This window comes from Marcopretia estuarina LEGE 06307, assembly GCF_056633115.1.
Genome location: NZ_JBSJOY010000002.1, coordinates 360,164 through 415,488 on the forward strand (window position 1 = coordinate 360,164; position 55,325 = coordinate 415,488).

A 55,325-nucleotide genomic window follows, 5' to 3' on the forward strand; every position below is an offset into this window, starting at 1 on the left:
ATCGCTACTTCTTGGAAAACTCTTCCAAGCTCATGCATAAATGGATTCATTACTTTGATATCTATGAGCGACATTTCTCAAGATTCCGCAACGCCGCTCCGGTGATCCTTGAGATCGGGGTTTTTGGTGGCGGTTCTTTGGCTATGTGGAAGGAGTATTTCGGTCCCGGCGCACAGGTTCTTGGTCTTGACATCAATCCAGAATGCAAGCAGCATGAGGGCGAAGGTGTTGAGATCTTCATTGGTAGCCAGGATGATCCTGCGGTGATCGAGCGGATCCTCAGTCGCTATCCACGAATCGATATTGTCTTGGATGATGGCAGCCATCGGATGAGCCACATGGTCTCTTCGTTTGAATTGCTTTATGAACGCATTCATCCCAGAGGCGTGTACATGGTGGAAGATACGCATACTTGCTATTGGGATGAGTATGAAGGTGGAATTGGAAGATCGGGGAGCTTTATAGAGCTCGCGAAGGGAAAGATTGATGAGATCAATGCCGTGCATACGCGGGGTGCCTTGCCGATTTCCTCATTCACCCGCACCACAGACTGCATCTCGATCTACGACAGTGTGGTCGTCTTTGAAAAGCAACCTCAAGGTACGAGGCAGGCGCCGATTACAGAGCCATTATGATGTTTCGTCTTCAAGCGATGGGATCAATTTCTGGCTTTTGGTCTTGTGGGATCGTTGGTCTTTTCCTTGGATCATTGAATTGATCATCGATCTTCAAATTGCTTCGCGGAGTTGCGGCGCGTTGTGGTCAGGTGTTTTTTCACAGAGCTGAGCCCAGGTCTTGTGAAGGCTCCACGACGGTCGGTCCGATCGGGAGGATACCTGCACACTTGTCAGCGAGAACCACGGGATCGAACACATCGGCTCTGCTGCCAATTGATCGTCAGCGACCATCTGGCTGATTATCTTTGGCCCATCTCCCCCACACCATGACCATGGTGATCTCAGCGCTCCAGCATCACCTCCTGCTCAGGATTCAGTCTTCCAACAAAAGCCTGCTGGCTTTTCACTTTCCTCCCATACAATCCAGCTCCCGGCTGGATCGGTGCGAGCGTGGGCCTGCTTCTTGTTTTGGTGGCGATCGGCCTGGTTGACAGTCTGTCGATGGTTCCCCTGGCTCTGGTGCCGATGACGGTGGCGCTTGGTAGCCGTCGTCCCGTGGCCCTTGCGGGTTCGTTTGTGGCGGGGGTTTATGTGGTGTATGTGTGCTTTGGCCTTTTGTTGTTGTTAGGAGCAGAAGCCTTCACAGCGCACTTCGGTGCAGGTCTTGCACGTCTCTGGAATCAACCCCAGGCACTGGAGTTGGTGATTCAGATCCTGGTGGGACTGTTGCTGCTGGCCTCCCCCTGGCTCATGCAGCGATCAACCACCGCCAAACCACAGGAGGCCCCAGCAACCGGCAATTCACCGGCCGCCATGGCGGTGCTCGGGGGCAGCTTGGTGTTGGTGGGCCTTCCGGGCGCCGTGCCCTACCTCGCGGCTGTGGAGCGGATCGTGCAATATGACCCACAGGGGCTGGCGGGAGTCGCCTATCTCCTCGTTTACAACCTCATCTTTGTGCTGCCTCTGCTCAGCCTGATCGGGCTGCGTTTCCTCTTTCCCCAGCGGGCCGGCAGGATCTTTCAGTCGTTGGCCTCGCTCAGTCTGTCGGTGCTGCCGAAGCTCACAGCGGCGGTGGTGGTGGTGCTTGGCTTGGTGCTGGTGGCCGACGGCATCGGTTGGTTTCTCGGTCATCCCTTGCTGCCGGTGTCGAGCTGACGTGCACGAGTGGTTCATTCACCTGTGCCAGCTACGGTCCATCTCCGATCACCATGGTTTTGCATCCACAGGCCAGAGGATGGAAACCTCAACCCATCAGCAGAACCATCAGGAGCAGGCTCAGTCCCTGCCTGGCCTCAGTCCCTGCCTGGCAGTGGCTGGCAAGCTGCTGCCGCGCTTGTTCGTGATGTGGTTAGCGCGGAGTAGGCCTTTACCAATGATGACACTTGCCAGACAGGTGGGCCTCATTCAGTTATGTTTGCGCTTCGGATGATCGGTGTAGTCATGGGGTTGCAATCTATGTTTCGCAAGTCCTTGCGCTTGCTTCGTTCTGCCAGGCCTGTTCGGCGTTCGTTCCGTCTTCCGGGTGAATCTTCGCGGCCTCTTTCGGCGGCTTGTTCGGCGCCACACTCCTTGCAAAGGTCTGCGCGCCGCTGGTGGGCCATCCCCTTGCTGGTGATTCCGTTCACAGTGGCGCAGGCCCCAATCGCCTCCGCTCAGTCCACGAAGTTTGCCTTGGCCTGCATCGGCACCGAAACCGGTTATTCCGTGAATTTCGCTTATCGCTGGGGCAGCTCAGGTGAGTGGACGTCTGCCACCGTGGCACCCGGAAAGTGGCTGAAATTGACCTGGAACTACAAGTTTGCAGGCGAGAATAAATCGCCTGCGCTCAATGTGCGCTACGACGACAACACCACCGGCGTCACCAATATCGTACGCACCCCTCTGAAGGCTTACGCGGCCACCCAATCCGATTGCGAAGACCAGGGTAAAACCTTCAACTTCTACCAGCGAGGCACGGAGCTGTACATCTCCGAGGAAGACTGACCACCGGCTTCGCTGATGGGGCGGCCTTACCTTCCCGACCATTGCTGCTGCCGCCACGTCTGTCGTCGCTGCTGCTGCCTCCCTGCTGCAGGCAGTGGTTCTCCCCTGTGCGTCTGCTCTACAGTTGCTCTGACAGTTCTGGGGTTTGGGTGATGGGCTCAGTGCCTTTCATAACCTTGGGCTCAATGCTTTGCATGGCCTTGGGCACTGGCGCTCATCCACCCAGGCAGCTGTGCAAGCAGCTTTGCATCAGGAGTGATCAGTGCAGCGACGCCGGGCCCTGTTTCTCTCCCATGGTGGTGGTCCATTGCCTTTGCTTGGTGATGCGGCCCATGCCGAAATGGTTGCTTGCCTGACAACCATTGCCGCCACGATCGAGCGGCCTTCCGCCATCCTTGTGGTGAGTGCCCATTGGGAAGAGCAGCAACCCAGTGTGACTGCCGGCGCGAATCCGTCGCTTCTCTACGACTACAGCGGATTTCCAAACGAGTCGTACGAGATTCAGTATCCATGCCCAGGTGATCCGCCGCTGGCGTGCGCCATCGCTGCGGCGCTGGCTGAAGTTGGCATCGAGGCCCGCCTCACGACCACGAGAGGATTGGATCATGGCCTGTTCGTGCCTCTGAAGATCATGTTTCCCGCGGCAGAGATCCCGTGCGTGCAGCTGTCTTTGCTTCGCAGCCTGGACCCTGCCCAGCATCTGGCCCTGGGCCGTGCCCTGCAAGGCCTGGCAGATCCGGGGTTGCTGCTGATCGGTTCGGGCTTCTCCTTCCACAACATGAAGGCCTTCTTCACGCCCGATACAGCTGAATCCAAGGCGATGAATGGGGCCTTCGAGAACTGGTTGCTCGACACCTGTTCCAACCGCCAGCTCGCTGAACAGGAGCGCAGCCAGCGTCTGCTCCATTGGCAGGACGCCCCTTTTGCCCGCTACTGCCATCCCAGGGAAGAGCATCTTCTGCCGCTGCATGTCTGCTATGGCTATGCGGCCTCGGCCTGTTCCAGCAGCTACGAACTACAGATCCTTCACAAGCGAGCGTGCATGGTGCTCTGGGAGGTTGAGGCCTAGGAGGCTGCTGACACTGTCTGGGGAAGCCGGGTGATGCGGGGTGAACACTTCAAATCCATCTCCTGCTGCGCCCCTGAATGACTGCCGCTCGCCGAGATACGGCTTGAAGTGCCTCTCTGTTGAACCTCACGGAATTGCAACGGGAGCGCCCAAACGTTGTTCCGCAGCTTCCCAGCTGTGCTTTCCCATCGGGGTTGTTCATGCCTGCAGCTGAGCCACCCGCTGCGGGGCGGGTGAGGCCCACAGATTCATGGCATGATGCTCATCATGCGATACGCCGACGGTCACAAGCAAGCTGTGCGTGAGCGCATCCTGCGCGCTGCCGCTGCTGAGTTACGCCGTCAGGGGCTCTCGGGTATCGGCATCCCGGCGCTGATGAAGCAGGCCGGCCTCACCCATGGCGCCTTCTATTCCCATTTCCAGAGCCGCGATGCCCTGGTGGCTGAAGCCATCCGCACGGCAGCCGCCGCCAGCGCCGAGGGCCCGCTGGCTGAGGAGCTTTCGCTGGAGCAGAGCCTTGCCTCCTACCTCTCGCCCGAGCACGTCGCTCACCCGGAGCGGGGCTGCGTGATCGCGGCGCTTGGGGGTGAGGGGGGTCGCCAGCCGGCGTCCGTGCGCGCCGCCTTTGCCGCTGCGGCCCATGGGTTGCTCGCGGCGATCGAGCGCAAGTTGCCCGCCCGTCCGCCCGCCAAAGTGCCCTGCGGGGACGAGCCCGGCGATGCCACCCCCAGTGATGCAGCGCTGCAGCTGGCGTCGGCCATGGTGGGAGCGGTGCTGCTGGCGCGCCTGGTCGACGATCCCGTTCTGGCCAGGCGCCTGCTGGAGGCGGTGGCCCGCCCTGTTGGCTCCGGAGCCGGAGGTGGCTGAGCTGGGCCACGCCCCTGTCGGATCTGTCCCTCTCTTTATTTGCTCAATGGCATGACGCACGTCATGGCTAACACCTGGAACTGCCTTTCGCCTGCCGCTGCCTATCCCCGCCGCGCTCCAATCCACTCCCCGCCTATACACCAGCCGCGCTCCATCCGTTCCCCAGTCGTTCCAGTCGCTACCCAGCAATGACAGCCGCCCGTACCCGCCGTCAGCAGCGTTTTCTCAGCCGCTACGGACCCTGGGCCGTGGTGACCGGGGCCTCTTCCGGCATTGGCCGTGCCCTGGCCTGCCGCCTGGCGGAGACGGGGCTGAACCTGGTGCTGGTGGCCCGCAGCCGCCCTGCGCTCGATGGCCTTGCCGCCCAGCTCGCTGCCCGGCACGGCGTGCAGGTGCGCGTGCTGGATCTGGATCTGGCGCGGGACGACCAGCTCGCTGTGCTTCGTGCCGCCACGGATCCGCTGGAGGTGGGTCTGCTGGTGGCCGCCGCGGGTTTCGGCAGCTCGGGCCCCTTCCTCGATGCCGACCTCACCAGCGAAACCGAGCTGCTGATGGTGAACGGCCGAGCGCTGATGCAGGCCTGTTCCCATTTCGGGCGCCGCTTTCGCGCCCGGGGCCGGGGTGGTCTGGTGTTGCTCAGCTCGATCGTGGGCTTTCAGGGGATGCCCTACGCCGCCCATTACGCCGCCACCAAGGCCTACGTGCAGGCCCTGGCGGAAGCGCTGCAGGTGGAGCTCAGCGCCTGCGGCGTGGATGTGCTGGCGGCTGCGCCGGGGCCCACCCACAGCGGCTTCGCGAGCCGGGCCGGCCTGCGCCTTGGCCATGCTCTCGACCCCGAAGCGATCGCCCAGCCGATCCTTGAGGCCCTCGGGCGTCAAGGCACCGTGCTGCCCGGCGCCCTCTCCAAGCTGTTGACCTACGCCCTGGTCCCCCTGCCGCGCTGGGTGCGGGTGAGGATCATGGGCCAGGTCATGCGTGGGATGACCAGCACACACTCTCCAGCAACGAAGCCAAGCAGGAGCTGAAGAGCGAGGACCGGGAAGCAACAACTGAGGTGCAGCACCAGCAGCACCAGCAGTAGCTGAGGAGCAGCCTCGAAGCAGAAGGCCCGAACCGTTCCTCCCGACCTAAACTGTTCCTCCTGGAATGCCAAGGACTGCGCGGCGCCACCCTGTCGGGGTTCAGCCCAGCCTGGCGAGCACACCCACCAGGGCCATGACCAGCAGCACGATGCTGCTGGTGAAGCTGATCGCGAAACCGGCAGCCCGTTTCTCGGCCGCCTGGAGGTAGCCGACGGCGAAGGCCACGCGGCCTCCCACCCAGACGAAGCCCAGCGCTGTGGCCACCGGCTCACTGCTGAACGCCACCGCCAGCCAGAAGCAGGGCAGGAAGACCATCAGCTGTTCCAGAGTGTTCTGCTGCACCCGCAGCGCCCGCTCAAACGGTTCGGGACCCACCACCGAGGGCGGTTTGACGCCGTGCTTGACGCGAGCCGCGCCCACCAGCATCACGGTGGCAAGAAAGCCGACCATGGCCACGAGGGTGACCAGGGCCGGTAGTGGGGGAATCGGCATGTCCGCTCAGCGGGGAGATTCGATTCTCAGAGGGAGGTCGGAGCAGCAGTGGCTGCTCGGTTGAGGGGCACGCTGCTGGACATGGCCGCGCTGCCGGCGGCTGCGGCGGTCTGGGGCTGGCGGGCGCCGAGCAGGCCGCTGAGGATGCCGGCATCAAAGGAGAAGCGGCCCGGGCCGTTCAGCAGGATCGCCAGGCTGCCGCCCAGGTACAGCACCACCAGTTCCAGCACGTAGATGTTGAAGCCGCTGGTGAGGATGTGGTGGTAAGCCGCCACGCCCATCGTTCCGGCCAGGGCCAGCGCACCGATCGGTGTGAAGAAACCCAGGATCACGCACCAGGAGCCGAGGATTTCCGAGAAGCCCGCCACTTCGGCGAAGAACACCGGGAAGGGCAGGTGCAACGGCACCACGTAATTGGTGGCGAAGGTCTGCGGATCTGCCAGCTTCTCCTGGCCGTGGTGGATCATCATCGCGCCGATGGCCAGGCGCAGGATCAGCAGGCCGGTGTTGGCGAGGAAGCCTTCCCGCAGCACGTAACGGGACAGAAAGGAGGTCATGGGTGCAGCCGAAGCGGTGGTGAGGGGGGAAGAAGGGGGAAAGAGACGGGGGGCGGGAATTCTGAGAAAAGCGGAGCTGGCAGCGCCGGCTCAGAGCTGTCCCTGGGAAGGGCCGGCCAGACCGGCGGCCCAGAGGGCAACGGCCGCGGTGAGGAAACCGAGGAACACTTCCAGCAGGGTGAGGGTGGTCATGGACTTTTCATTTCTTTACACACGATGGCGCGACAGGTGAAGAAGTGTGAGGAGACCGGCTTGTGGGCGGGGTCGAGGTCGGGAGGTGGGGTCGGGGCCGAGCGGCTGCGGCGATGACGCGGGTGCGGACTTGGAGCCGTTGGGCCGCAGGAGGCGCCGTGCGCCTGAGCGATTGGTGCACGGAAGTGGCGCCGCACAGGAGCGCTGGAGGCAAGGCAGCGGCTGGCCCTGCGGCTGACTCGGTCTGGCCGTGTGCGGCTCTCGGCCGGGCCCGCGCCGGCCCGCGTCTCGCGACAGGATGTTTACATTCCGCAACATCGGTTCATGACCGTCGGCGAACTCTTCATCGAAACCCTCGCCACAGGGGTGATCACCCCGTCGGAGCTCGATTGGGTCGTGGCCCGTCAGCAGGGCTTTTCGCGGGTCGAGGAGGCCACGGCGCTGCGTCTCGGTCGCCTGCTGGACGACGGCGAAATCCAGCTGGGCTGCCGCCTCTCCTCCGCCAAGCTGCACAACGACCTGATCCGCCAGGAGTGGATCGAACCGCTCGGCCGCCGGCGCCATCGCCAGGGCTGAGTCCGCTCCCTTCTCCTTCTCCCCCGCCATGACCGCTGCCCCCGCCCCTGAAGCGGCCCCAGCTCCCGCCGCAGGAGTGGCCGTCGGCTGCCGCGCCCCTGCCGCGCTGCTGGAGCGCCTGGCCGGCCTGCCCGCCATGGGGCCGGGCCGTCGTCGCCTGGTGCTGCTGTGGCCCCAGCTCGGTGATTTCGACAGCCTCGAGTACGCCCAGGCGCTGGTGCCTGCCCTGCCCCGGCTGCAGTCCGCCGGCATCGAGGTGCTGGCCATCGGTATCAGCCATGGCCCCGGGCGTGAGCGCTTCTGCGCGTTCACCGGCTTCCCCCCGGAGCGGCTGCTGGTGGATTCCGAGCCCCGGCTGCACCGCGCCCTTGACCTGGCGGAGGGTCTGGGGGCCAGCGCCGGCCCCTGGCCAGGCCTGCTGCTGATGTGCGCCGGGATCAGCTCGCCGGGCACGCTGGCGGAAGTGCTGCGTGGCTACACCGGCGATCGCCGCACGCCGCTGCGGCCCTTCGAGCTGGCCACCACCCGGCTGCGCAACATGATCGAAGTGCTGGGCCATTGGCGCACCTATGTGCCCCGCGACGACTTCCTCACCCAGCGCGGCGGCACCTTCCTGATCGACGCCGACGACCGTCTGCTCGCCGTGCACCGCGATCCGGGGCTGCTGGGCTTCTCGGCCACCATGCACCGGCCGCTCCAGTTTCTCGAGCCCTTTCTGGAGGGGGAAGCGCTCCCGGATTGAGCGTGTTCTGGCGGCACAGGCGGCTCAGGGATTGAGCGCCTCGCACTGCCAGCCGGTGGCTTCCCGCCAGCGCTGACGGCGGTGCGGTGTGCCGCTGAGCTCCAGCAACTCCACCTGCTGCACCGCAATGCGCAGCAGCAGAAAGTGGGGCGGCAAGGGCGTGCCGTCGGCCAGTTCGCTCGGAAACGCCGCCTGCGGATCGAGTGCCTGCCCCGGCGGCGGCCAGCCCCACAACGCCCGCCCCGCCGGGCTCAGCTGGCGCCAGTGCCGCTCGCGCGCCGCCAGCAGGTCTGCGCCGACCGGCAGCTCCAGGCGCCCGCGCAGGCGGAACTGGCTGCGGGCCTTCGGCAGCAGCCAGCAGAGTTCCACCGCCGGCTGGGTCGCCAGCTCCTCGGCTTTGGCGCTGCGCCCGTCGCTGAGCAGATCGAGCCGCACCGCATCTGCCCAGCCGCGGAACACCAGCGTGCGCACCCGTGGCGTGCCATCGGTGCCCACGCTGGCCAGCTGCAGCCAGCGCGCCGTCGGCGAGCGACCCTCCCGCTCCCGTGCACCGCGCAGCAACACGCGCCAGGCGGGTAGGGCGCTGCTGCTCAAGCGGCGCGCTCGCAGGCGTAGCTGATCACGCCCCCCTGTCGCTGCTGGAAGCGCGGCGCCGCCGGATCCTCCAGGCTCCACCACCACTTGCCGTCGGTGTAGCTGGGGGCGCCGGCGTTGTTGGTGCGCGGCAGCTGCAGCGTCACCCCACGCCACCGCAGCACCACGAACGCGCCCGGCACCGTGCCCGCCGCCGTGTTGGGAATGCCGATGGCATCAACGGCGCCGTTGTCGGCCAGGGCCAGCAGGGGATCGCCATCGCAGCGGTAAGCCTCGGGGCTCGCCGCCAGCGCCGGGGCAGGCGCCTGCAGGAGCGGCAGCAGCACCAGAGCCAGCACAGCAACCATCGCCGCTGCGGCGCGCCCGGCCGTGGCGAACCAGCGGCGGGCCGAGCGCCCGGCTTGGCGCGGCAGTGGCCCGGCCTGGCGCTGCAGTTGTTTCGCCAGGGCCTGCGGCCGGCACATCGGGGGCATGGGCGGCAGGCGGGGCTCAGCCATTGTCTTGCCTCCCTCGGGCCGCCGTGTCGGGACGCGCGTTCCACGCTGAAGACGAACGCCTACCCCCAGCCGTGGCCGTAGCTGAAGCCTCATTCGCTTCTGCAGCCTCACCGGTGGCCGCAGTTGAAGCCTCATGCGCTTCTGCAGCTTCCCCCAGCCCTGAAGTCGTGCCCACTGCTGGCGTGCCGGTAGGGCTCAGCAGCCCCATCAGGCGCTCGGCCAGGTGTTCGCCGCTGCGCCACGCCCCTTCGGCGCGGCCGAATCCAGGCCCGGCCAGGTAGTCACCGCAGAACGCCAGGCGGCTGTGGGCGCAGAGGCTGAGGTCGGCGGGCAACCCCTGGCCGCGGGGAAAAGCGGCGCTCCAGCGCATCAGCTGCCGCTCTCCCGCCGGCGGCTGGCCGTTCGCCTCAGGGAGCCAGGCGGCTAGCGCGGCCTGCACGGCGGCCGTGAGTTGCGCGATCAGGGCCTGCTCGCGCTCCGGGTCGAGCTTCACCCCCGGCAGCTGCACAGCGGCGGAGCCCGAGCCCACCGTCTGCAGATGGTCGGCGGCGAGCGCGGCGCTGGAGTGGGCCACCACCGCGCAGCGGCCCTGCGCACCGGGCTGGATCGACACGCGCCGCAGCCCCCAGCGGTGCTGGGCGCCGGCTTCGAACTCCAGCAGGCGAAACGGCAGGGCCAGCCAGGGTTCCGCCGCCGCCCCCTCCAGCTGCCAGATCAGGTTGCTGCAAGGCTCCGCGCCCAGGGTGGCGATCACGCGCAGCGCCGCCGCCAGCTGCGGGTCGCCGGCCGCCAGCGCCGCCAGCGGTGCGGGTGCAGCTCCCAGCAGGGCCCGCCCGCGCGGATGCACCAGCAGGGTGCCGCTCAGCACGAGCCAGTCGGCGTCTGCCAGGTGTTCGCCATCGCCGCCGAGCAGGCGCCAGCCGCCGCCTGCCCGTGGTTCCAGCCGCTGGATCAGGCGGGAGCTGTGCAGCGTGCAGCCGGCGCCGGCCAGGGCCAGCAACCCGGCACACACCTGCTCCATGCCACCGCGGCCGCGGTAGCGGCTGCCCTGCAGCAACGGCTCCGGCCCGATCGGCTGCAGGGCGCCGCTGGCATCAAGGCGGGCGCAGGGTTCAGGCCAGGGTTCGATCCAGCCACCCGCCAGCAGTGGCGCCAGCAGCGCCGGCGGCGGATCGGTGGTGATGGTGAGCAGTGGAGCACCGTGGTCGGCCCGCCGCTGCGGATCGTGGCGGGAGTGGCGGGTGCTGGCGCGACCGCCGGGCCCACGCCCGGCTTCCCAGAGGGTGATCGGTGCCGGCCAGCCCAGCTGCGTCAGCTGGGCGGCGAGGGCGCATCCGGCCAGCCCCGCGCCGACGATGGCCAGCTGCGGGCTGCTCGCCTCAGGGGGCATGGACGCGGAGCAGTTGGGCGCCGTAGTCCTCGCTGAACATGGCTTGCAACTGCCAGGCCTCCAGCAGGGTCTTGGCGATGGCGCGCAGGGCTTCGATGTCGTCGCAGTCGTCGATGGTGCGCGAGTGCATCGCCACGGTGAACTCGCGATCGAGGGAGAGGGGAGTAGCCACAGCGTTTTTATAAAACGTTACAAAGCTCGATGCCTTGCTGTGGGTCGGCTCACCGCACCATCCGCTGCTTGCTGCTCACCAGCGCCAGCCCCTGGAGGCCATGTCTCACCAAGTGACGCCGTGCAGCTTCGGCAGCGGTGCTGTCTGGCTGGTGACGGCGTAGAGCTGGGGAATGTTGTGGCTGTTGTAGACGCGGAATTCACGCACCAGCGACGCCCCTTCCTCGCGCACCGCCTGGTTCAGCACCAGCGAGCCATCCGGGTCGGACACCGAGCGGTGGAAGGTGCCGGGCGGAATGCGCAGGATGTCGCCGCCGGTGTCGAGCCGAACGATGTGGAACGGGTAGTTCCAGCCCAGGTTCACCAGGAAGAAGGTGCGGCCGCCGTGCATGGCCAGCAGGTTGTCTTCCTGATGGGGATGCAGATAGAACTGCCACGCCCCGGTGGCGGGGTCGTCGGGGGGGCTCACGGCCGGCCCGGTGTGCACCACCAGATCCCTCGCATTCGAGGTGGGCACGGTGATATCGAAGAAGCGGACCGCCGGGGTATCGCGAAACTTCTCGTAGGGGATCAGCTCAAACATCGGCGCCGGCCGGGGCGAGCGATGCGGGCCCTGTGGCAGAGCGGTTGTGGTCATTGGGGCCACACCGGGCGGAACCGGCGTCAGACGGTGGTCTACCTAAACGATCATCACACTCAGTTGAACGTTTCAACCACTACGGAATGACGTTTTGGGACCGGAAACCGTTCCGGTTGGTTGAATGCGCCACAGAGCTTCAACCGTTGCAAGCGCCGCCGCTGCCCCCTTCCTGCTGACGCCGCTGCTGCCCGCCCCGGCCCTGGCCCAGAGCCAGCGCACGGCCCCCCGCCACCAGCCGCCCCACCGTGTCGGTGCCGGCCTTCAAGAACACGGTCACCCAGCAGACCTGGTGGTGGAGCGCGCCAACCTCAAGGAGGTGCTCTCCGAGCAGGAGCTCAGCGAGCTCGGCATCGTGCGCAAGGGGCCCAACGCCGCCCAGAAAGGCCAGCTCCCAGGGCGTGAGCCTGTTGCCGGCCGCCAAGGCACTGCGCGCCGCCTTGATCGATCCCTCCAGCTACGTGAGCTGCCTGGTCCCGCCCACCGATGGCTGCATGGAGGCGTTTGAGGCCCAGGACCGTCAGCGGCGCGAGCGCACCCGCGGCGTGCTCCAGCTCGACTGAGCGCCGAAGGCCAGCCGGGTGTACCGCCGTGCTGAACTCCCGCGTTCAGAAGGGGATCGGCATGTCCACGGCGGCCGGTGCTGGGGCGCAGCCAGCCACCCGCTCCTCCACCACCTGGCCCACCACCACGATCGACGGCGACTGGAACCCCTCCGCCGTCACCCGCGCTGCCAGGCTGCCGAGGTCGGCGATCAGCTGGCGCTGGCCGCTCACGGTGCCCTGCTGGATCACGGCGGCGGGGGTGGTGGACGCCAGGCCGCCCGCCATCAGTTCCTCGCAGATGCGTGGCAGGTTGTGCAGGCCCATGTAGATCACCAGGCCGTCGCTGCAGCGGGCCAGGCCGCGCCAGTCCACCCCGGGGCGCCCTTTGTCGATCTCCTCGTGCCCCGTCACGAAGGTGACGCTCGAGCCGGCGCGCCGATGGGTGACCGGAATGCCCGCATAGGCCGGCGCCGCGATGCCGGCGGTGACCCCCGGCACCACTTCCACAGCCACGCCATGGCGGGCCAGGTGCGCCGCTTCCTCACCGCCCCGGCCGAACAGGAACGGGTCGCCTCCTTTCAGGCGCACCACCAGCCGATGCCGCCGGGCCAGCTCCACCAGCACGGCATTGGTGCTCGGCTGTGGCACGGAATGGTGCCCGCGCCGCTTGCCCACGAAATGGCGCTCACAGCCGGCCGGCGGCAGATCGAGCAGGGCCTTGGGCACCAGCGAGTCGTAGACGAGGGCATCGCACTGGCTGAGCAGCCGGTGGGCCTTGAGCGTGAGCAGCTCGGGATCGCCCGGCCCTGCCCCCACCAGATAAACCTTGCCGCTGGCAGAAACGCCGCTGGAAGGGGAAACGTCGTCCGGCAGGGGCGTGGCTGTCATGGCAGCGCCGCGAGCTGCTCCAGCAGCACCCGCTGCAGGCGCGGCCGCTGCAGCAAGGGGGGGCCGAGCTCCAGCGGCAGGCTGTCCGTGAGGCGGTTGGCGGCCAGCGCCAGAGCAAGGACAGGGCTGCGGATCGCCAGTTGGAGCTCCTGTGGATCTGGCGCACTGTATGAAGCGGGCCGGCAAGCGGCACCGGTGATCCTGCTCAGGTGCTGCAGGTAGCGCCGGCCCAGCGCCCCGTCCAGGGGGTGGTGCAGCAGCAGCGGCGCTGCGGCCGCCCCCTGTCCCAGCTCCTGAACTTCCTGCGCCAGGGCCTGCTGCCAGCAGCGCCAGGCCCCCAGAAACGGCAGCCGGTGCAGCGGACCCGCCTGACGCCAGCGGGCGGCGATCGCCGGCAGGTCGTGCCGCACATGGCCGCCTGGCACGAGGAACAGGGGCACCAGCGTGGCGCCCTCCGGTCCCTCCGGCCGCGGCGGCAGGGGTGCATGGGGCGACCCCTCCGCTGCGGTGAGCGCCAGCAGCCGCACGCTGGCGCCGCGCCGTTGCTCCAGCGTGTCGCGCAGGGCCAACAGGTCGTCCGGGATCAGACCACCGCTGCGGCCGTGCACCAGTAGGAGCAGAGGGCTGGGCGGCAGGGCGTGCAGGCGGCGTTGCCGCCGCGCCGCCACGGCCGGATCGAGCCGGTCTGCCGCCAGGCCCAGCAGCAGCGCCCGCCCCCGGGGCAGGCGGGCCAGCAGGTCGACGGCGTCGGCGGCCAGCTGGGGGTCGAGATCGGCCGCCAGCTGCGCGAGCGTGCGGCGCAGCGCCGGCAGCGGCCAGCTGGACAGGCCCACCGCCAGCCCTTCCAGCGCCGCGCGGCGTAGCGCCGCCGGGCCCGGTGCCAGCGCCAGCCGGCTGAGCAGGGCGGCATCGGCGGGATCCCGCTGGTGGCCGAGCAACGGCAGCAGCAGGGGGGCTTGCTGCGGAGAGCTCGCCAGCGCCTGCCGCAACAGCTCGGCGCAGCTGGCCTCGCGCCGCCGCCCGATCCGCTCGCCCAGGGCCGGATCGGGCGGCTCCTGCCGCAACCACCAGGCCAGCAACCGGGGCGCACTGCTGGAATCCACCCGCTCGGCCAGCACGGTGAGCAGGTCAGCCTCCGCGGGCAGGCTGCCCGCTTCCAGCGCCTTGAGCCAGGGGGCCAGCTCCAGCTGCGGCCGGCGCCGGAGGTGCTGCAGCCACGGCCAGCGGGCGGGATCACCCGCCGGTGGCAGCTGGGCCGGATCGCCGCTCGGATCGCCGTCGCGAGGCAGCATCGGGTTCGCGGTGGCTGGCTGGTTGGCTGTTCTAGCAATCAGCAGCCTGCGCCACCGGCCCACTGCGGGTCAGGCCGGCAGCGCCCGCGGCCGGGCGCCGAACCGCTCCACCAGGATCTGCTCCAGCGCTTCGGGCAGCTCGCTGAGCGGAATGCCCTTGTCGTGCAGCTCCGCCAGCCGGGGATCGGCCGCCATCGAGCCGCCCAGGAACACCTTCACCGCTTCCACCATTTCGCCGTCCTTGCGGGCCTTGGCCCCCATCAGCCCGATCGAACCCATGTAGGGCTGGCCGCAGGCATTGGGGCAGCCGGTCCAATGGGTGCGCACGCCGTGGGGCACCTCCAGGCGCCGCTCCAGTTCCTCCACCACCGCCTGGGCCGTGCTCTTGGTGGGGATCAGCGCGAAGCTGCAGTAGCGGTTACCGGTGCAGCTCACCGCTTCCGCCGCCAGCGCACCGGGATCCACGCGGAAGTGCCGCAGCAGCGGTTCGGCCAGCAGCGCCTCCAGCCGATCGCCCGGCACATCGGCGATCAGGGCGTTCTGGCTTTCGCTCAGGCGCAGCCCGCCGCTGCCGTAGGTGCGGGCCAGCCGGGCCAGGTCGCCCATCCCATCAGCGTGCAGCCGACCCATCGGCACATGCAGGCCCACCCAGTGCAGACCCGGCTGCTTCTGGGCGTGCACGCCACAGATGTCCCGCGGTGCGCGGCACACCAGATGGGAGCCGTCATGGGGCACCAGGGCGGCGGCGGCAGCAGCGCCGGCCACGGCGCCGTAGCTCTCCACCACCTCTGCCCGGTAGCTGTCGAGCCCGAGCGCATCGATCAGATACATCAGGCGGGTCTTGTTGCGGTTGCTGCGGTCGCCCTGCCGTTCGTAGTGACGCAGCACCGCGAGCGTGAAGGCCGGCAGCTGATCGGCCTGCAGCCACAACCCCAGCGGGATCGCCAGCTCGTTGCGCTGGGCTGAGAAGAAGCCGCCCACCATCACGGTGAAGCCCAGCGTGCCGTCGTGGAACGCGGGCAGAAAGGCGAGGTCGTTGTGCAGCAGGAAGGAGTCGGGGGCGCCGCCCACCGCCACGTTGAACTTGCGCGGCAGGTTGCGCGGACCGTCGGGCCCCAGCACCGCCGCCTGGATGCGGTCCACCAGCGGCCGGGTGTCGATGAACTCCTCGGGGTCGATGCCGGCCAGGGGGTTGCCGGTCACGTTGCGGGGGTTGTCGTGGCCCGACTGGCGGCTGGTCAGGCCCACCCGCTCGAGCGCCGCCATCAGCGGCGGCATGTCCTCCAGCAGCAGGCCGCGCAGCTGGATGTTCTGACGGGTGGTGATGTCGGCGCTCCCGTGGCTGCCGCAGCGATCCACGGCCTCTGCCAGCACGTCCAGCTGGTCGGCGTGGATCACGCCGTTGGGCAGCCGCAGCCGCAGCATGAAGCGCCCGGGCGTGACCGGCCGGAAGAAGATGCCCAGCCACTTGAGATGGATGGTGAGGGTGGCCTCATCGAGGGATTCCCAGCCTGCGGCGCTCAGTTCACTCAGCCGCGGCGCCAGATCCAGACCACAGAAGCCGGCCTTGGCCTGCTCCACCTTGTTGAGCGTCGCCATGGAGGGAAGGGAAACGAGAGGGGAAACACCGATCGGGCCGCCGGCCGCATGGCGCGGGAACCCCTGCAGAGTTCGCAGCGGGCCTCCGCATGCCTAATGATCGGATTCCTCACCCTTTCAGCCGGAGCGCCGAAGTCTTGTCGCAGATGGTACCGATTTCTGCCGTGAAGGGCGCCAGCGCCCCAGGCGCCGGCCGCCGCCCGGCGCTGGCGCCGGAGGTGCTGCGCTTCCGCGAGCTGCTGGCCAAGGTGGGCAGCGGTGAGCACACCAGCACCGGCCTGACCCGCGCCGAGGCTCGCGAAGCCACCGATCTGATGCTGCTGGGGCCGGTGAGCGATGCCCAGCTGGGGGCGTTCCTGATCGCCCATCGCATTCGCCGGCCGTCGCCGCTGGAGCTGGCCGGCATGCTCGACAGCTACCGCGAGCACGGCCCGGTGCTGCGTACCCCCGGCCAGCGGCCGCTCTGCTTCGGGGTGCCGTACGACGGTCGCAGCCGCACCGCGCCGCTGCTGCCGATGCTGGCCCTGCTGCTGGCGGCCGCCGGCCAGCCGGTGGTGCTGCACGGCGGAGCTCCGATGCCGGTGAAGTACGGCATCAGCCTCGCCGAGCTGTTCGCTGCCCTCGGCATCGACTGGCGGCGGCTCAGCCTGGCCGACCTGCAGCAGCGGCTGGAGATCCAGGGCCTGGCTCTCACCCACCAGCCTTGCCATTTCCCGGCCGCCGAACGGCTGCTGCCGATCCGTGAGGACATCGGCAAGCGGCCGCCGGTGGCCAGCCTGGAGCTCCTCTGGACCCCCCACCAGGGGGAGCACCTGCTGGTGAGCGGCTTCGTTCATCCCCCCACCGAGGCCCGCGCCTGGGAGGCGTTGGCCCACGCCGGCGAAACCGATCTGCTCACGGTCAAGGGGCTGGAGGGCTCCACCGACCTGCCCACCAGCCGCGCCGGCATCACCGCCCGGGGCCGCGATGGCGTGATCAGCCGCCTGCTGGTCCATCCCCGCGACCATGGCCTCTGCGGCCCCGAGGTTCCCTGGCAGAACCTGGAGCTCTGGCGCGAGCAGGCGCTGGCGGCGCTGCAGGGCGAAGGACCGCTGGCGGAGTCGCTGCTGTGGAACCTGGGGGTGTACCTCTGGCTGGCCGAGCGCTGCGACAGCCTGCCGGCAGGGCTCGACCAGGCCCGCGCCCTGCTGGCCGCCCGCTGCGGCGAAAAGCTGCGCCAGGATCTTGCCCCATGAGCCTGCCTGCGCGCGCCAGCCACGACCGCTGCTTCGGCTTTGAGGCCGATTTCGTCGCTGATCTGCGCTGCCTGCCGATGGCGGTGCGGCGCAAGCTCGATCTGGCGGGAGTGAAGCTCAAGCTCAGCCACTGGCAGGCCCTGGGCGCAGCGGAGCGTGAGGGGCTGCTGGCCTGGCCCGATCAGCCCCTCGCGATCGAGGCCCTGCGCCAATGGCTGCTGCAACGCACGGCCGCCATGGCCGCCGGCCCGGCCCGGCCCCTGCCGCCGGCCCAGCTGGAAGCCCTGCCCAGTGCGGCCGACGGGGAGGCGCTGCCGGCGGTGCTGGCGGCAGCCTGCCGGCAGCTGGGCATGCCGCTCAGCCTGGCGCAATGGCAGGGCCTCGATGAACTGCAGCGCTTCGCCCTGGTGAAGCTCAGCCATCCGGGCCATGAGCACCGCAACCTGCCGCGGGCGCTACAGGAATTCGGGCTGTCGTGTGGCTGAACGCTGCACAGCCCGGCCATCGGTAACAACCGGCACCATCAATTGGACCCTGGCCGTGATGACGTAGTCGGGTTGGTCAGCCTGTGCGCCAACCTTGCCGGCTCGGTGCGCTTCGTTCATGAGGCCCGTCCGGATTGCGTGATCCGCATCCAGACCTTCGTGACACCCCAGCCCCATGCCGAACTTTTCGCGCCGTAAGTTCCTCGTGACCGCCGCCGGCACCACGGCCGGCGCCCTCTGGTTGAGCGCCTGCGGCGGCAAACAGCCCGACAGTGCCTCAGCGCCGGCCGCCAGCGGCGGGGGTGGGGATGTGGAAGTGAAGGGCGCCACGCTCGGCTTCATCGCCCTCACCGATGCGGCGCCGGTGATCATTGCCCAGGAAAAGGGCTTTTTCGCCAAGCACGGCATGCCCGAGGTGAAGGTGGTCAAGCAGACCTCCTGGGCCGCCACCCGCGACAACCTGGAACTCGGCACCAAGGGCGGCGGCATTGATGGCGCCCACATCCTCACGCCGATGCCGTTGTTGCTCACGGCCGGCAAAATCACCAAGTCGAACCAGCCGCTGCCGATGGTGACGCTGGCGCGCCTGAATCTGCAGGGGCAGGGCATCTCCGCGGCCGAGGCTTTCCTGCCCGAAAAGCTCACGATCGACAACAAGGCGGGCCTGGAGGCGGCCGTGGCCGCTGCAGGCGCCAAAGGCAAGAAGTTCAAGGCGGCGGTGACCTTCCCCGGTGGCACCCATGACCTCTGGATGCGCTACTGGCTGGCCGCTCATGGCATTGATCCCAACACAGCTGCCGACCTGGTGGTGATTCCGCCGCCGCAGATGGTGGCGAACATGCAGACCGGCACGATGGACTCCTTCTGTGTGGGTGAGCCCTGGAATGGGCGCCTGGTCAACAAGAAGCTGGGCTACACCGTGGCCCAGACCGGTGAACTGTGGAAGCTCCATCCAGAGAAGGCCTTCTCCATGCGAGCCGATTGGGTGGAGCAGAACCCCAAGGCCACTCTTGCCCTGCTGAAGGGCGTGCTGGAAGCTCAGATGTGGTGTGATGATCCCGCCAATCTTGACGAGATGTGCACCATTCTCGCCAAAGATAAATACATCAAGGCCACCGTCAACGACATCAAGCCCCGCCTGGCCGGCAATGTGGATTACGGCGATGGCCGGGTGGTGAAGGACAGCCCCTACAAGATGCGCTTCTGGGCCGACAGTGCCTCTTTCCCCTACAAGAGCCACGAGAAGTGGTTCGTGACCGAGGACATGCGCTGGGGGTATCTGCCCGCCTCTACGGATATCGATGCGCTGGTGAACAAGGTGAACCGCGCCGATCTCTGGAAGGAGGCCGCCAAAGCGATCGGCCAGGAAGCCTCCATTCCCGCCTCCGATTCCCGCGGCAAGGAAACGTTCTTTGATGGTGTGGTCTTCGATCCTGAAGATCCCAAGGCTTATCTCGACGCCCTCAAGATCAAAGCCCTGGCCTGAGCGGCTGTTCGTCACCATTGATCACCCCCACCCTTCATGACCCTCACCGCTGTGAACGGCAGGCGGCGCCAACGCCAAAGCCAACGCCGTTCCACCCTTCTCGCCACAATCCTCCCTTACCTGCTCTGCATCGGTGGGTTTCTGATCGTCTGGCAGGTGCTCTCCGGCCTGATGGGCGCCGATCGTCTGCCGGGGCCCATCAAGGTGGTGACAGACACCTGGGACCCTTACATCAGCCAGCCCTTTTTTGATGATGGCGGCACCAGCAAAGGGCTGGGCTGGCAGATTCTGATTTCTCTGCAACGGGTGGCCCTGGGCTATGGCCTGGCGGCCATCGCGGGCATCGCCATCGGTGGCCTGCTGGGCCTGAACCGGTTCGTGGGCAAGGGCTTCGATCCGGTGATCCAGGTGTTGCGCACGGTGCCGCCCCTGGCCTGGTTCCCGATCTCCCTGATGGTGTTTCAGAACGCCGATAAGTCGGCGATCTTCGTGATCTTCATCACCTCCATCTGGCCGATCATCATCAACACGGCCGTGGGCATCCGTGAGATCCCTCAGGATTACACCAACGTGTCGCGCGTGCTGCGGCTGCGCAAGCGCGCGTACATCCGGGAGATCGTGATTCCCGCCACCGTTCCCTATGTGTTCACCGGTCTGCGCATCGCCGTGGGCCTGGCCTGGTTGGCGATCGTGGCGGCGGAGATGCTCAAGGCCGATGGCGGCATCGGCTATTTCATCTGGGATGCCTACAACGCGGGCGGTGAGTCGAGTGCCAGCCAGATTGTGCTGGCGATTGTGTACGTGGGCATTGTCGGCCTGTGCCTGGATCGGCTGGTGGCGTTTGCCGGCCGGCGTGTGAGCAGCGGAGCCTCCTGAGCCATGCCCGCCCTGCTCACCGTCGACAACGTCACCCAGGCGTTTCCGCTCAAGAACGGCGGCACCTATGTGGCCCTCAAGGACATCTTCCTCCAGATCGCAGAAGGTGAGTTCGTCACTCTGATCGGCCATTCCGGTTGCGGCAAATCCACCCTGCTGGATCTGCTGGCCGGCCTCACCCTGGCCACGGAGGGCGGCATCCTGATGAGCGGTCAGGAGGTCACCGAACCCGGCCCCGACCGGATGGTGGTGTTCCAGAACTATTCGCTGCTGCCCTGGAAAACGGTGCGCGAGAACATCGCCCTCGCCGTGGACAACGTGATGCCCAGGCTCTCCCGGGAGGAACGGCGCGAGATCGTGGACCGCAACATCAAGCTGGTGAAGCTCACGCCAGCGGCGGATAAGTATCCCGCTGAGATCTCCGGCGGCATGAAGCAACGGGTGGCGATCGCCCGGGCCCTGGCGATCCGCCCCAAGCTGCTGCTGCTCGATGAACCCTTCGGTGCCCTCGATGCGCTCACGCGCGGCAATCTGCAGACCCAGCTGATGGAGATCTGCCAGGAGGCCAGGGTCACCGCCGTGATGGTCACCCACGACGTGGACGAAGCCCTGCTGCTTTCTGATCGCGTGGTGATGCTCACCAACGGCCCGGAGGCCTACATCGGCCAGATCCTCGATGTGCCGCTGGCCCGGCCCCGCTCCCAGCTCACCGCCGTCGAAGACCCCACCTACTACGGCCTGCGCGCGGAGGTGGTCACCTTCCTCAACCAGCAGCGTGATGCCCGCCAGCAGCGCCTCAAACCCAGGGGCGCTGTGGCCTCAGGAACGCTGGAGAAGGTGAATCTGGAGATCGGCTTTGTGCCGCTCACCGATTGCGCCCCGCTGGTGATGGCCCTTGAGGGCGGCTTCTTTGCCAGGTACGGGCTGGATCAGGTCACGCTGCGGCGCGAAACCAACTGGAAAACCCTGGAGGCCAACCTGCGCCAGGGCGTGCTGGATGCGGCCCAGATGGTGGCGGGTCTGCCCTTTGCCATGACCCTCGGCAGCCAGGGGCGCCGCCCGGTGCCGATCACCTCGGCGCTCACGCTCTCGCGCAACGGCAATGCCATCACCCTGCACCGCCGCTTCCATGAGGCCGGCGTGCGCAGCGCGTCGGAGTTCAAGGCCTGGATCGCCGCCAATCCCGGCCATAAGCCGGTGCTGGCCATGGTGCACCCCGCCTCCATGCACAACCTGATGCTGCGTGCCTGGTTGGTGTCTGCCGGCATCGACCCCAGCAGCGACGTGGAGCTGATCGTGATCCCGCCCGCCCAGATGGTGGCCACGCTCAAGGCCGGCACGATCGATGGCTTCTGTGTGGGCGAGCCCTGGAACTCCCGCACCGTGCAGGAGGGGCACGGCACCGTGATCGCCACCGACACCGACCTCTGGGACGGCCATGGCGAGAAGGTGCTCGGTGTGCGGGAAGACTGGGCCGCCGCCCATCCCCACACCCATCAGGCCCTGCTCTGCGCCCTGCTGGAGGCCTGCCGCCACTGCGAAGACCCGGCCAACCGCCAGGAGCTGGCCCAGCTGCTGGCCCGCCCTGAATACGTGGGCACCAGCCCCGATGTGCTGCTGCCCGGCCTGGCCCAGGCCTACGACCGCGGCACCGGTGCGCCGGCGCTGATTCCCGGTTTCAACCGCTTCTTCGGGCCGGGCGTCAATGCTCCCGATCGCGCTGAGGCCACCTGGATCCTCACCCAGCTGGCGCGCTGGAACGTCTGCCCGTTCCCAAGCAACTGGGAGGAGGTGCTCAACCGGGTGCAGCGCCCGGATCTGTTCGGCAAAGCGGCCGCCGCCCTGGGCCTGCCCGCTGAGCCGCCCCAGCCCACACCGGTGGGTTTCTTCGGCGCCGAGCAGCTCGATCCCGCCGATCCCGCTGCCTACGTGCAGGGGCTGCAGCAGCAGCGCCCGCTGCGCATCGAGGCCGTGGTGCTGCCAACGGCACCGGCCGCCGCCACCTGACCCCGCCCCGCCTTCCGCCCCCGCCCGCTCCCCCATGCAGACCCTCAGCTCAACGGCGGCCAGCGCCAGCCGTGCCACCGGCGCCTATCTGGAGATTGACGGGGTCACCAAGGTGTATCCCAGCGCCCGGGGGCCCCACACCGTGCTCGACGGTGTGCATCTGTCCGTGGCGGAGGGAGAGTTCGTGTGCCTGATCGGCCATTCCGGCTGTGGCAAATCCACCCTGCTCGACATGGTGTCGGGATTCCGCCAGCCCACCACCGGCGAGGTGCGGCTGAACGGGGAGCGCATCGTTGATCCCGGCCCCGACCGCATGGTGGTGTTCCAGAACTATTCGCTGCTGCCCTGGTTGAGCGCCTACGAGAACATCGCCCTGGCGGTGAACAATGTGTTCCCCGAACTGCAGCGCAACGGCCAGGCCAAGGCGATCGTGGAGGAGCACCTGGCGCTGGTGGGCCTCAGCGAAGCGGCCCACAAGAAGCCGGGAAGTCTGTCGGGGGGGATGAAGCAGCGGGTGTCGATCGCCCGCGCCCTGGCGCTCAAGCCGAAGGTGCTGCTGCTCGATGAACCATTCGGGGCGCTCGATCCGATCACCCGCGAGGAACTGCAGGAGGAGCTGCTCAAGATCTGGGCCGATCACCGCGTGACGGTGCTGATGATCACCCACGACATCGATGAAGCCCTGTTCCTGGCCGACCGGGTGGTGATGATGACCAATGGCCCCGCCGCCACGATCGGTGAGGTGCTCGAGCTGCCGTTCGCCCGCCCGCGTGTGCGGGCCCGCCTGCTGGAGCAGCCCGAATACTTCGACCTGCGCAATCGCGCCCTCGATTTCCTCTACCGCCGTTACGCCCACGACGACACGTGAGGGCCGCCTTGCCAATTCATCAGTCCTTCCGTCAGCTGACGATGGCGGTGGGCCAGACCCTGCTGCTGGATGGCGGCCATGCCGCCGCAGCCTCGCCCATGCGCGTCCACTCCGGCATCCTGCGGGTGTTTTTGCTGGCCTCCTCGGGCCAGGACATCACGATCGGCTTTCTTCAACCGGGTGAAGTCTGCGATGCCCTGGCCCTGCGCCGCGATTGGGTGGGACTTGAAGCACTCTCCGTGGTGCAGATCGAACGGGTGGAGCGCACTGAAATGCTGGGCGTTCGCACGGACCTCAACACCTGGGCCCTGGAGTTGCTGATGATCCGCCACCACCCCGACACCGAACAGCGATTGAAGGCGCTGCTGGCCTTACTGGTGGAGCGCCTGGGACGCCGCAATGGTCTCTGGTACGAGTTGCCGCTGCGGATCACCCATGAGCGCCTGGCCGAGCTGATCGGGAACACCCGCGTCACCGTCACCAAGATGCTCACCCGCTTGCGTCAGTCGGGCCTGGTGGATGGCCATCTCACTGGCAGGGGCTCACCTGTTCTGCGCCTCTCGCCCGAGCTGGTGGAGGCGATGCTGCCGATCAGCTGAATCTCAGCCGGCGATCTCCGCCCGCTCCACCCGCACCGCCGCTGCCTTGAGCTCCGGCTGCTTTGAGATCGGGCAGCCGAGGGCATGCATCAGCCGGTTGGCCTCACACGCCTGCTCCTGGGCGGCACCCCAGTGCATCGGCAGAAACACCGTGCCCGGGCGAATTCGATCGGTGATCTGCACCTTCACGGTCAGCTCACCGCGACGGGAGCTCACCCGTGCGAGGGCGCCCTCCTCGAGGTTGCAGCAGCTGGCATCTGCTGGGTGGATCTCCAGCAGGGGCTCTGGATGGCTGCGGCATACCCGCTCCACATGGGCGGTGCGGGTCATCGTGTGCCAATGGCCGAGGTACCGCCCCACCGTGAGCACCAGGGGGAAGCTGTCATCCGGCGGTTCCGCCAGCCCCAGCGGTTGCTGGGCCAGCAGGCGGGCCTTGCCGTTAGCGGTGGGGTAGACGCCCTCGGTGTGCAGCCGTGGCTGGCCGCCCCCCGCCGCTGTGCCAGCTGGGAACGGCCATTGCTGGGGCCCGTGCTCGGCCAGCAGGGCGTGGCTCAGGCCGCTGTGATCGCAGAGCCTCCCGGCGGTGATCGACGCGAACTCGGCGTAGACCTCGGCCGCGGAGCCGTAGGCGAACTGCTTGGAAAACCCCAGCCGGCGGCCCAGCTCCGCGAAGATCGCCCAGTCGGGGCGGGCCTCGCCGGGGGCCTGCCGGAAGGCATGTGACAAGGTGACCCGGCGCTCCGAGTTGGTCATCACGCCCTCTTTTTCGCTCCACTGGGCAGCCGGCAGCACCAGATGGGCCACCGCTTCGGTTTCGGTGCCCGCGTAGGCCTCGCTCAGCACCACCAGGGGGCAATGGGCCACCGCCTGGCGCACCCGATCCAGCGACGGCAGGCTCACCAGCGGGTTGGTGGCTGCCACCCACCACAGGCCCAGTTCGCCGCGCTCCATCGCTTCGATCTGCTCCCACACCGAGAGCCCATCGCGCGCTGAGATCGTCCCGGGGGGAAAGGCCCAGTGCTGCTCGATCGCGGCCCGGTGGCTGGCCTCGTGGATCGAGCGGTAGCCGGGCAGCAGCGCAGCCAGGCCTCCGGCTTCCCGCCCGCCCATGGCATTGGGCTGGCCGGTGAGGGAGAACGGGCCGGCCCCGGGCTTGCCGATCTGGCCCGTGACCAGATGCAGGTTGATGATCCCCGCCACTGTGGCGGTGCCCTCCACGCTCTGATTCACCCCCATCGACCAGAGGCTGAGCACGCCGGAGCTGGCGGCCCAGAGTGCCGCCAGGCGCCGCAGTGCCTCCTCCTCGATGCCGCAGAGGGCGCAGACCCGCTCCGGCGTCCAGCCCGCCCAGAGGGCCGCCAGCTCAGCGAATCCATCGGCGCAGGCCGCCACCCGCTCCGGATCCACCGCCCCCAGCTGCAGCAACAGATGACCCACGCCATGCAGCAGTACCAGATCCGTGCCCGGACGAATGGCCAGATGCAGGTCGGCCGCTGCGCTGGTGGCGGTGGCCCTGGGGTCGACCACGATGATCTGCAGCGCCTCCTTCTGGTGCCGCTTGCGCTTGAGCAGCCGCTGAAAGAGCACCGGGTGGCAGTCGGCGGTGTTGGTGCCGATCAGCAGCACCGTGCCTGCTAAGTCGAGGTCGTCGTAGCAGCAGGGGGGGCCATCGGAGCCCAGGCTGAGCTTGTAGCCCGACACGGCCGAGCTCATGCACAGCCGCGAATTGGCATCGAAATTGTTGGTGCCGAGGGCCCCTTTGATCAGCTTGTTGGCGACGTAATAGTCCTCGGTGAGGAACTGGCCCGAGCCATACATCGCGATCGCGCCCGATCCACGCTCCGCCTGAATCAGCTGGATCCGCTCCACCAGGATCGTGAAGGCCCGCTCCCAGCTGATCGCCTCAAAGGGTTGGTCGCGCTGCTCGCGCCACAACGGTGTGCTCAGGCGGTTGCGATCGAGGGTTTCGGCCACCGTGGCCCCCTTCACGCACACCTGGCCGAGGGAGGAAGGGTGCAGCCGGTCTCCGCGCACCGTCCAGGAATCAGCGCTGTAGGCAGTGGCGTCAAGAGCCGCCGCCGCCGGCTTGAGCTCCAGCCCACAACCCACCCCACAGTAGGGGCATTGGGCACGGGCAGAAGACAGCACGGAAGAAGGTTCGAACACCACAGCGACGGCCAACGGCTCCGTCGGAGCGCTCACCAATCGTGCCGGATGATCCTAACCAAGTCGTGCGATCACCAGGTGCCGGTGTCGGCGGCGTGGACGCCGAGAGGGTGTGGGTATGCAAGGTAAGAGGATGCTCCGCCTGATGACCTTGCGCCTGGACCATGGCGCTGTGGATTCCGTCAGAGGGTCAAGCCCACGCGCGATGCAGCAGCCCCTGCGCATGGCCGGCAGGCCAGCGAAGGAACCCAGCCCTGCGGCGATAGCGGTGATCACCATCAAAGGTGTGGCTGCTGAGCAGCTGGTGACGGCAGCCACCAGGAGAGCCCATCAACGCGCAAGCTGCATCAGGGAGTGCCTCAGCATGGAAACCATGCGCAATTCATTCCACTTTCTCTGGCCTTCTATAGGCTCGCTTTTTGGTAGCCAGCTGGCGATTGCCGGTTTGATTCGCAGCCTCTGATCGAGCAGAGTGCGACCATTCATGCAGTCATGGCTGCAGCTCACTAGCTGAATACATCAGTCTGCGCAGTTTGCCCCGCGCCATTTCCAGGGTAGGAAGCGAGCGAGCTAGCCGTTGATCGGTGGCTGCTATTCCAAGTGGCTTGACGGGACGCTGGCCGGCGAAAGCGGTTCGATCCAATAGTGAAACCTCGATCTTGAAAATGTTCTGCATCATCTGCATGCCATGATTTGCTCTTACCCAGGAAATGAACAATCCCATCGGAAAAGCTGGCATCGGCTTTGCCTTTCGATGTGTTCCACTTCGGATCGAGCGTCAGCGAATCGCCTGCCAAGGCCATAGTCAGAGCATCCTGGTCCATTGGGTCAAGCACGTCTTGGTTGTCTTGAGCAATGTTTAGAGCATTGACCTGGATCTGGCGAAGTCGCCAGGCATCCAAGTTCATCACGATGACTCCTGATTTAACATGCTGGAGAGAATCTCTCAGTTTTAAGTTGCAGCGGAGGCGTTGCTGCTGTTCTGGGCTTGCGATGCCGCCATCAGTAACACAAGCGCTGGATTTAGCTTGTAGATTCAGGATCTGCAAGTCGTTCAAGTCTGAGCAAGCGATCAAATCCGTATCCAGGTTAATGCAGCGGGGCACCCCGGCCAAGAGCCCGGGAATAAAGCAACGGGCATGGGTAGGGTTGCTCCTGACGGGTAGAGTGGTTCGAAAGTCATGGACTTTCACAAGATCAAAATCAATGAACTTGATGGTGCCTCAGTTCGAAGGTTGTCAAGAAGCGCAGAGTTGCTGCTTGTCTGCTAAAGATAAATCGACGCTGATGGCATAGATGTTAAGGGTTGTGCTGCAGGCTTCCAATGCTGAGCGCACGGTGACCGCTGCTCCCCAGAGATCGTTGGCCGTTGCCGCAATGACAATCGTGGCCATTGCGCCTCCCATTGCACCTCGAGGCACCTCGTGATGAAAACGTAGCTCGCCCTCTTGATTCAGCTCGTTACCATCGCGAACTGGCCACACGGTCTTGCATGGCTCCTGGCATTCCTTCGCGGTGCCCTGATTTCATGTGGCAGGCGTTCCAGGCAATCATCGTGCCGTGATCTGACCGCTGTTCGGCTGCCTTTGTGTTTCTGAGGCGGTGGCCCATGCGTTCGGGCGGGCGCTCAGGTGTCGGTAGCCATGGTCTGGCTGTGAGGCAGCCGCCTGTACGTTCAAAGTCGTCACCTTGAACGCGCCAACCGTGCCGATGCCGATGCCGCACCGCGCTTTGCGGTGGCGTGTTGCCCGCGCCACTGAAGAGGCTCGCCGGGCACGGGGCCTTGTGCCCGGAATGGGGCGCGGGATGGTGGTCGTCCTGGTGGCTGTGATTACGGCACCGGCGCTGGCCGCGTCCACCGGTGCCGGCGCCTTGATCAGCCAGCGGCCCCCCACCGACAGCAGCACGCGGCGGCCTTCATCACCGGCCTCGCTCGGACCTCTCCCCGCCAGTTGGCAGGGGGTTCTTCCCGGCGCGGGCGGCCCGGTCCGCTGGCACCTCGATCTGGCTGCCGATGGCACGTATCAACTGCGGCAGACGTTGCTGAGCCGGCCGAAGCCCCAGGCGTTTGATGCCATCGGCCGCTGGCGGCTGGAGCCCGGCACGGGGCGGTTGGAGCTCAGCCGTGGCAGCGAGCCCCCGCTGCTCCTGCAGCCGCTTGCCGCCGGGGCGGCGCTGCGCCAGCTCGACCCCCAGGCGGCTACGACCTCTGCCAGCGCCAATGACCGGCTGACGCGCCTGCCCCAGGCCGCGCCCATCGACCCGCGCCTGCAGCTCACGGGTCTGTTCTCGTACATGGCTGATGCGGCCAGCATCCGCCTGTGCGCCACCGGCCAGCGCTTACCCGTGGCGATGGAGGCCGGCTACCTGGCCCTGGAGCGTGCCTACCTGGCGGCCCGCCCGGCAGACCGACCGGGCCAGCCGCTGCTGGTGAGCCTGGAGGGACTGATCACCCAGCGGCCGTCGATGGAGCAGGGCCAGCCGCCACGCCGCACCCTGGTGGTGGAGAGCTTCTCGGCCCTCACTCCCGGCCGGGGTTGCCCCAGGGAGGCGCCCCCGCTGCGGGGCACCACCTGGCGGCTGGAGGGCCTTGGCGGCCAGAAGCTGGCTACGCCGCCTGGCGGTCAGCCGATCGAGCTGCAGCTCTCGGCCGAGCGCCTGCAGCTGGCCGGCAGTGGCGGTTGCAATCGCCTGATGGGCGGCTTCAGCCTGGAGGGGACAGCGATCCGCTTCCCCCAGCTGGCGAGCACGCGCATGGGCTGCAGCCCGCCGGTGATGGAGCTTGAGCAGCGCTACAGCGATGCCCTGGGGCGGGTGCGCCGCTGGCGCATCGATCAGCGCCATCTGCTGCTGCAGGACGCCAGCGGAACAACCTTGCTGCGCTTCCGCCCGGCTCCGCAGGAGGGGTGATCAGGGGCAGGAGTGACGGTCAAGCGGGGGAATCAGGCGGAGGGGCGATAGGCGAAAGGACAATCGGGGGCTGGTCGGGTCTGGCGGGGGTGTTCAGCTCAGGCCGCTCAGAACAGTGCGATCAGAGCCTCGCGCCCCGATCCACGAGCAAGGCCTCTCAAGCTGCCCCCCGATCAATGACCCCCCCAGTCAGTGAAGCCCCAAGTGAATGACGTCCCAATCAATGCAATAAGGTCTACCTATCTATAGGTAATTGACCGATAAGTTGGCGCCCCATAGGCTGCGATCCATTCGGTCAAGGTTCATGCAGGACACTCTCGCCAGCCCAACAAGCCCAACAAGCCCAACAAGCCCGACAAGCCCAATCACCGAGCAAGGCCGCGGTTCGCCCGACAGCACCCCACCTGCGGCCCCACCCCCGGCCACCCCTGCAGCCGCCACGATCACTGCCACCGGCAGCGTTCCCTGGCATCAGCTGTTCCGGCGCGTGCAGATCGTGCAGACGCTGGAGGCGGTGCAGGACCTGATTGCGGTGGCGCTGTGTGTGGGCCTGTTCTGGGTGATGGTGCTGCAGATGCGGGAGATCTACTCCACGCTGATGACCACGCCGCGCTTTCACGCCATCACAGCCGACATCCTGTTCATCCTCATCCTGGTGGAGTTGTTCCGGCTGCTGATCATCTATCTGCAGGAGCAGCGTGTGTCGATCGGGGTGTCGGTGGAGATCGCGATCGTGTCGGTGTTGCGGGAGGTGATCGTGAAGGGCGTGCTCGAAACCGACTGGCACCAGATCCTGGCCGTGTGTCTGTTCCTGATCACCATGGCGGTGCTGATGGTGGTGCGCGTGTGGCTGCCGCCCACCTTTGCCGGGGTGAATCCAGAAGCGCGGATGTCGGCGCGGGTCAGACTGGACCATCACTCCCCCTGAGCGTCTCCCTGGCCCCCCTCGGTGTGCTGTTGCTGCATGGATTCGCGGGGAGCCTGGATTCCGTGCGCGTGCTCGTGGCCCCGCTGAAAGCGCTCGGTGTACCCCTGGCTCTGCCCACCCTGCCGGGCCATGGCGGTGCCAGCCCCGAGGCGCTGCGGGGCGTGACCTGGCCCGCCTGGATGGCGGCAGCCAACGCTGCCATGGAGGAACTGTGCACCCGGGCCGAGCGGGTGATCGTGGTGGGCAACAGCATGGGCGGCCTGATCGCCCTGCAGCTCGCCGCCGACCACCCGACCCTGATCGACAGCATGGTGCTGGCGTCGGCGCCGATCCAGCTCGCCTCCCCGCTGGCCCCCGGTGGGGCCCTGGCCCCGCTCGCGCCCCTGATCCTGGCTGTGCTGCCGCGCTGGCCGCTGCGCAAGCGCTACGCCGATCCGGCCCTGGCCGCCGGCGACACCAGCTACGTGTGGGCGCCGATCGGGGCGATCGCCACCTTGCTCGATTTCATCCGCCACACCCGCACCCGCCTCACGGCGGTGCAGGCCCCGGTGCTGATCCTGCAGGGCCGCCGCGACCCGGTGGTGGCGCCGGCGTCGGTGGCGATCCTGCTGCAGGAACTGGGCAGCCCGGCCGAGCAACGGCAGGTGGTGTGGTTCGAGAGCAGCCTGCACGAGCTGTTCCGTGATGGCGAGCGGGAGGCCGCCGCCGCCTGCGTGGCAGGCTTCGTGCAGCAGCGACTGGCCCTGGTGCCCCCCCCTGCATGAGCACAGCACCGCTGCGCTGCTGTCTGCTGAGCGGGGGGGGCAGCCGGCGCATGGGCACTGACAAGGCGCTGCTGCCCCATCCCGAGGGCGGCACTTGGCTGGAGCGCAGCCTGCGGCTGTTGCTGAGCCTGGAGCGGCCCGTCTGCCTGCTCAGCCGCCACCGCGCCCATCGCCTGCTGGCTCCGGCGCCGGTGGAGGTGCTCGATGAGCCGCCCCCCTGGGACGGACCGCTCACGGCCCTTGCCCGCCTGATGGACCGTTACCCCGGCGACCACCTGCTGCTCTGCCCGGTGGACATGCCCTGGCTCGATCGGCCCACCCTGGAGGCGCTGATCGCGGCCGGCACGGAGGTAAGCGGCACGGAGGCAGGTGGCACAGAGGCAGGCGGGACGGCCGTTCCCGCCGGCACCCTGCTCACCGCCCATGACGGACGTCGGGATCAGCCGCTGCTGGGGATCTATCCGGCCACGGCGGCCAACCGCGCCGCCCTGCGGCTGTATCTGGCGGCCGGTGACCGGCGCCTGCTGGGCTGGCTGCAGCGGCGCGGGCACCGGCCCGTGCCGCTGCCGGCGGCGGCGTTGCGGAACTGCAACCGACCAGCGGCCTGGCCCGGCCCCTGGCTCGTCAGTTCCCAGGGCATTCCGCCAGGGTGAGCCGATGACCGGGCCCTCCTCGCCGTTGCCGCCTGCCTCAGCGGGCGCCCCACCCCTGCGCGACCGGCTGGGCCGCCCGCCCGGGGTGCTGCGCCTCTCGCTCACGGCCCGCTGCAACCTGGCCTGCCCCTACTGCTGCCCGGACGCCCAGGACCCGCCGCAGCTGCTCACCCTCGAGGAGCGGGTGCTGCTGGTGAGCGAGGCGGCGGCGCTCGGCTTCCGCACCCTGCGGCTCACCGGCGGCGAGCCGCTGCTGCACCCCGGCGTGGAGGCCCTGGTGGCGGCGCTGCGGCCGTTGCGAGAGGCGGCGGGCGCAACGCGGCTCGAGGCGATCGCTCTCACCACCAACGGCCTGCTGCTCACAGCGGAGCGGGCCCAGCGGCTGCGGCAGGCCGGCCTTGACCGGCTCACGGTGAGCCTCGATGGCACCGACGGCGCCAGCGTGGCCCGCATGGGCGGGCTGCGGGGCGGCGCGGCGGCCGGCGATCGGGCCCTGGCCACGATCCTGGCGGCCCTTGATCACGCCCAGTCGGCAGGCTTCGATCCGGCGGAGGGGGCGCTGAAGCTCAATGCCGTGATCACCCGCGGCCGCAACGACGACCAGCTGCTGCCCCTGGCGGCCCTGGCGCGGCAGCGCGGTATCGAGCTGCGGCTGATCGAATACATGGATGTGGGCAACCGCAACGGCTGGGCGCCCGAGCAGGTGCTGCCGGCCCAGGAGATGGTGCAGCGGATCGGCGAACGCTGGCCCCTGGAGCCGGTGGGCCGCAGTGCCCATGGCACCGCTGCCCGCTGGCGCTACCGCGATGGCGGTGGCAGCGGCGGTCCGGGCGGCAGCCACCTGGCGGTGGTGGCCTCGATCTCGGCGCCGTTCTGCGGCGACTGCAACCGCCTGCGTGTCACCGCCGACGGCGTGGCCTACAGCTGCCTGTTCGCCGCCACTGGCCTCGATCTCAAGCCCTGGCTGCGGCCCGGCCCGGATCCGGCCGGCCTGGGCGCCGCTTTGAGCGGCCAGTGGCGGGCGCGCCGCGACCGCTACAGCGAGGAGCGTCAGGAGCAGACGCTGGAGGCCGCGCAGCGCCCCCATGCCGAAATGGCCTATCTGGGGGGGTGAGCGCCCTGTCGAGGGTGCAGGGATTGCGGAGCTTGAAGCTGGTGCTGCTCTAGCGGTTGAGCGTCACATCGACCACAAGCAGTTTGCGGTTCTGGCGCTTGTTAAGCTCGCTCATCACGATGGCCATGCCGGTCTCTGCCGCCTCGCGTCAGCGAGCCGATGCCTTGCCGCCCAGCAGCCAGTCAGTGCAGGGCGGCAAGGCTGGAATCAGCGTCGCGACCAGTCATGGCATGCCACGCCACGTGCGAAACGAAAGACTGAGAACGAAAGGAATCCTGAGCAATTGTCCAGGACGATGTGCTCGATTGGTGCCTTTCCCGGGGCTCATCTTTGGGGTGGCCCATCTCCCTCTTCCAATTCGATTTCTGCACCAGGTGATAGCCAATACAGCCACACGAGCAAGGACATCGCATCCAGCAAGGGCATGGCTTGCAGCAAGGAAATGGCTTGCAAGTATTGGCTTCAGGCGGATACGGCGATGAATTCCGTCACCGTGCACAGCCTCCCGTAGCCGCGGAAGCAGCTCAGCGCCGCTCGGTGGCGCTCGGCCGATTCGGCCATGCAGGCGTCGATCAGGCAGGTCACGGTGTAGCCGCGATCCGCCGCATCTTTCACGGTGTGGTCGATGCACTGATCCGTGAGCAGGCCCGCCACCACCAGCTCGGTGATGCCGATGTTGCGCAGCAGGTAATCGAGGTTGGTGGAGTTGAACGGCGACGAGGAGCTTTTTGGCAGCACCAGCTCATCGGCCAGCGGTGCCAGCGGGGCGATCACCTGGGCCTCCCAGCTGCCCGGCGCGAAACCCAGTCCCGAGCGCTTGTAGTCGAGGCTGCGGTCGCGGCCATCGGCGGTGAGGTTGGCGATCACGGTATGGATCACTTCCAGGCCGCCCCGGCGGGCATGGTCCAGCGCCTGCTCCAGCCGAGGCAGGACCGCCGCCTGGAAGTGGGCGTCGAAGCCGGGCGGCCGGGGCGATGGGGAAAACTGGCTGGTTTCAGCGCTGCCCGCACGACCAGCCGCCGGCCCACAGGTGCCGTTCTGGACATCGACCAGGAGCAGGGCTGCGGGAGCCAAGGAAGCCGGGGCTGTGGCCACCACGATGGCCTGTGGCGCCGAATCGGGCAATGATTTCCGGGCCCGTGGCTGCCATGCCGTGCCGGACCTACCCCCTCCCATCGCCAGTCGTGACGTGGCAGACGACGATGCCGCTCTGCAGATGGCCGAGCTGCTGGAGCGCGGCCTGCGCCGGTTGGCGATCACCTTTGTGAACCACGCCGGCTCGGTGCTGGTGAAGGGGGTGCCGCTGGAGCGGCTGGTGCTGGTGGCCAACCAGGGAGTGGGCTTTTCACCAGTGGCTGATGCCTTCGGGGCCACGGGCTTGATCGATCCGCAGCAGAGCCTGGCCCGGCCAGATGGTGACCTGCGCCTGAAGCCCGATCTCACGGCCCTGCGCCCCCTCGATCCGGCCTCCGGCTGGGCCTGGGCTCCCGGCGTGCGGCACGACCGCAGTGGTGGGATCGATGCCCTCGATCAGCGGGGCTTCTGTGCCCGGCAGCAGGCGTCTTTCGCCGCGGCCGGCCTGAGCGCCCTGGCTGGCTTCGAGATCGAGTGGATGGTGGGACTGCCCCAACCGGGCGGGGAGGCCGGCGGCTGGACCCCGGCGGTGATGGGCGGTCCCTACGGCGCCGATCGCCTGGTGCAGGGGCTCGATTACCTCACGGCCGTGGCCGAGGCTCTCGATGCGGCCGAGCTGCCCTGGCTGCAGCTGCATCCGGAGTACGGCGCCGGCCAGTTTGAACTGTCGCTGGCGGCGGCGACCCCGCTCGAGGCCGCTGATCGCCTCGTGGCGGCACGTCTGGTGATCCAGCAGGTGAGCCGCCGCTTCGGCTGGATCTCCAGCTTTGCCCCTGTGGTGACATCTGATCTGGTGGGCAACGGCGGCCACCTGCATCTGAGCGTGGCGGACCAGGGCGTGCCGCTCCTCGGTGGCGGTCCGGGCACCGCCGGCCTCACGGCACGGGGGGAGGCGCTGCTGGCGGGTCTGCTGGAGCAGTTGCCTGCCCTGATGCCCCTGGCCTGCGGCCTGGCGGTGTCGTATGTGCGGCTTTCGCCGGGCCGCTGGGCGGCACCGTTTCAGGTGTGGGGGGTGGAGAACCGCGAGGCGGCCCTGCGGCTGGTGCCGGCCGGCGGGGGCGAGCCCGGCCACCTGGAACTCAAGGTGGCCGACCTAAGCGCCAACCCCTATCTGCTGATGGGCGCGGTGCTTGGGGTGGCGCAGGACGCCCTGCGGCACCCCCGGGTCCTGCGCCCGCCGCTCAGCGGCGATCCCGCCTCGATGCCCCCAGCCGAAGCGCCGCGGCTGCCCAAGACGCTCTCGGAGGCGCTGCTGGCGTTGGAGGCCAGTCAGGTGTTGCGGGAAGTCATGGGGGAGGTTCTGCTGCGCACCGTGGCGGAGTCACGCCAGGCGGAAGTGCGCCGCAGTGAAGCCCTTTCCGACGAGGCCTTGATCGCCTCCACCCGCGCTTGGCCCCTCACTGGACTCTGAGCATGAATGAATCGAGCGCCATGCCCCCCCCATTGAGACCCACGCCCATGGACCCCCTTCAGGCCTCAGCAGTGCTTGAGCAGCGCAGCTTCGCCAGGAGCTATCCACTGGCGAAGCTGCTGCGGTCAAGCGGGATCCCGGCTGGCTTCGGTGAACAGCGCCTCCCCCCCCATGACGACGGTCCGCCCTTCGCGCTGCGCGGTGTCAACGGGGTAGCGCCGCCCGGTTTCGGCGGGCATCCACGTGATACCCGCGGCGATCGCGTGGAACTGGCGACCCGATCCGAGTCTCCTGCCATCGTGCTGGCCCACGCCGCCGTCTGCCCCGGTGAGCGCACCGATCCGCATGTGTTCGTGGCGCCCCTGCCCGCGGCGGTGACAGCCCTGCGCCGGCTCCCAGACCTGGCCGCCCTGCATGGGTGCCAGCCCGACTGGCGGCCATGAGCACCGGACCTTCAGCTTCCATCCACTGGCGTCTGGCCTGGGGCGTGGTGGCTCTGCAGATGGCCCTCCTGCTGGGCTGGATGATCTACAGGGCCTACCAGCCGGCCCTGCTCAGCAGCCATGGATTCAGCCGGCTACTGCTTCCCTTTGCCCTACTGCCCGGCGTGATGGGGCTGGTGATTGAACCGTTGACGGGCTGGCTTTCCGACCGCCGCGACCCGAGCGCACGTGGCCGGCTGCTGCCTGTGAGTGTGGCGGTACTGGTGGCCGGCCTGATCTTTCTTGGGGTGGTAGGTCTGTTGAACCGCGGCATCCCAGCCGGCAGCCTGCTGCTGCCGCTGGTGATGGTGGCCTGGATGGTGGCGGTCCAGAGCTCGGCCAGCCCGGCACTGGCGGTGCTGCATGAGGCGGCCCCCCTGCGCCAGCTGCCACGCGTCGCGGCGCTGTTGACCTGTGCGCAGGGGCTGCTGGGAGCCCTTGAAGCTCCGCTCACCGCCGCGGCCGTGCGGCTGGGGCCAGCCCTCACCTTCACCCTGGGTGCAGCCGTGCTGGGCCTGGGGCTCGTCGTGCTGCGATGGTTGCCGCCGTTTCCTCCTGCACGTAGGGAGCCCGCCATTGCCGTGCGAGTTCCGCCCCGCCAGGCCCTGCACCTGCTGGCCATGGCCCTTGCCGTGGGTGTGGTCACAACGTGTCTGCTGACGCTCCTGCCCCGGGTGCCTTTGGGTGGGTCGTCGCTGTCCTCCGGCGGACACCTGGTGGCAGCCGTGCTGATCGTCTCGGCGCTGGTGGCCCCCTGGGGAGGTCATCTGGTGAGCCGCTGGGGGAGGCAACGCAGCCTGAGGATCGCCCTGGCCACGTTGGCTGCCCTGCTCGCCCTCATGGTGCTTGGCCCAGCCGTTTTGCGCCCAGCCCTGCTGCCGCTGCTGGGTCTGGCCCACAGCCTCGTGTCCACCAGCCTCACAGCCGCGGCCCTGGCCACCCTGCCCGCCACCAGCGCGGGGTTGGGCGCTGGCCTGGTGCTGGGGGGTGCGGGAGCCGCTGGCGCCCTGCTGAGCATGGTCTTCACCAGTGACGGACCCGTTGCCGCCGGACCGCTGCTGGCCTTGGTGGCCGCGGCGACGGGTCTGGCGTTCGCTGCCGGAGCATGCCTCTCTGCGGGGGATGGACGGCGTGATGGCTTGGCCTGAACGGGACCGCTGCAGCGGCCTACCACCACCAAGCTCCGGCGACAATGCACCCCGTCGCTGGGAGCCAGCTTGGATCCGGCGGTGACGGCATTGCGCCCGCTGCCCTGTGTGGTGGATCGACGGGGTGGGCCCTGCCGGCGCACCCGCTGATGTGGCGCCTGGCGCCATCGTCGGCCTAACCGGTGGTGACAGGCCCGCTGCGCACCAGCACCGGCACCCGCTTGAAGGCTGGCGTGCCGCTGCGGTGATCGATGGCGGCGCGGAAGATCGCGTTCACCTCCGGGTAGAACATCAAGCCGGCGCCGGCGCGGATCTCGCCGGGAATCACTTCCACGTCGCTGAGGGCGCCGGCTTCGCCCTGCACGGTCACGCGCTGGTGGGCGCGCAGGCCGCAGCGGGCCAGATCGCCCCGGTTCATCATGATCGTGTTGCGGTGCGGCATGCCGCGGTAGGCATCGCCCGGCTTGTACACCACGGTGTTGTGCTGGGAGTAGCTGCGGGCGGTGATCAGGGCCAGCACCAGGCCCGCTTCCCCCGGCGCCAGGCCGCCGAAATGGGCCGGCTCAGGCAGCGTCAGCGCCGGCAGGGGTGTGGGCTCCATCCGTGCTTTCCCCGACGGCGTGGGGAAGCTGGGCTGCTCGAACACCCGCCCCGCCACGCTGAACTCACGCTTGGTGGCATCGATCGTGGCGATCGCGCCGTAGCCCGGCACGGTGCGGGCGATCAGCTCTCGCACGTAGACGGGGTCCTGCAGGCGGCCCCAGTCGATTGGATCGCTGCCCAGCCGCCGCCGGGCCAGCTCGGCCAGGAAGCCCAGCTCGCTGATCAGGTCGGCGTGCTTCAGGTGTGAGCGGCCCGGATCGTTGAAGCGCACGAAGTTGTTGCCCGATTCGGTGGTGGTGGCGTGCGGCGTTTCGAAGCGGTTGAACACCGGCAGCACCAGGGTGCGGCGGCGCCCCAGCCCGTGGAAGTGCCCCTGGTTGGGCTTGGTGGCCAGGTAGAAGATCGTGTCGATGCGGCCGAGCGCCTGCTGCGCTTCGCTGGAATCCGGGTTGGCGCCCCAGAGGTTGCCGCCGAGGCACAGCAGGGTGTCCACCGCACCGGCGCCGGCGGCCGCGATCAGGGCGCGGGTGTCGTAGCCGGGCACGCGGCTGAGCGGGCGGCCCAGCAGCCGCTCCAGCGCCTGCTGCATCTCGGCCCGCAGCTTCACCGTGACGCCCATCGAGCCGAAGCCCTGCACGTTGGAGTGGCCGCGGATCGGCATGGTGCCGGCCCCGGGCTTGCCGGCGTTGCCGCTCAGCAGCGCCGTGTTGGCGATCGCGTGCACGTTGGTGGTGCCGTTGCTGTGGTGGGTGATGCCCATCGCCCAGGCGAACACCACGCCCTTGGCGCGGCCGATTACCGCAGCGGTGTGGCTGAGCTCCTCGCGGCTGAGGCCGCAGCAGGCAGTGATCGCCTCCCATGGGGTGGCGCGCAGCTGCTCCAGCACCGCCTCGGAGCCTTCGGTGTGGTCGCGCAGGAAGTCGTGGCGCACCTGGCCCGCTTCCAGCAGCGCCTTCTGCAGGCCCAGGAACACGGCGGTGTCTGAGCCGGGCACCGGCTGCAGGAACAGCGTGGCGATCTCCGAGCCCCGCAGCATCGACTTGATTGGAAAGGCCGGCGAGCCGAACTTCAGCAGCCCCACCTCCAGCACCGGGTTGATCACGATCACGCTGCCGCCGCGTTCACGCAGGCGGATCAGCTCGTTCATCAGCCGCGGGTGGTTGGCGGGGGCATTGGAGCCCACCAGCACCACGCAGTCGGCCTGCTGCAGGCTTTCGAGGCTCACCATCGAGGTGCCCGAGCCGAACACCTCGCCCAGCCCCACGGTGGAGGGGGCGTGGCAGAGATCGGAGCAGTCGGCCAGGTTGTTGGAGCCCATCGCCCGCAGCAACAGCTGCAGCAGGTAGGCGGCCTCGTTGGAGGAACGGCCGGAGCTGTAGGAGGCCACCCGCTCCGCTGGGCGGCGGAAGGCGGCGTCGGCCAGCTCGAACACGTCGTCCCAGCCGAGGCGCTCGTAATGGCTGCGGCCCTCGCGCAGGATCAGCGGATGGCTGAGGCGGCCGAGCCGGTCGGCCTCGAGCGAACTGAGCTGCTGCAGCATCGCCAGGCTGCGCTCGGCGAACACCCCCTCCGGCACCGCCGGCTGCAGTTCCGCCGCGATCGCCTCCACGCTCTTGAGGCAGCGCTGCAGCGGCTCGCCCAGCTCATCGACGAAGCCACCGTTCTGACCGCCCGTGCCCCAGGCGCAGGAGAGACAGGCGCTCTTGTGCAGGAGGGTCTGCCAGAGCAGGGGGCCACGGGGCGAGAGGGTGGCCTTGGCCCAGCCGTCGATCACCGGCCAGCCGCCGCCGATCGTGGGGGTGGCTGCATTCGCTGCAGAAGAGTCGTTGCCGGGCTCCATGCCAAGCCGCCGCCTGAGGAATGTCCACTCTGGCGGGTGTGGCGGCGGCCGTGCTGGCATGGAGCCCCGGCGGCCTCAGGGCCGCGTTGGCTCTTCGCGCCTGGTTGGCTGCCCGCGGGCTCTTCCGGCTGTCATGAGCTGTGGGTTCCCGCCCGCTCGAAGGTCTGAACGATGGGCCTGCCCCTGGTCATTGCCTAAGGCACCAACGGGGACATTTCCCCGATGCTGGCCCTGGTCAGCGCCTGGCCGAGAGTCTGCGCAGCGGTACTGACGCTGCAAGAACAAACAATGGGAAACCATGGTATAAAGATTGTAAGAAGGTACGCTTATGTTCCGGGCGTTCCAGCTTTGTCATCATCTCGGCGTGAAGAAGGGCTGCAACTGCGTGCACTGCCGCAGGCCTCTGTGTCTCCCATGGCTGCCAGTTTTCGGCGGTTCTGATGGTTGTGCATCGCGCGTGGCAATCGCAAGGCGTTGCTGAATCTTGCCGACCTGCCATCACACTGGAGCCTGCCATGCAGGGGTTGAGATCATTGACCTCAGAGGGGCTGTCTGCCTGCACTGCTCGACGGGTTCTGCTCTATGGGCATTGTTCTGCGGGCATTGCTCGAGTGGCATTCTTCTGCCCGCTTTGTGCAGATGGCCTTGGCCAGATCGTCTTCCGTGCTGGCGACAGCTCTGGTGTGATCCGACGTCTCATGGATCAGATGGTGCCTTGATCGGTCCTTTTCTGCTTCTTCATTGCTCTGCCATCCACTTCAGCCTGGATTCTGCTCGGCGCCTGCTTTCTGCTGATTTCCATGGTTTCAGGCCGGGTCGGGGCGAGCAGCTCTGGCCATGGCTGCCTGCCTCGTTCAGTGTTGGCATCGATCTGGATCGGTGGCTAAGGGTGGTTGCAGAGCTCTGATGCGTTCTGCTTCCGCTTCGCGTCTGTTGTCGTCTGAGCACCACTGAACCCTTGATTCACCCCTGCGGATCGCCCCAAACGACAGGCCCACATCGCGATGGCGCTTCCAGCCGGGCCACAGCCCGGCAGCTCCCAGCCGCACCGGTTGTGCTGCAACAGCTCGCGTCTCCACAGTTCGAGCCGCCGGCCGCAACGCCACAGCACCCCGTCCAGCAGACCGCTGCCGCCGTCACCCGGCTGGAGCGCTCGGCGCAGCCGGGCGCTTCCGAGCGACCCCTCTACCTGCTGCTGATCAGCCTGCATGGCTTGATCCGCGGCCAGCAGCTCGAGCTGGGGCGTGATGCGGACACCGGTGGGCAAACCAAATATGTGGTCGAGCTGGCCAAGGCACTGGCGCAGCAGCCGCATGTGGAGCAGGTGGATCTGGTCACGCGGCTGGTGGTGGATGCCGCCGTGAGCGACGACTATGCGCAGCCCATCGAGCCCCTGGGGGAGCACTGCCGGATCGTGCGCCTGCCGGCGGGGCCAGAGGCTTACATCGCCAAGGAGCAGTTGTGGCCCTATCTCGGCAACTTCGCCGATACCCTCCATGCCTGGCTGAAGCAGCAGCCGCGCTGGCCCGATCTGATCCATACCCATTACGCCGATGCGGGATATGTGGGCGTGCGGCTCGCCAACCTCACCGGCCTGCCGCTGGTGCACACAGGCCATTCACTCGGGCGTGATAAGACCCGCCGCCTGCTGGCTGTGGGTATGGCGATTGAACAGATCGAAGCCCGCTATCACATGATTGAGCGCATCAGCGCCGAGGAAGATACTCTCAGCCACGCGAGCCTGGTGATCACGAGCACGCGGAATGAGATTGAAAGCCAATACGAACTTTACGATTACTACACGCCCGAGAAGATGGCGGTGATTCCGCCCGGCACCGATCTCCAGCAATTCTTTCCGCCCAGCCCGGAGCCTGCCGCCGCCGATCCGTCGCCCATCCAGCAGGAGATCAACAAGTTTCTTGCCGATCCCACCAAGCCGATGATCCTGGCGCTCTCCCGGGCGGATGAGCGCAAGAACATCATTGCCCTGCTGGAGGCCTTCGGCCAGGAGCCGCGTTTGAAGGCGATGGCCAATCTGGTGATCGTGATGGGCAACCGCGACGACATCCGGGAACTCCATGAAGGGGCCCAGCATGTGCTCACGGAGATCCTGCTGGTGATCGATGCGCTCGATCTCTATGGAGTCGTGGCACTGCCCAAGCACCATCAATCCTCGGAGGTGCCGGCGATCTATCGATCGGCCACGGCCTCAAGGGGCGTGTTCGTGAACCCGGCGCTCACCGAACCCTTCGGCCTCACCTTGCTGGAGGCCGCCGCCAGCGGGCTGCCCCTGGTGGCCACGGATAATGGCGGCCCTGTGGACATCCTCGGCAACTGCCGCAATGGCTTGCTCGTGGATCCCACCGATCGCGTCGCGATTGCCTCAGCGCTGCTGGCGATTCTTGAGGATCCCCAGCTCTGGGCCCGCTATTCCCAGCAGGGGCTGATCAACATCGCCCGGTACTACTCCTGGGAGGCGCATGCCAGCCGTTACCTCACGGCGATCCGACCGATCATTGAGCAGCACCGTCCACCGGAGCGCCCCCCTGCCAGCGGCAGGATCCGCCAGTCGTTTGATCGCGCCATCTTCACCGCGGTGGATAACACCCTGCTCGGCGATGACGAGGGACTCGAGGCACTAGTGAAGGTGATCACGGCGCACCGCCGTGCCTTCATGTTCGGCGTCGCCACGGGGCGACGACTGGATTCAGTGCTGATGCTGCTGAAGCGAAAGGCCATCCCAGCTCCCGACATTCTGATCACCAGCCTGGGTACGGAGATCTATTACACCGGCCAGTTGTTCACCGATGTGGCCTGGAACCGGCACATCAACCATGCCTGGACTCCCCAGGTGCTCAAGCGGGTGATGGATGAAATTCCCGGCCTCACACTGCAGCCCAAGAGTGAGCAGAGCCGCTACAAGCTTTCTTATTACTACGACGCCGCCCATGCTCCTCCCATTGAAGACATTCATGGCCTGCTGCATCAGCAGGAGCTTTCCGTGAATGCCACTTATTCCTTCGGGCAATACCTCGACATCGTGCCGGCACGGGCGTCCAAGGGACAGGCTTTGCGCTACGTGGCCAGCCAGTATGAGATTCCCCTGGAGCAGATCCTCGTGACCGGTGGCTCCGGTGGCGATGAGGACATGCTGCGAGGCAACACGCTGGGGGTGGTGGTGGCCAACTGGCACCAGGAGGAGCTCGCCAACCTCAGCGAATGGCAGCAGGTGTATTTCGCCGCCGGCGCCCATTCCTGGGGCATCCTTGATGCGATCCATCACTACAACTTCTTTCAGCGCATGAGCTGCTCCGTGGCGTGAGGTGTGTCTCGCCCTTGGCGCGGTTGCTGATCGCCACCGATCTTGACCGCACCCTGCTGCCCAACGGAGCTGCCGAGGAATCGCCGCTGGCGCGCCCTCTCTTCGCACGGCTGGCGGCGCGCGCGGAGGTCACGCTGGCATATGTCACCGGCCGTCATCGGGCCCTGGTGGAGGAGGCGATCACCACCTATGCGCTCCCTGAACCCCAGTGGGTGATCAGTGATGTGGGCAGCCGCCTCGACCAGCTTGATCGTGGCCATTGGCAGCCCTGCGCGGCCTGGCAGCAGCACATCCGCCGCGATTGGCCTGGCTGTGTGTCTGCTGATCTGCAGGCTTTGTTTGTGGATCTTCCCCAGCTTGTGCTGCAGGAGAGTGATCGCCAGAGTGCCTTCAAGCTCAGCTTTTATGTGCCTTTGGGTGTCGACCTGGAGGCGTTGAAGCTGGTGATGCTGGAGCGCCTGGCCGGCCACGGTGCCGCCTGCAGCTGGATCTACAGCGTGGATGAAGCAAAGGGCACGGGGCTGCTGGATGTGTGTCCTGCCCGTGCCACCAAATGGCACGCTCTGGAGTTTCTGATGCAGCGCACCGGCTTCGATCTCAGCCACACGGTGTTTGCCGGCGACAGCGGCAATGACCTGCCGCTTCTGGCCAGCGCGGTGCCCGCCGTGCTGGTGGCCAACGCCCACCCCGCGGTGATCGCGGAGGCCACGGCAGCCGCGGGCCGCAGCGGCCATCTCGAGGCGCTTTATCTCGCCCGCGGTGGCTTCATGGGCATGAACGGTCACTACAGCGCCGGCCTTCTGGAAGGTGTGGCTCACTTCCATCCAGGCGTGGCCCACTGGCTGCAGCAGTCGTGAGCCGCCCAGGCCTTTCGGCTGGATGTCGTCTGCCGCCGCTGGCGCCAACGCTGCTTTTTGTGGTGCCCAGGCTGCTCCGGCCTGGCGGCCGATCAGCTGTGACGGCTTCCCCTTGGTCGTGCTGCCCTAGCGTTCATCCAGGCAACGATGCACTGCGCTCAGCCAACTGCTGCTACCAGCAGGCTGCCTCCCATCTGACAGCACCGAGGGTGATTCGGTTGCTGTCACGTTCTGTTCTTTCGCCAGGCCAACGAACCCCCAGCTCGTGCGGCCCTGCCCAGTGCTGCTGCTCCGGCTCATGACCGTACGGCCTGCACAGCTTCGCTTTCGCCAGCGCCCGGCGCTGATGCCGTCCTGTTTCGCTGCCTCTCGTTTCGCTGCTTCTTGTTTCGGCCATGTATGAACAGATTTCCCATTCGCTTCTCAATGCGATCCTCGATGATCTGAAGCCGGAGATTCGCCGCCAGGATCTGCGGCACTTCTATACAAGGCTGGGGGCTAACTTCTTTGCGATCCACTCGCTCTTCTCCACGCTTTACGGCCATCGCGACGACTTCGCCGATCAGATGTTGAAGCTGGTTGAAACGATGGCGATGGGCTATGTCGACCGGTCACCTGAATCTGAACGGTTGGACATCAATCGGGAAACCGATCATAACTGGTTCTTGTCTCAGCGCTGGGTGGGCATGGCGCTCTATACCAACGGTTTCGCTGATGATCTGGCTGATCTGAGCCGGAAGGTGGGTTATTTCCAGGAGCTTGGCATCAACATGGTGCACGTGATGCCGATTCTGGAATGTCCCGTCGGCAAGAGCGACGGCGGTTATGCGGTCAGCAATTTTCGCAGAATTGATGGCCGTGTGGGGGATTTGGCCGATTTCCAGGCGTTGTCGGAGCAGTTCCGTGCCAATGGCATCCTGTTGGTGCTGGATATCGTTCTGAACCACACCTCGGATGAGCACGTCTGGGCCTTGATGGCCAAGCAGGGTGATCTCGAGCATCAGGAGTATTACTACACGTTCGCAGATCGGCGTATCCCCGATCTGTTTGAGCAGAGCATGCCGGAAATCTTTCCTGAAACCGATCCAGGCAACTTCACCTGGAACGAGGAGATGCAGCGCTGGGTGATGACCGTGTTCCACAACTATCAGTGGGATCTCAATTACAGCCATCCAACTGTGTTCATCGCCATGCTGGATATCGTGCTCTTCTGGGCCAATCAGGGCGTGGATGTGCTGCGGCTCGATGCGGTGGCGTTCCTGTGGAAAAAAATAGGGTCTTCCTGTCAGAACGAGCACAAGGCCCACCTGATCCTGCAGCTGCTGAAGGATTGCTGCCAGGTGACGGCCCCTGGGGTGCTGTTCATCGCCGAGGCCATCGTGGCGCCGGTGGAGGTGGCCAAGTATTTCGGTGAAGATGCCATCGTGGCCAAGGAATGCGAGATCGCCTACAACGCCACGCTGATGGCCCTGCTCTGGGATGGCATCGCCACCAAGAACACCCGGTTGCTACGGGAAGGGATCAAGAGCCTGCCCAGCAAGCTCGATCGTGCCACCTGGCTCAATTATGTGCGCTGCCATGATGATATCGGCTTCGGTTTCGATGACAGCGACATCAGGGCAGCGGGTTACGACCCCTCCGCACATCGCAGGTTCCTGGTGGATTATTTCACCGGCCACTACGACGACAGCGCCCGGGGCCTGGTCTTCATGCGCAACGAGACCACCGGCGACGCTCGCATCTGTGGCTCGCTGGCTTCGTTGGTGGGGCTTGAAGCCGCTCTGGAGCGGCAGGATGCGCGACTGACCCGGCAGGCCATTGATCGCATCCTGCTGCTGCATGGGGTGATCCTCTCCTTCGGCGGCATCCCCCTCATCTATAACGGTGACGCTCTTGGTGTGCTCAACGATTACAGCTTCCGCGACGACCCCGATAAGCACGAAGACAGCCGCTGGGTGCACCGTCCGAAGATCAACTGGCAGCAGGCCGAGCAACGCAAGCAGCCGGGCACGGTGGAGTTCGAGATCTTCACGGCCATGCAGCGCATGATCGCCATCCGCAAGCAGACCAGCGCCTTCGCCGACTTCAACAACCGCGAACTGCTGCCCGTGGCCAATGATCACGTGCTCTGTTATGCACGCTCAGATGGTCAGCAGGGCGCCTACAGCGTGGTGGTGCTGGCCAACTTCGATGCCAGCCCACAGCAGGTGGAGCTGAGCGATCTGTGCCGCCATGGCATGCAGCAGGGCCTCAGCCATGGCGCCAATCCAGGCTTCAACAGCCACTGCACTCTCACCGACCTCTACACCGGTGCCGCCCCCACCCAGTTCGACGGCGGCATCGTGCTGAGCGGCTATCAGTTCTATTGGCTGCGCCAGCAAGGCTGACGATCCTCTCGGCTCAGCCCGCGCCCCCCTCCAGCAGTGTGATCGGGTCGCCTACCGCCACCGGCCCCGGGGTCAGCACTGACAGCCGGATGCCGGCGATCACCTTGTTGTGGCGTGCTGTGGCCCGCAGGATCTCGATGTCTTCCGGCAGGCCGCACTGGGCCAGGGTGGTGATCACGCAGCGAGGGCAGGCCGTGTCCACCTGCAGCAACGCCCGCTTACCGATCCGCAGGCGGTGGCCTAACCAGGCCTCCTCCACGAACCCCTCGTCGCCCTCCAGTGGCGCCATCAGCAGGTTGGGGCGGAAGCGCTCCACGGCGAAATCGAGGTCGGGCTCCAGCTGCCGCAGGCGGTCGAGCGTGGCGGTGCTGATCGCATGGATCGGGCAGGAATCGAAGAAGGTGCCGGCGGGCAGCACCAGCTCATTCACCACGTCCTGAAACTCCCGCTCCTGCACCGGCGGCCAGTACTGATCCAGGCTGGCGCCCTCCTGGGGCCGATCCAGCAGGCTCACCTGCCGGCCCAGCCACGCCGACAACTGGGCGCCTGCCTCCGGATCACTGGTGAGCAAGGGCGCCGCCTCCGTACCGGCCGCCCGATCAGCCGCGGCGCTGATCGCGGCGGCGGGCAGCGCCTGACCCGGCAGCGGTGGCGCCACGAACTGAGCCTGGTACTGGAGCAGAGAGCGCCACAGGCGCGGATTCTTGGCGCTGGCCACCCGGCCGGTGGCATGGTCCCAGAGGGCATAGGCGCGGTCGCCGCAGATTCCCCCTTCGCCCACCTCCACCTGGGGCAGGCACTCGCCCAGCATCGATTTCACCGGATAGCGCCAGAGCGCTTCCACCCGTCCCACCAGCCTGCCGTTCATGGGATCCGCCCAACGGCCTCATCCAAGCGTTCAGCGGCGCCGAATGCCGTTCAGGGCGTACCGCCGGTGCCGGAGTTACTGGCGGAGCTCGTGCCGGTGCCGCTGTTGCTGGTGCTGGTGCTGGCCGCCGGGCTCCAGGCCGGGGTGTGGGGGTCCTCGCGCAGCCGCGGCAGCAGCTGCACCAGGTTGCAGGGCCGGGTGGCGGGGTTCAGCTGGGCGCTGATCAGCCGGTCCCAGGCGGTGCTCACCGCATCGAGCGAGCCGGGCAGCACGAAGATCACCGTGCCGTTGGCCACCCCCGCCAGGCAGCGGCTCTGCAAGGTGCTGGTGCCGATCGTCTCGAAGGAGAGCTGGCGGAACAGCTCGCCGAAGCCCTCGATCGTCTTGTCGAGCAGGGGCGCGACCGCTTCCGGTGACCCATCGCGGCCGGTGAGCCCGGTGCCCCCGCAGCTGATCACCACCTGCACCGCCGCTGTGGCGATCCAGCGGCTCACCACCGCCCGGATCGCGTAGCGGTCGTCGGGTACGCACAACCGCTCCACCAGCTGGTGGCCTTCGCGCTCCAGGCGATCGCGCAGCGCATCGCCGGAGGGATCGTCGGCGCTGGGGTCGGCGCTGCGCCGGTCGGACACCGTGAGCAGGGCGATGGCGAGACTCACAAGGCAACGCGCGGCGACGGCCTGAGGCTAGGCAGCGCGGCGCCTGGGGCCCCCGACCCGCGCTCGGCAGGCCTGGGGCCAGGCCCATAGCCTGGGCGGATGGCACTGAGCGCGGCACCGAGCGAAAGCTTTGAACTGATCGTCGTCGGCGGCGGCCATGCGGGCTGCGAGGCGGCGCTCGCGGCGGCGCGGCTGGGCATCGACACCGCCCTGTTCAGCCTCAACATCGACCGCATCGCCTGGCAGCCCTGCAACCCGGCGGTGGGTGGGCCGGCCAAGAGCCAGCTGGTGCATGAAGTGGATGCGCTCGGCGGCGTGATCGGGCGGCTGGCCGATGCCACCGCTCTGCAGAAGCGGGTGCTCAACGCCAGCCGGGGGCCGGCAGTGTGGGCCCTGCGCGCCCAGACCGACAAGCGCGCCTATGCCCGCCAGATGCTGCAGCTGCTGCAGCACACGCCGCACCTGCATCTGCGCGAGGCGATGGTCACCGGCCTGGAGGTGGCTGACGACCGGGTGATCGGCGTGCGCACCTATTTCGGCAGCGTGTACGCCGCCGGCGCCGTGGTGCTCACCACCGGCACCTTTCTGGGCGGTACGATCTGGGTGGGCAACCGCTCCATGCCCGCCGGCCGCGCCGGCGAAGCCCGCGCCGAAGGGCTCACCGAGGCGCTGCAGGCGCTGGGCTTCCGCACCGACCGCCTCAAGACCGGCACGCCGGCCCGGGTCGATCGACGCAGCGTGCGCCTCGATCAGCTGGAGGAACAACCCAGCGACGCTGCCGATCGCTTCTTCTCCTTCGATCCGGCCGCCTGGGTGAGCGGGGAGCAGATGGCCTGCCACATCACCCGCACCACCGCGGCCACCCACCAGCTGATCCGCGACAACCTCCATCTCACGCCGATCTACGGCGGCTTCATCGACAGCAAGGGGCCGCGCTACTGCCCCTCGATCGAAGACAAGATCGTGCGCTTCGCTGACAAGGACTCCCACCAGATCTTCCTGGAGCCGGAGGGTCGCGACACGCCCGAGCTCTACATCCAGGGGTTCTCCACCGGCCTGCCCGAACGGCTGCAGCTCGAGCTGCTGCGCACGCTGCCGGGGCTGGAGCAGTGCGTGATGCTGCGGCCCGCCTATGCGGTCGACTACGACATCCTGCCTGCCACCCAGCTGTTGCCCTCGCTGATGACCAAGCGGGTGGAGGGGCTGTTCAGCGCCGGCCAGCTCAACGGCACCACCGGTTATGAGGAGGCGGCGGCGCAGGGGCTGGTGGCGGGGCTGAATGCGGCGCGGCTGCTGCGCGGCCAGAGCCCCGTGCACTTTCCGCGCGAGGGCAGCTACATCGGCACCTTGATCGACGATCTGGTCACCAAAGACCTCAAGGAGCCCTACCGGGTGCTCACCAGCCGCAGCGAATACCGGCTGGTGCTGCGGGGCGACAACGCCGATCGGCGCCTGACGCCGCTGGGCCATGAGCTGGGATTGGTGGATGGCCGCCGCTGGCAGATCTTCGAGGCCAAGCAGGCGGCGATCGCGGCCGAGCAGCGCCGCCTCGACAGCGTGCGGCTGAAGGCGTCTGATCCTGCCGCCGCCGCTATCGAAGCGGAAACGGGCGCGCCGATCCGCGGCTCGATCACCCTGGCCGATCTGCTGCGCCGCTCCGGGGTGCATGCCACCGATCTGGTGCGCCACGGTCTCTGCGATCCGCAGCTGCCGGCCGATGTGCGCGACAGCGCCGAGATCGATGTGAAATACAGCGGCTATCTGGCCCGCCAGCAGCAGGAAATCGAGCGGGTGCGCAAGCAGGATCACCGGCCGATTCCAGACGGCATTGATTACGCCGCCATCGCCACCCTCTCGAAGGAGGCGCGTGAGCGCCTGGCCGCCGTGCGGCCGCTGAATCTGGGCCAGGCCGCACGCACGCCCGGCGTCAGCCCCGCCGATGCGAATGCCCTGCTGCTGTGGCTGGAGCTGAACCGGCGGCAGGAAGCCGCAAAACGGACGTCAGTGCCTTAAGCTCGCGCGTCACTCACGCCTGGGCCTGCGCTTTCATGGCGACCCCCCCTTCAGTCCCCACCTCCAGAGCCTTCTGGGATCTCAAGGCCGAGCAGGTGGTGCACCGGGTGTTTGCCAATGGAGCCAACCGCACCAGTGTTGGCCTGCTCGACCATACGCCGATCGATGTGGTGGTGAGCGAGGCCCCCCCGCGCGCTCCGGCTCCGCCTCCACCTTCACGGGCTACCCGCACAGCCACCACAGCCCTCTGGCACCGCCCCTGGCTACCGATTCTCGCGGCCCTTGCCCTGGTGGGGATCACCTCCTCGCTGCTGCTGTGGCGCAACTGGCAGGTGGCCAACCGCGCGCTTGATCAGGAACGCAATCTCAAGCTGCTGGAGCGGCTGCGAGATCTGGTGCCCGCCGCCGCTGAACCGGCAGCGTTGCCTGCTGGTCAGATTGCAGGAGCTGCCCCCACCCTTGATCCCAGCCTGCCGCCGCCGCCGCTGGAAGAGCCGTGGGTTCAGGAGCTGGCGCCCCTCTCTGGTGGCACCGCCGGCCAGGCCTCCACCGCGCGGCCGCTGCGGGTGCCCGTTAGCGGCACCATCACCCGCCCAGCCCCCGCCGCTGCTGCTGCTGGTGGCAACGGCTGGGCGGTGGGCGACACCGTGGGTGCCTCCGCCACCCCCAGGGTCGCTGCTCCCCCGTCGCCGGCTGGTGCAAGCGCGGGCCCTGCCCCCGAGCTGATGGGAGTGGTGCAGGTGCAGGGCCGATCCAGCGCAGCGATCTTCCAGGTGGGCGGCACAAGCACGAACGTGTCGGTGGGAGAGCCGATCGGCGCCAGCGGCTGGCGTCTGCAATCCGCCAGTGGCGATTCGGTGGTGATTGAACGCCAGGGCAAGCAGCGCCAGGTGAGCATCAGCAACGATGGCCTCTGAGCTGATGTGACTGCTCAGCCAGTTCCCCCGCTCTCATTGCCCAGGCTGGCTTCGTAGCCTGAACCACCGGTGCTCAGCCCGATGAGCGGCTCACTCTGCTCGACCCCTGCCCGATCGCGCGAGGAGCCAATCCCCGGCGACGACGGCTCCCCCTTCCCCTCACCGCATGCCCTGTGGTCGGCGTCGCGGGCGGCCATGGAGGCCGGCTGCACGGCGGCGGGCCTCAGCGGTGCCTGGCAATTGCTGCTGCTGGGTGATGGCAGCCCCACCCGCCACCTGCAGCTGCTCACCGGCGCTCCGGTGGAGGTGGAGCTGATCGCCATGGCATGCGATGCGGGGGATGGCAAGCGGGTGCCTGCAGAAGTGGGTGGTCTGGCCTCGCCCTTGCTGCGGCGTCAGGTGTGGCTTCGCTGTCACGGAGAGCCGCTGGCCTGGGCCGAAAGCTGGTGGAACCAGTCGCAGGCCGAAGAAAATCTCCGCGACCGCCAGCTGCCGATCTGGCAAAGCCTGACGGCGGATCGCGCCGAACTGTTCCGTGAAGTGGATGGGTTGGCCCAGGTGACAGAACCTTGGCTGGAACAGGGTTTTGGCTGCAGCGGTCCGTTCTGGAGCCGCCACTACCGCTTCTTTCGCGGCGGGCGTCAGCTCACGGTGATCCGCGAGGTCTTCTCCCCGGCACTGGAGCGTTGGCTGGGCCCCAGTCAGCGCTGTGAAGAATCATCAACATTGTTGCCAGCCGTCACACGGACGCATTGACAAGTTGCGAGTTGCCCCAGCCCGGGCACCATGTTGATGTTCCACGTCGGTTCGCCCGATGGCCCCGTCCACGTCCTGGCTCAGCCTCACCGATCTGGGCCGCCTCTACGGCATCTCCGCCATCTACTGCGGCCGCCTGCTGTGCGAGGTCGGTCTGCGCGACCACGACGGACGCCCCAGCGCCGAGGCTCTGGCCAGCGGCTTAGCCCAGGTGGCCTGCTCCAGCCACCGCAATGTGGACACGCTCTGGCATGAAGAAGGCTGCCGCGCCGCACTGGAAGCTCGAGGCCAAGTGCCCCTTGCGCAGCGCACGCTTGTGGAGCAGTGGGCCGAGCTGCTCTGGGCGATGAAGCAAGGATCAGCGGCGATCAGCACCTCTGCCGAGCAGATGGCCGAAGATCTCCCCGGTGAGCTGGTGGAGCCTGTCAACCAACAACTGCGTGTGAACGGCTGGGACTTCCAGGTGCCCCGCACCCACCACAGCGGTGGCGGTGCCGGCGCCGGTGAAGGCCATGCCAATGGCACCCCCCGCGCCCGCAACCATCCTGATGACCTGGCCCGTCGCCGCCGCAAAGCGGCTAGCTGAAAGCCTGCCGGGTTCAGCCGAGCCGCAGGGCTTCAGCCTGTTGGCGGGTCTTCTCGAGCAGCTCGCGCAGCCGGTCTTCGTCGGTGTGGCTGAGGCTGGTGCGCAGCAGCTTGGCGTGGGGGGCGAAGCTGCGCAGGCGCTCCACCACCCGGTCAGGGGTGGCTTCACGCACCAGCAGGCAGAGGGCGGCGCTGCCCTTCGGCAGGGTTTCGCCCACCTCACGCAGGAAGCCGTCGCTGATGCCCAGATCGCTGAGCGCGCCCGAGGCGGCACCGACACCGGCGCCCAGGGCAGCACCCAGCAGCGGGTTGAGGAACAGCAGCCCCACCAGCGAGCCCCAGAAGCCACCGCCCAGCGCGCCGGCGGCGGTGAGGTTGATCGCCTGACGCAGATGCACCTCCCCGGCGGCATCGTGCTCGACCACCACCGCATCTTCCAGTGAGATCAGATGCTCCTGCTGGATATTGACAAGCTCGCGACGTACGGCGTCAGCGTCCTCGGTTTTCGGAAATCCCACCACGATCAGGTTGCTCATGGACGCAGATCCTTGGAAGCGGTTGATCACCATTGAATGTAGGTGGCATGCGGTGGCGCTCCGCTGGTGGACTGCGTTGAGGATTCGCGGCTGCCCCGCTCAATCCCGCCGGCGGCTGGAGCGGGGCAGGGGGCGCTGGGGCGTGCGTGCCGGCGGCAACGACGGCGGGGTCTCGCTCCCAGCGGCTGCCCCGCTGGGGCGCTGCCAGCGGGGCAGGCGGAAGTTGTCGTCCTCGGGCCAATCGTTGGTGTCGGGCGCGGGTGGCAGCAGCGGGGCGCTGCGACGGGAGATCGCCTCCAGTGGCCGCCGCCCGCCACTGGCGGTGGGGCCAGCCGGTGTTGCGGCCGAGCCGCTTCCCCTGTCCCACTCCCTGGCCGGCTCAGGCGCTCTGCCCATGGGGCTGCGGCTGGCGGGTTCCCGGCTGGCGGTGCGGAAACGCTCGTCGGTGGGAAGGTCGCTGCGGCGGCGGGGTGGTGGGGTCTGCGCCTCCCGCTCCTGGGGGGAGGGGCGTTCCTGCCAGGGTTCGGGCCAGTCGTCGTCGCCTTCGAGGAACCAGTCGAAGCGTTCGCCCACCCAGCGACCCAGACCATCCAGGCCCGGTCGTGCACCGGTGCGGCCCCCGGCTCCACGCGCCTGGCCACGCGAGCCCGGGCGAGCCCCGGACACGCCGTTCACCAGCTGCCGCCCCGCCACCATCCATTGATCGAAGGTTCCGCCCGCCGTGGGCGATCCCTGGCGGCGTCTGCCGCGGCGGGAAGGGTCACCGGAACCGTTCATGGCTCTGTCCTGTGTCCGTCCTGATGGGCCCGGCTCTTCCCTAAGAACCGTTTCGCCTTGACCCTAACGGCTGAGGCGCAGGGCCCAGCGGCGGCGCAGCCAGCGTTCGCGGCCCAGGCCCACCACGGCGATCGCCAGGCCGCCGCATTGCAGCACCCCCAGGAACAGTTCCATGCCAAGGGCGCGATCCATCGGCGAACCCTAGGCGCCACCGGGTTCGAACAGGAGCTGGCAGCTGGCATGCCACTGGCCGCCGTGCAGCCGGTCGCAGCAGAGGCGGCAGGCCACGCCCCGCACCCGCCGCCGGTAGGGCGCCGTGACACCGCAGCTGGGGCAGCGGGCGATCCAGCGCACCGCACTGACCGGCACCGGGTAAGAGTGGCGCAGGCTCACCTCGAACGCCGACTGGGCGGCGTTGATGCGGGCCATGCGGGCGCGGAAGTGGGGGCCGTGCACCTCGCGCACCCCCAGCACCCGGTCGATCCAGGCGTGGATCATCTCGTGGCAGAGGGTGCCGAGCGTGGCTTCACGGGGCAGCGGTTCGAGCACCGGCCGCGACAGCACGATCTCGCACAGCGGTGTGCCGTCGCGCTGCCGGCCGCTGCGGTAGAGCCCGGCGGTGCGGTTCATGCGGCCATCGCTCCAGCGCACCGCCACCAGGCTGCGGCCCTGCGGCGCCAGGGTGCCGTCGAAGTGCTCCCGGTTGAGGCGGTGGAACAGCGGAAGCAAGGACTCCAGGGGCATGCCGCTTCAGGGCGTTGGCACCAGCCAGGCAGTCTGGCGGGGCCGTCGGTCAGACTCCAGGCTCAGGATGCGCGCTTTCGCCATGGATTGGGGTCTGGCACAGACGATCGGCACCAAGGCCCTGTTGGCCGGTGCCGGCGCCCTGCTTCTCTACTGGACCTACACGGCCGTGAAGCTGGTGATCAGCGCCCGCGGCATCAACCCGCTGCTCAAGCAGTTCTTCACCCAGGTGGCCTCGGGCCAGATCGATGGCGCCTATCTGCTCACCACCAAGAACTACCGCTCCCATGTGAACCGGCAACAGTTCATCCGTTTCCTGGCGGGCCTGCAGCTCAACAAGTACCGCAACCTCAAATCCGGCCGGCCCCGCATCCAGGACGGCCAGATCATCCTCACGGTGAAGCTGAAGTCGGAGGCAAAGGAGGAACTGCCGCTCGATTTCACCTTCGTGAAGGTGGAGGAAGCCTGGCGGGTGGATCGCATCAACAGACTCGCCGCTGCCTGACGCTCCATCCCGCCGCTCCTTGCCAGCGCCGCCTCCCATGCCCGACGCATCGCCTGAGGATCGGGCCGAGGAATTGCGCCGCCTGCTGCAGCGCGCGGCGCACGCCTACTACGTGCTCGATGCCCCGGAGCTGGAGGACCCGGTCTATGACCGGCTCTATCGCGAGCTGCTGGAGCTGGAGGCGGCCCACCCCGAACTGGTGCGTCCCGATAGCCCCACGCAGAGGGTGGGCGGCGCTCCCGCCGAAGGCTTTTGCACGGTGGAGCACCGCGTCGGACTGCTCAGCCTCGACAACGCCTTCGGCTTGGAGGACCTGGAGGCCTGGTATGGCCGCCTGCTGCGCGCGATCGATCGCTTGCCCGAGGTCGGTGCACCGCTGCCCGCCCTGCCGATGGTGGGCGAGCTCAAGATCGACGGCAACGCCCTCGCTCTCAGCTACGCCAACGGGGTGCTGGTGCGGGCCGCCACCCGCGGTGACGGGGCGTGGGGCGAGGAGATCACCGCCAACGTGCGCACGATCCAGAGCGTGCCGCTGAGGCTGCAGCTGGATCACCCCCCGGCCTGGGTGGAGGTGCGCGGTGAGGCCTTCATCCCCGACGCCACCTTCAGCGCCATCAATACCGAGCGCGAAGCCCGCGGCGAACCGCCGTTCGCCAACCCCCGCAATGCCTGCGCGGGCACCCTGCGGCAGCTCGATCCGAAGGTGGTGGCCGCCCGGCGTCTCGATTTCTTCGCCTACACCCTCCATCTCCCTGAGGAGTGGGATCCGGTCGGCGCCGGCGGGACCAGTGATCCAGCGAGGCCCACCAGCCAGTGGGCCTCGCTGGAGTGGCTGCACTCCGCCGGCTTCCGGGTCAATCCCAATGCCGAACTCCTGCCCGACCTGGCCGCGGTGGAGGGTTTCTTCAGCGCCTGGGAGGAGACACGGCGCTCCCTGCCCTACGCCACCGACGGGGTGGTGGTGAAGCTCAACGACCTGCGACTCCAGGCCGAGGCCGGCTTCACCCAGAAGGCGCCGCGCTGGGCGATCGCCCTCAAGTACGCCGCCGAGGAGGCCCCCAGCCGGCTGCTGCGCCTGGTGGCCCAGGTGGGACGCACCGGAGTCGTGACGCCGGTGGCGGAGTTCGAGCCGGTGGCGCTCGCCGGCACCAGCGTGAGCCGCGCCACCCTCCATAACGCCGACCGGCTGGCCGAGCTCGATCTCCACGCCGGCGACACGATCGTGGTGCGCAAGGCGGGTGAGATCATCCCAGAGGTGGTGCGGGTGCTGGTCGAACTGCGGCCGGCAGGGGCAACGCCGCTGGCCCTGCCCCAGGCCTGCCCGGAGTGCGGCTCGGAGCTGGTGCGCGAGACGGGGGAGGCGGCCACGCGCTGCGTCAACAGCAGCTGCCCGGCGATCCTGCGCGGCTCGCTGCGCCACTGGGTGAGCAAGGCGGCCCTCGACGTGGATGGCCTCGGCAGCAAGCTGATCGAGCAGCTGGTCGACCGTGGGCTGGTGCGCTCGATCGCCGATCTCTACAGGCTTGACGCCGCGCTGCTGGCCAGCCTGGAGCGGATGGGGGAGAAGTCGGCGTCGAATCTGGCGGCGGCGCTGGAGGCCTCCAAGGCCAAGCCTTGGCATCGCCAGCTCTATGGCCTTGGGATTCACCACGTGGGCGAGGTGAACTCCAAGGCCCTGGCCAGGGTGTTCACCTCGGCCGCCACTCTCGCCACGGCGGCATTCGAGGCCCCGGAGGCGATCACCGCAGTCCATGGCATCGGCGTCGAGATCGTCCAGTCGCTGCAGCAGTGGTTTGCCATCCCCGCGAACGAGCGCCTGCTCAACGACCTGGCGCAGCTGGGTCTGACGCTGGCCAGCACCGGCGCCGTTCCTGACGGAGGCGGCAGGTCCCAGTCCCAG

55 protein-coding genes and 1 pseudogene (2 of these 56 running past the window's edge) are annotated in these 55,325 nt (G+C 67.7%); 34 read left to right on the top strand and 22 right to left on the bottom strand.

The features are described from left to right. From ACWJI3_RS06085 to ACWJI3_RS06110, 6 genes are all read left to right on the top strand, one after another. Positions 1-635: the 3' portion of a class I SAM-dependent methyltransferase gene (locus ACWJI3_RS06085; protein ID WP_480203188.1), read on the top strand. 31 nt of this gene lie to the left of the window's left edge; the window shows 635 of its 666 coding nt (coding positions 32-666); its start codon lies off the left edge, out of view; the stop codon is at positions 633-635. A 432-nt stretch (positions 636-1,067) separates the two neighbouring features. After that, positions 1,068-1,772, top strand: coding sequence for a GAP family protein (locus tag ACWJI3_RS06090; protein ID WP_094514555.1), 705 nt, complete (start codon positions 1,068-1,070; stop codon positions 1,770-1,772). Between the two features lie 450 nt (positions 1,773-2,222). Continuing rightward, positions 2,223-2,600, top strand: a complete 378-nt coding sequence (locus tag ACWJI3_RS06095) for a hypothetical protein (protein ID WP_094514557.1) — start codon at positions 2,223-2,225, stop codon at positions 2,598-2,600. A 340-nt stretch (positions 2,601-2,940) separates the two neighbouring features. Next, positions 2,941-3,669 (top strand): DODA-type extradiol aromatic ring-opening family dioxygenase, encoded by a 729-nt coding sequence (locus tag ACWJI3_RS06100; protein ID WP_480203189.1) that lies wholly within the window; start codon positions 2,941-2,943, stop codon positions 3,667-3,669. A gap of 267 nt (positions 3,670-3,936) precedes the next feature. Further along, the gene (locus ACWJI3_RS06105) at positions 3,937-4,536 is read left to right on the top strand and encodes a TetR/AcrR family transcriptional regulator (protein WP_480203190.1); all 600 of its coding nucleotides are present in this window, start codon (positions 3,937-3,939) and stop codon (positions 4,534-4,536) included. A gap of 188 nt (positions 4,537-4,724) precedes the next feature. Continuing rightward, positions 4,725-5,561: an SDR family NAD(P)-dependent oxidoreductase gene (locus ACWJI3_RS06110; protein WP_480203191.1), complete on the top strand. Its 837-nt coding sequence runs from the start codon at positions 4,725-4,727 to the stop codon at positions 5,559-5,561. Between the two features lie 156 nt (positions 5,562-5,717). On the opposite strand, the gene ACWJI3_RS06115 is transcribed toward ACWJI3_RS06110, so the two are convergent. Both ACWJI3_RS06115 and ACWJI3_RS06120 read right to left on the bottom strand, forming a co-directional pair. Then, the gene (locus ACWJI3_RS06115; protein ID WP_094514563.1) at positions 5,718-6,110 is read right to left on the bottom strand and encodes an MAPEG family protein; all 393 of its coding nucleotides are present in this window, start codon (positions 6,108-6,110) and stop codon (positions 5,718-5,720) included. A gap of 26 nt (positions 6,111-6,136) precedes the next feature. Beyond that, the gene (locus tag ACWJI3_RS06120; protein ID WP_094514565.1) at positions 6,137-6,667 is read right to left on the bottom strand and encodes a DoxX family protein; all 531 of its coding nucleotides are present in this window, start codon (positions 6,665-6,667) and stop codon (positions 6,137-6,139) included. Between the two features lie 516 nt (positions 6,668-7,183). Between ACWJI3_RS06120 and ACWJI3_RS06125 the strand changes: the two genes are divergently transcribed. Both ACWJI3_RS06125 and ACWJI3_RS06130 read left to right on the top strand, forming a co-directional pair. Continuing rightward, the gene (locus tag ACWJI3_RS06125; RefSeq protein ID WP_094514568.1) at positions 7,184-7,435 is read left to right on the top strand and encodes a hypothetical protein; all 252 of its coding nucleotides are present in this window, start codon (positions 7,184-7,186) and stop codon (positions 7,433-7,435) included. 136 nt (positions 7,436-7,571) lie between these two features. Then, positions 7,572-8,177: a peroxiredoxin-like family protein gene (locus tag ACWJI3_RS06130; RefSeq protein WP_094514632.1), complete on the top strand. Its 606-nt coding sequence runs from the start codon at positions 7,572-7,574 to the stop codon at positions 8,175-8,177. Between the two features lie 24 nt (positions 8,178-8,201). Here ACWJI3_RS06130 and ACWJI3_RS06135 read toward each other — a convergent pair whose 3' ends face one another. From ACWJI3_RS06135 to ACWJI3_RS06160, 6 genes are all read right to left on the bottom strand, one after another. Then, positions 8,202-8,771 carry a pyridoxamine 5'-phosphate oxidase gene (locus tag ACWJI3_RS06135; RefSeq protein ID WP_480203192.1) on the bottom strand — a complete coding sequence of 190 codons (570 nt, stop codon included), beginning with the start codon at positions 8,769-8,771 and terminating at the stop codon, positions 8,202-8,204. Next, on the bottom strand, positions 8,768-9,268 hold the full coding sequence (locus ACWJI3_RS06140) for a hypothetical protein (protein WP_480203193.1): 501 nt from the start codon (positions 9,266-9,268) through the stop codon (positions 8,768-8,770). Before ACWJI3_RS06140 ends, ACWJI3_RS06135 begins: the two co-directional genes overlap by 4 nt. After that, positions 9,261-10,658 (bottom strand): NAD(P)-binding protein, encoded by a 1,398-nt coding sequence (locus tag ACWJI3_RS06145; protein WP_480203194.1) that lies wholly within the window; start codon positions 10,656-10,658, stop codon positions 9,261-9,263. Before ACWJI3_RS06145 ends, ACWJI3_RS06140 begins: the two co-directional genes overlap by 8 nt. Further along, positions 10,648-10,830: a hypothetical protein gene (locus ACWJI3_RS06150; protein ID WP_480203195.1), complete on the bottom strand. Its 183-nt coding sequence runs from the start codon at positions 10,828-10,830 to the stop codon at positions 10,648-10,650. The genes ACWJI3_RS06145 and ACWJI3_RS06150 overlap by 11 nt, the downstream gene beginning before the upstream one ends. Before the next feature lie 105 nt (positions 10,831-10,935). Continuing rightward, positions 10,936-11,412 (bottom strand): redox protein, encoded by a 477-nt coding sequence (locus tag ACWJI3_RS06155; RefSeq protein ID WP_094514580.1) that lies wholly within the window; start codon positions 11,410-11,412, stop codon positions 10,936-10,938. 193 nt (positions 11,413-11,605) lie between these two features. Next, positions 11,606-11,746, bottom strand: a complete 141-nt coding sequence (locus ACWJI3_RS06160; protein ID WP_480203196.1) for a hypothetical protein — start codon at positions 11,744-11,746, stop codon at positions 11,606-11,608. Positions 11,747-11,867: 121 nt separating this feature from the next. Here ACWJI3_RS06160 and ACWJI3_RS06165 point away from each other — a divergent pair, with 121 nt between their 5' ends. Then, positions 11,868-12,029 carry a hypothetical protein gene (locus ACWJI3_RS06165; RefSeq protein WP_480203197.1) on the top strand — a complete coding sequence of 54 codons (162 nt, stop codon included), beginning with the start codon at positions 11,868-11,870 and terminating at the stop codon, positions 12,027-12,029. A 45-nt stretch (positions 12,030-12,074) separates the two neighbouring features. Here the strand turns inward: ACWJI3_RS06165 and cobA are convergent, their stop codons facing one another. The 3 genes from cobA to ACWJI3_RS06180 all read right to left on the bottom strand — a co-directional run bounded on the left by cobA (position 12,075) and on the right by ACWJI3_RS06180 (position 15,790). Next, positions 12,075-12,899: a uroporphyrinogen-III C-methyltransferase gene (gene cobA, locus ACWJI3_RS06170; RefSeq protein WP_094514585.1), complete on the bottom strand. Its 825-nt coding sequence runs from the start codon at positions 12,897-12,899 to the stop codon at positions 12,075-12,077. Continuing rightward, positions 12,896-14,191 (bottom strand): CbiX/SirB N-terminal domain-containing protein, encoded by a 1,296-nt coding sequence (locus tag ACWJI3_RS06175; protein ID WP_480203198.1) that lies wholly within the window; start codon positions 14,189-14,191, stop codon positions 12,896-12,898. The genes cobA and ACWJI3_RS06175 overlap by 4 nt, the downstream gene beginning before the upstream one ends. 69 nt (positions 14,192-14,260) lie before the next feature. Further along, positions 14,261-15,790 (bottom strand): ferredoxin--nitrite reductase, encoded by a 1,530-nt coding sequence (locus ACWJI3_RS06180; protein WP_480203199.1) that lies wholly within the window; start codon positions 15,788-15,790, stop codon positions 14,261-14,263. Between the two features lie 146 nt (positions 15,791-15,936). On the opposite strand from ACWJI3_RS06180, the gene ACWJI3_RS06185 reads away from it, so the two are divergent. From ACWJI3_RS06185 to ACWJI3_RS06215, 7 genes are all read left to right on the top strand, one after another. Beyond that, complete coding sequence (locus tag ACWJI3_RS06185) at positions 15,937-17,025, top strand: anthranilate phosphoribosyltransferase (protein WP_480203200.1); 1,089 nt, start codon at positions 15,937-15,939, stop codon at positions 17,023-17,025. Continuing rightward, positions 17,022-17,510, top strand: coding sequence for a nitrate reductase associated protein (locus ACWJI3_RS06190; RefSeq protein ID WP_480203201.1), 489 nt, complete (start codon positions 17,022-17,024; stop codon positions 17,508-17,510). Before ACWJI3_RS06185 ends, ACWJI3_RS06190 begins: the two co-directional genes overlap by 4 nt. Before the next feature lie 175 nt (positions 17,511-17,685). Beyond that, positions 17,686-18,996 carry a CmpA/NrtA family ABC transporter substrate-binding protein gene (locus ACWJI3_RS06195; protein WP_480203202.1) on the top strand — a complete coding sequence of 437 codons (1,311 nt, stop codon included), beginning with the start codon at positions 17,686-17,688 and terminating at the stop codon, positions 18,994-18,996. A gap of 36 nt (positions 18,997-19,032) precedes the next feature. Beyond that, the gene (ntrB, locus tag ACWJI3_RS06200; RefSeq protein ID WP_480203203.1) at positions 19,033-19,872 is read left to right on the top strand and encodes a nitrate ABC transporter permease; all 840 of its coding nucleotides are present in this window, start codon (positions 19,033-19,035) and stop codon (positions 19,870-19,872) included. 3 nt (positions 19,873-19,875) lie between these two features. After that, positions 19,876-21,879, top strand: coding sequence for an ABC transporter ATP-binding/substrate-binding protein (locus tag ACWJI3_RS06205; RefSeq protein WP_480203204.1), 2,004 nt, complete (start codon positions 19,876-19,878; stop codon positions 21,877-21,879). A gap of 34 nt (positions 21,880-21,913) precedes the next feature. Continuing rightward, entirely contained in the window at positions 21,914-22,747 is an 834-nt protein-coding gene (locus ACWJI3_RS06210) for a nitrate ABC transporter ATP-binding protein (protein WP_480203205.1), read from the top strand. Positions 22,748-22,755: 8 nt separating this feature from the next. Further along, positions 22,756-23,346, top strand: coding sequence for a Crp/Fnr family transcriptional regulator (locus ACWJI3_RS06215; protein ID WP_480203206.1), 591 nt, complete (start codon positions 22,756-22,758; stop codon positions 23,344-23,346). Between the two features lie 3 nt (positions 23,347-23,349). On the opposite strand, the gene ACWJI3_RS06220 is transcribed toward ACWJI3_RS06215, so the two are convergent. Further along, a complete protein-coding gene (locus ACWJI3_RS06220) occupies positions 23,350-25,527 on the bottom strand; it encodes a molybdopterin oxidoreductase family protein (protein WP_480203207.1) in 2,178 nt (725 codons plus the stop codon). Between the two features lie 190 nt (positions 25,528-25,717). Between ACWJI3_RS06220 and ACWJI3_RS06225 the strand changes: the two genes are divergently transcribed. Beyond that, positions 25,718-25,975 carry a hypothetical protein gene (locus ACWJI3_RS06225; RefSeq protein ID WP_480203208.1) on the top strand — a complete coding sequence of 86 codons (258 nt, stop codon included), beginning with the start codon at positions 25,718-25,720 and terminating at the stop codon, positions 25,973-25,975. Between the two features lie 43 nt (positions 25,976-26,018). Here the strand turns inward: ACWJI3_RS06225 and ACWJI3_RS06230 are convergent, their stop codons facing one another. Together ACWJI3_RS06230 and ACWJI3_RS06235 are read right to left on the bottom strand one after the other, a co-directional pair. Continuing rightward, positions 26,019-26,705, bottom strand: a complete 687-nt coding sequence (locus tag ACWJI3_RS06230) for a glycosyltransferase (RefSeq protein WP_480203209.1) — start codon at positions 26,703-26,705, stop codon at positions 26,019-26,021. Between the two features lie 45 nt (positions 26,706-26,750). Beyond that, a complete protein-coding gene (locus ACWJI3_RS06235) occupies positions 26,751-26,906 on the bottom strand; it encodes a hypothetical protein (RefSeq protein WP_158217457.1) in 156 nt (51 codons plus the stop codon). A gap of 412 nt (positions 26,907-27,318) precedes the next feature. On the opposite strand from ACWJI3_RS06235, the gene ACWJI3_RS06240 reads away from it, so the two are divergent. The 5 genes from ACWJI3_RS06240 (at position 27,319) to ACWJI3_RS06260 (ending at position 31,881) form a co-directional block, all read left to right on the top strand. Next, positions 27,319-28,422: an META domain-containing protein gene (locus ACWJI3_RS06240; RefSeq protein ID WP_480203210.1), complete on the top strand. Its 1,104-nt coding sequence runs from the start codon at positions 27,319-27,321 to the stop codon at positions 28,420-28,422. Between the two features lie 304 nt (positions 28,423-28,726). After that, entirely contained in the window at positions 28,727-29,350 is a 624-nt protein-coding gene (locus tag ACWJI3_RS06245) for a phosphate-starvation-inducible PsiE family protein (protein ID WP_480203211.1), read from the top strand. A gap of 23 nt (positions 29,351-29,373) precedes the next feature. Then, on the top strand, positions 29,374-30,114 hold the full coding sequence (locus ACWJI3_RS06250; RefSeq protein ID WP_480203212.1) for an alpha/beta hydrolase: 741 nt from the start codon (positions 29,374-29,376) through the stop codon (positions 30,112-30,114). Then, positions 30,111-30,767, top strand: a complete 657-nt coding sequence (locus tag ACWJI3_RS06255; protein ID WP_480203213.1) for a molybdenum cofactor guanylyltransferase — start codon at positions 30,111-30,113, stop codon at positions 30,765-30,767. Before ACWJI3_RS06250 ends, ACWJI3_RS06255 begins: the two co-directional genes overlap by 4 nt. Positions 30,768-30,771: 4 nt before the next feature. Then, positions 30,772-31,881, top strand: coding sequence for a GTP 3',8-cyclase MoaA (locus ACWJI3_RS06260; RefSeq protein WP_480203214.1), 1,110 nt, complete (start codon positions 30,772-30,774; stop codon positions 31,879-31,881). A gap of 462 nt (positions 31,882-32,343) precedes the next feature. Here ACWJI3_RS06260 and ACWJI3_RS06265 read toward each other — a convergent pair whose 3' ends face one another. Next, a complete protein-coding gene (locus tag ACWJI3_RS06265; protein ID WP_094512277.1) occupies positions 32,344-32,955 on the bottom strand; it encodes a cysteine hydrolase family protein in 612 nt (203 codons plus the stop codon). A 13-nt stretch (positions 32,956-32,968) separates the two neighbouring features. Between ACWJI3_RS06265 and ACWJI3_RS06270 the strand changes: the two genes are divergently transcribed. Genes ACWJI3_RS06270 through ACWJI3_RS06280 form a run of 3 tightly spaced genes read left to right on the top strand, consistent with a single transcriptional unit; the run spans position 32,969 to position 36,056 of the window. Further along, positions 32,969-34,426 carry a type I glutamate--ammonia ligase gene (locus tag ACWJI3_RS06270; RefSeq protein WP_480203215.1) on the top strand — a complete coding sequence of 486 codons (1,458 nt, stop codon included), beginning with the start codon at positions 32,969-32,971 and terminating at the stop codon, positions 34,424-34,426. Positions 34,427-34,473: 47 nt separating this feature from the next. Then, complete coding sequence (locus ACWJI3_RS06275) at positions 34,474-34,869, top strand: hypothetical protein (protein ID WP_480203216.1); 396 nt, start codon at positions 34,474-34,476, stop codon at positions 34,867-34,869. Further along, entirely contained in the window at positions 34,866-36,056 is a 1,191-nt protein-coding gene (locus ACWJI3_RS06280) for an MFS transporter (RefSeq protein WP_480203217.1), read from the top strand. Before ACWJI3_RS06275 ends, ACWJI3_RS06280 begins: the two co-directional genes overlap by 4 nt. Before the next feature lie 175 nt (positions 36,057-36,231). On the opposite strand, the gene ACWJI3_RS06285 is transcribed toward ACWJI3_RS06280, so the two are convergent. Further along, complete coding sequence (locus ACWJI3_RS06285) at positions 36,232-38,499, bottom strand: FdhF/YdeP family oxidoreductase (RefSeq protein WP_480203218.1); 2,268 nt, start codon at positions 38,497-38,499, stop codon at positions 36,232-36,234. A 1,054-nt stretch (positions 38,500-39,553) separates the two neighbouring features. On the opposite strand from ACWJI3_RS06285, the gene ACWJI3_RS06290 reads away from it, so the two are divergent. From ACWJI3_RS06290 to ACWJI3_RS06300, 3 genes are all read left to right on the top strand, one after another. Beyond that, positions 39,554-41,821 carry an HAD-IIB family hydrolase gene (locus tag ACWJI3_RS06290; RefSeq protein WP_480203219.1) on the top strand — a complete coding sequence of 756 codons (2,268 nt, stop codon included), beginning with the start codon at positions 39,554-39,556 and terminating at the stop codon, positions 41,819-41,821. 14 nt (positions 41,822-41,835) lie between these two features. Further along, positions 41,836-42,678, top strand: coding sequence for an HAD-IIB family hydrolase (locus ACWJI3_RS06295; protein ID WP_480203220.1), 843 nt, complete (start codon positions 41,836-41,838; stop codon positions 42,676-42,678). Positions 42,679-43,073: 395 nt separating this feature from the next. Beyond that, positions 43,074-45,065, top strand: a complete 1,992-nt coding sequence (locus tag ACWJI3_RS06300) for an alpha-amylase family protein (RefSeq protein ID WP_480203221.1) — start codon at positions 43,074-43,076, stop codon at positions 45,063-45,065. Positions 45,066-45,078: 13 nt separating this feature from the next. Here ACWJI3_RS06300 and ACWJI3_RS06305 read toward each other — a convergent pair whose 3' ends face one another. After that, positions 45,079-45,933, bottom strand: coding sequence for an MOSC domain-containing protein (locus ACWJI3_RS06305; RefSeq protein WP_480203222.1), 855 nt, complete (start codon positions 45,931-45,933; stop codon positions 45,079-45,081). Positions 45,934-46,088: 155 nt separating this feature from the next. Then, positions 46,089-46,592: pseudogene (gene moaB / locus ACWJI3_RS06310) on the bottom strand (molybdenum cofactor biosynthesis protein B); the annotation flags it as partial. Positions 46,593-46,691: 99 nt separating this feature from the next. Between moaB and mnmG the strand changes: the two are divergent. The 4 genes from mnmG (at position 46,692) to ACWJI3_RS06330 (ending at position 50,864) form a co-directional block, all read left to right on the top strand. Then, positions 46,692-48,605: a tRNA uridine-5-carboxymethylaminomethyl(34) synthesis enzyme MnmG gene (gene mnmG, locus ACWJI3_RS06315; protein ID WP_255100256.1), complete on the top strand. Its 1,914-nt coding sequence runs from the start codon at positions 46,692-46,694 to the stop codon at positions 48,603-48,605. Between the two features lie 35 nt (positions 48,606-48,640). Next, positions 48,641-49,522, top strand: coding sequence for a hypothetical protein (locus ACWJI3_RS06320; protein ID WP_255100255.1), 882 nt, complete (start codon positions 48,641-48,643; stop codon positions 49,520-49,522). An 81-nt stretch (positions 49,523-49,603) separates the two neighbouring features. After that, a complete protein-coding gene (locus ACWJI3_RS06325; protein WP_255100253.1) occupies positions 49,604-50,278 on the top strand; it encodes a chorismate lyase in 675 nt (224 codons plus the stop codon). 58 nt (positions 50,279-50,336) lie between these two features. Continuing rightward, on the top strand, positions 50,337-50,864 hold the full coding sequence (locus ACWJI3_RS06330) for a hypothetical protein (RefSeq protein ID WP_198948272.1): 528 nt from the start codon (positions 50,337-50,339) through the stop codon (positions 50,862-50,864). 13 nt (positions 50,865-50,877) lie between these two features. On the opposite strand, the gene ACWJI3_RS06335 is transcribed toward ACWJI3_RS06330, so the two are convergent. From ACWJI3_RS06335 to ACWJI3_RS06350, 4 genes are all read right to left on the bottom strand, one after another. Then, positions 50,878-51,399 carry a DUF1269 domain-containing protein gene (locus tag ACWJI3_RS06335; RefSeq protein ID WP_255100251.1) on the bottom strand — a complete coding sequence of 174 codons (522 nt, stop codon included), beginning with the start codon at positions 51,397-51,399 and terminating at the stop codon, positions 50,878-50,880. A gap of 99 nt (positions 51,400-51,498) precedes the next feature. After that, a complete protein-coding gene (locus ACWJI3_RS06340) occupies positions 51,499-52,176 on the bottom strand; it encodes a hypothetical protein (protein ID WP_480203223.1) in 678 nt (225 codons plus the stop codon). 63 nt (positions 52,177-52,239) lie between these two features. Then, on the bottom strand, positions 52,240-52,368 hold the full coding sequence (locus tag ACWJI3_RS06345; RefSeq protein ID WP_255100248.1) for a hypothetical protein: 129 nt from the start codon (positions 52,366-52,368) through the stop codon (positions 52,240-52,242). Positions 52,369-52,377: 9 nt separating this feature from the next. After that, positions 52,378-52,920: a SprT family zinc-dependent metalloprotease gene (locus ACWJI3_RS06350; RefSeq protein WP_094512239.1), complete on the bottom strand. Its 543-nt coding sequence runs from the start codon at positions 52,918-52,920 to the stop codon at positions 52,378-52,380. A gap of 82 nt (positions 52,921-53,002) precedes the next feature. On the opposite strand from ACWJI3_RS06350, the gene ACWJI3_RS06355 reads away from it, so the two are divergent. Both ACWJI3_RS06355 and ligA read left to right on the top strand, forming a co-directional pair. Further along, positions 53,003-53,425: a hypothetical protein gene (locus ACWJI3_RS06355; RefSeq protein WP_094512234.1), complete on the top strand. Its 423-nt coding sequence runs from the start codon at positions 53,003-53,005 to the stop codon at positions 53,423-53,425. Between the two features lie 37 nt (positions 53,426-53,462). Beyond that, positions 53,463-55,325: the 5' portion of an NAD-dependent DNA ligase LigA gene (gene ligA / locus ACWJI3_RS06360; RefSeq protein WP_480203224.1), read on the top strand. The gene runs 255 nt beyond the window's last position; only the first 1,863 of its 2,118 coding nucleotides appear in the window; the start codon lies at positions 53,463-53,465; its stop codon lies beyond the right edge, outside the window.

Excerpts from the sequence above, each read along its gene's own strand:
- ACWJI3_RS06345 (WP_255100248.1), bottom strand. The coding sequence starts at position 52,368 with ATGGATCGCGCCCTTGGCATGGAACTGTTCCTGGGGGTGCTGCAATGC.
- ACWJI3_RS06195 (WP_480203202.1), top strand. The coding sequence starts at position 17,686 with ATGCCGAACTTTTCGCGCCGTAAGTTCCTCGTGACCGCCGCCGGCACC.
- ACWJI3_RS06330 (WP_198948272.1), top strand. The coding sequence starts at position 50,337 with ATGGCCCCGTCCACGTCCTGGCTCAGCCTCACCGATCTGGGCCGCCTC.
- ACWJI3_RS06175 (WP_480203198.1), bottom strand. The coding sequence starts at position 14,191 with ATGCTGCCTCGCGACGGCGATCCGAGCGGCGATCCGGCCCAGCTGCCA.
- ACWJI3_RS06155 (WP_094514580.1), bottom strand. The coding sequence starts at position 11,412 with ATGTTTGAGCTGATCCCCTACGAGAAGTTTCGCGATACCCCGGCGGTC.
- ACWJI3_RS06305 (WP_480203222.1), bottom strand. The coding sequence starts at position 45,933 with ATGAACGGCAGGCTGGTGGGACGGGTGGAAGCGCTCTGGCGCTATCCG.
- ACWJI3_RS06125 (WP_094514568.1), top strand. The coding sequence starts at position 7,184 with ATGACCGTCGGCGAACTCTTCATCGAAACCCTCGCCACAGGGGTGATC.
- ACWJI3_RS06115 (WP_094514563.1), bottom strand. The coding sequence starts at position 6,110 with ATGCCGATTCCCCCACTACCGGCCCTGGTCACCCTCGTGGCCATGGTC.
- ACWJI3_RS06225 (WP_480203208.1), top strand. The coding sequence starts at position 25,718 with ATGCAGCAGCCCCTGCGCATGGCCGGCAGGCCAGCGAAGGAACCCAGC.
- ACWJI3_RS06145 (WP_480203194.1), bottom strand. The coding sequence starts at position 10,658 with ATGCCCCCTGAGGCGAGCAGCCCGCAGCTGGCCATCGTCGGCGCGGGG.
- ACWJI3_RS06105 (WP_480203190.1), top strand. The coding sequence starts at position 3,937 with ATGCGATACGCCGACGGTCACAAGCAAGCTGTGCGTGAGCGCATCCTG.
- ACWJI3_RS06335 (WP_255100251.1), bottom strand. The coding sequence starts at position 51,399 with ATGAGCAACCTGATCGTGGTGGGATTTCCGAAAACCGAGGACGCTGAC.
- ACWJI3_RS06300 (WP_480203221.1), top strand. The coding sequence starts at position 43,074 with ATGTATGAACAGATTTCCCATTCGCTTCTCAATGCGATCCTCGATGAT.
- ACWJI3_RS06205 (WP_480203204.1), top strand. The coding sequence starts at position 19,876 with ATGCCCGCCCTGCTCACCGTCGACAACGTCACCCAGGCGTTTCCGCTC.
- ACWJI3_RS06280 (WP_480203217.1), top strand. The coding sequence starts at position 34,866 with ATGAGCACCGGACCTTCAGCTTCCATCCACTGGCGTCTGGCCTGGGGC.
- ACWJI3_RS06255 (WP_480203213.1), top strand. The coding sequence starts at position 30,111 with ATGAGCACAGCACCGCTGCGCTGCTGTCTGCTGAGCGGGGGGGGCAGC.
- ACWJI3_RS06185 (WP_480203200.1), top strand. The coding sequence starts at position 15,937 with ATGGTACCGATTTCTGCCGTGAAGGGCGCCAGCGCCCCAGGCGCCGGC.
- ACWJI3_RS06260 (WP_480203214.1), top strand. The coding sequence starts at position 30,772 with ATGACCGGGCCCTCCTCGCCGTTGCCGCCTGCCTCAGCGGGCGCCCCA.
- ACWJI3_RS06190 (WP_480203201.1), top strand. The coding sequence starts at position 17,022 with ATGAGCCTGCCTGCGCGCGCCAGCCACGACCGCTGCTTCGGCTTTGAG.
- ACWJI3_RS06240 (WP_480203210.1), top strand. The coding sequence starts at position 27,319 with ATGGTGGTCGTCCTGGTGGCTGTGATTACGGCACCGGCGCTGGCCGCG.
- ACWJI3_RS06275 (WP_480203216.1), top strand. The coding sequence starts at position 34,474 with ATGGACCCCCTTCAGGCCTCAGCAGTGCTTGAGCAGCGCAGCTTCGCC.
- ACWJI3_RS06100 (WP_480203189.1), top strand. The coding sequence starts at position 2,941 with ATGGTTGCTTGCCTGACAACCATTGCCGCCACGATCGAGCGGCCTTCC.
- ACWJI3_RS06320 (WP_255100255.1), top strand. The coding sequence starts at position 48,641 with ATGGCGACCCCCCCTTCAGTCCCCACCTCCAGAGCCTTCTGGGATCTC.
- ACWJI3_RS06130 (WP_094514632.1), top strand. The coding sequence starts at position 7,572 with ATGGGGCCGGGCCGTCGTCGCCTGGTGCTGCTGTGGCCCCAGCTCGGT.
- ACWJI3_RS06245 (WP_480203211.1), top strand. The coding sequence starts at position 28,727 with ATGCAGGACACTCTCGCCAGCCCAACAAGCCCAACAAGCCCAACAAGC.
- ACWJI3_RS06120 (WP_094514565.1), bottom strand. The coding sequence starts at position 6,667 with ATGACCTCCTTTCTGTCCCGTTACGTGCTGCGGGAAGGCTTCCTCGCC.
- ACWJI3_RS06355 (WP_094512234.1), top strand. The coding sequence starts at position 53,003 with ATGGATTGGGGTCTGGCACAGACGATCGGCACCAAGGCCCTGTTGGCC.
- ACWJI3_RS06110 (WP_480203191.1), top strand. The coding sequence starts at position 4,725 with ATGACAGCCGCCCGTACCCGCCGTCAGCAGCGTTTTCTCAGCCGCTAC.
- ACWJI3_RS06325 (WP_255100253.1), top strand. The coding sequence starts at position 49,604 with ATGAGCGGCTCACTCTGCTCGACCCCTGCCCGATCGCGCGAGGAGCCA.
- ntrB (WP_480203203.1), top strand. The coding sequence starts at position 19,033 with ATGACCCTCACCGCTGTGAACGGCAGGCGGCGCCAACGCCAAAGCCAA.
- ACWJI3_RS06340 (WP_480203223.1), bottom strand. The coding sequence starts at position 52,176 with ATGAACGGTTCCGGTGACCCTTCCCGCCGCGGCAGACGCCGCCAGGGA.
- ACWJI3_RS06285 (WP_480203218.1), bottom strand. The coding sequence starts at position 38,499 with ATGGAGCCCGGCAACGACTCTTCTGCAGCGAATGCAGCCACCCCCACG.
- mnmG (WP_255100256.1), top strand. The coding sequence starts at position 46,692 with ATGGCACTGAGCGCGGCACCGAGCGAAAGCTTTGAACTGATCGTCGTC.
- ACWJI3_RS06235 (WP_158217457.1), bottom strand. The coding sequence starts at position 26,906 with ATGGCCACGATTGTCATTGCGGCAACGGCCAACGATCTCTGGGGAGCA.
- ACWJI3_RS06210 (WP_480203205.1), top strand. The coding sequence starts at position 21,914 with ATGCAGACCCTCAGCTCAACGGCGGCCAGCGCCAGCCGTGCCACCGGC.
- ACWJI3_RS06350 (WP_094512239.1), bottom strand. The coding sequence starts at position 52,920 with ATGCCCCTGGAGTCCTTGCTTCCGCTGTTCCACCGCCTCAACCGGGAG.
- ACWJI3_RS06180 (WP_480203199.1), bottom strand. The coding sequence starts at position 15,790 with ATGGCGACGCTCAACAAGGTGGAGCAGGCCAAGGCCGGCTTCTGTGGT.
- ACWJI3_RS06140 (WP_480203193.1), bottom strand. The coding sequence starts at position 9,268 with ATGGCTGAGCCCCGCCTGCCGCCCATGCCCCCGATGTGCCGGCCGCAG.
- cobA (WP_094514585.1), bottom strand. The coding sequence starts at position 12,899 with ATGACAGCCACGCCCCTGCCGGACGACGTTTCCCCTTCCAGCGGCGTT.